This is a genomic window from Kitasatospora sp. NPDC036993 (assembly GCF_055607525.1).
The window spans coordinates 57,672-115,342 of record NZ_JBVJRP010000017.1; the positions used below are offsets into that span (position 1 = coordinate 57,672).

Here is a 57,671-nt window from a genome sequence, read left to right on the forward strand (position 1 = left end):
ACACGGAGGCGGCGCGGGTCCGCCCGCTGTTCAGCAGCCTCCGGTACGGCACGCCCGACTACGGCCGGCTGGCCGCCGGGTGCGCGCCGGAGATCACCCGCGGCGCCGAGGACCGCTCCGAGCCGGGTGCCTTCCACGACCTGTTCCAGCCCCAGCGCGAGGACAACCTGCGGGCGCGGCTGGCCGAGTACACGCCGGCCGGCACCGACGCGGGGGTCTTCTTCGTCTCCTGAGCCGCTCCCGACCTGTCCTGTCCCCTCCTGACTTCTCGTGACTCCTCCTGACTCCTCCTGACCAGACGACTGTGAGAGGGAACCCGTGCACGCAGACTTCTCGCGCCTGACGTTCCGGCCCGGCAAGCACTACTCCGCGGTGCTGACCCAGCAGGGCCGGGTCCAGCTCGACGCCGACGCCAACGAGCAGGCCGCGATCGAGCGTTACCAGCTGCGCACGCTCGCCGCCGACCTGATCGGCCGCCGCGGCGGGCCGGCCGCGGCGGCCGGATTCGCGATCGGCTACGTGCCGGGCAACCACGACGTGGACGACCTCACCATCGGCGCCGGCCGGTACTACGTGGACGGCATCCTGTGCGAGGCCTACCGGCCCGAGCCCGGCCTCGCCGCGCCCGACGACGATGACCGGGCCGACGACGGCGACCGGGCCGGCGACGGCGACGCCGGGCAGGAGCCGGCCGGCTGGACGTACTGGGACCAGCCGGACGCCTACCGGGACCAGGACCGCCCCGGCGACCGGCTGCCCGGCGCGTTCCCGTTCCTGGTCTACCTGAAGGTCTGGGAGCGCGGCGTCACCGCCGTCGAGGACCCGGAGCTCCGTGAGGTCGCGCTCGGTGCGGCGCTGCCCGACACGGCGGCCAGGGCCAAGGTCGTCTGGCAGGTACTCACCCTGCCCGCCTCGGAGTTGAGCGTGCCGGACGGCGGGGCGTCGCGGGTCCGGGAGGCCTTCGACGCGTGGGCCGAGCCGCACGAGCGGCCCGCCTCCCGGCTGGCCGCGCGCGCCCGGCGGCCGGAGCGGGCGAGCGAGGACCCGTGCCTCACCCACCCGGAGGCCTCCTACCGGGGCCCGGAGAACCAGCTGTACCGGGTGGAGGTCCACCACGGCGGCCCGGCCGGCGGCGGCGGGGCCGGGCGCGACGGCTCGGCCGGCGGCGCCACCTTCAAGTGGTCCCGGGAGAACGGCTCGGTCGTCCTCCCGATCGCCTCGGTCGAGGGCGTCTGGGTCGACCTCACCACCCTGGGCGACGACGACCGGCTCGGCCTCTCGGTCGGCGACTGGGTCGAGGTCGCGGACAGCGCGTACGTCAGCCGGGACGAGTCGGCGGACCTGCTCCAGGTGGAGGAGACCGACCTGCCGGGCCGCCGGGTGCGGCTGTCCGCCGAACCGGTGCCGGAGGTCGGGCGGCAGGCCGGGCGGCACCCCTTCCTGCGCCGCTGGGACCACCGGGCGCCCCGCGGCCGGGACGCCCTGCCGCCGGTCGGCGGCGCCCTGCGACTCCGCGAAGGCGTCTGGCTCGACCTGGAGGACGGCGTCCAGGTGTACTTCCGGCCGGGCGGCGCGTACACCCGGGGCGACTACTGGCTGATCCCGGCCAGGACGGCCACCGGATCGGTGGAGTGGCCGCGGAACGAGGCCGGCGAGGCGCTGCTCCAGGCACCGGCCGGGGTCCGGGTGCACCACGCCCCGCTCGCCTGGGTGAAGGGCCCGACCACCGTCGTCGACCTCCGGCAGACCTTCGCCCCGCTGACGGCCGCCGCCCCGCCGGAGGCCTGACCCGGGCTCGGCGGACGCCGGGAGGCCTGACCGGGCTCGGCGCGGCCGACGCCGGAGACCGGTCAGACCGGGGACGCTCCGAGGAAGCGCAGAACGGCGAGCACCCGGCGGTGGTCCGTGTCGATCACCGGCAGGTCGAGCTTGGCGAAGATGTTGTTGATGTGCTTGGCCACCGCGCTCTCGCTGACCGTCAGCGCCTCGGCGATGCCGGCGTTGGAGCGCCCCTCGGCCATGAGGCCCAGGACGTCCCGTTCACGAGGGGTCAGCCGGTCCAGCGGGTCGCTGCCCCGTCGCAGCAGCAGCTGGGCGACGACCTGCGGATCCAGCGCCGTGCCCCCGGCCGCGACCCGCCGCACCGCCGCCACGAACTCCTCCACATCGGCGACGCGCTGCTTGAGCAGGTAGCCCACGCCGCTGGTGTTGGCCGCCAGCAGGTCGGCCGCGTACCGCTCCTCCACGTACTGCGAGAGCAGCACCACCGCCGTCCGCGGCCACCGCCGACGGATCACCATCGCGGCGCGCACCCCCTCGTCGGTGAAGCCGGGCGGCATCCGGACGTCGACCAGGGCGAGCCCGGGCCGGTGCTCCTCCACCGCCGCCAGCAGCGCTTCCCCGTCACCGACTTCCGCGGCGACCTGGAAACCACCCATCTCCAGCACCTTGACCAGACCGATCCGCAACAGCACCGAGTCCTCGGCGATCACCGCTCGCACGGCAACTCCGCCGCGATGGTCGTCGGTCCCCCGACGGGGCTGCTGACGCGGAAGGTCCCGTCGACGGAGCCGACCCGCTTGGCCAGCCCGCTCAGCCCCGTACCGGCGGAGGCGTCGACACCGCCCAGTCCGTCGTCGGTGACATTCACCCGCAACACCTTCCCGACCCGCCTGACGGTCACCTCGGCACGTGTGGCGCGAGCGTGCTTGGTCACGTTGGCCAGCGCCTCGGAGATCACGAAGTACGCGACCGACTCCACCGCGGGCACCACCCGCTCCTCAAGATCGACCCGCAGGCGCACCGGCAACGGCACCCGGGCGGCCAACCCGGACAACGCCGCGTCCAGCCCTCGGTCCTCGAGGACGGCCGGGTGCAACCCGCGTACCAGATCGTTGAGTTCGGCGATCGCCTCCTTCGCCTCGAGGTGTGCCTCCGCGATCACCTCGCGGGCCTCACTCGACAGGTCGGGGCGCGTGGCCATGGCCAGGCCCAGGTTGACCGCGAGGGAGACCAGCCGCTGCTGGGTGCCGTCGTGCAGGTCACGCTCGATCCGGCGGCGCTCGGCGTCGACCGCCTCGATCAGGTCGGTGCGGCTCCCGGCCAGGTACTCGACCCGCTCCTGGAGCCGCTGGGCCCGGCTGGGCCCGAGCAGCGCCGACGCGAGTCGCGACTCCGTCCGGGCCACCGCCCCCGCCGTCCAGGGCGCGGCGCACAGGAGGGCGATGCCGGCCACCGTGTACCACGGCACCTGCGTCGCGTAACCGAACCAGTCCTGGCGGACCCCCGCCGGCAGCACCCACACCCAGCCGCAGCTGACGGCGCCCGCCAGGCCGGCGGCCGCCATCGCGAGCACCGACAGCTCCGACGCGGCCACCAACGGGCCCAGGAGAAGGTGGTATCCGAGCCGGCGCCAGATACGCGTCGAGGAGAGCCGTCGGGCGACCGCCGCCCACGACCACCGTTCCGGCGTGGGCGCCGGCCGGGGGATGTCCACGCCGAGGAGTGCCCGGTGGCGGTACCGTTGAACGGCCGTCAGCACCGGTACGCAGAGCGGGATCAGGGCGACCGACACGGTGAGCACCAGAGCCCAGTCCCCCGTCCTGGCGACGACCGTCGCGCCCCAGGACCACACGGGCACCAGGGCCAGGTGCGGCAGGACACCGGCGGCCAGGAAACCGGTGTCCCGCCACATCCGAAGCGCCGAGCGCCTCGGCACGGGTGGAATCTTCATGATCCGACACTAGGACACCTCGACGCGGGCCTGCCATGGGCCTGGCACCCGACTCCGTGGTGGCACCAGTGCCACCGTTGTGACGGCGCGTTCGCCGGCGGCGACCGCGGAGTCACGGCAGGACCTTTCTAGTTGGGGGCGGCGGTCATGGAGGCGACGGCGTCGGCCACGCTGGACCGGTAGAGGCCCATCTTGGGGTTCAGCACCCGCGCGTCGCCGCCCAGCGGGAAGTTCCGGGTGTCCGCGAGGGGCATGGTGCCGTCCGGGTCGGCCAGCACGTTGAGTTCGGTGATGCCGGGGGTGGTACCGGTGGTGGCACCGCTCGGGTCGAGGTCGATCACCGCGTAGGCCTTCTGCCCGGCCGGGACGGAGTACCGCAGGGTGCCGCTGGCGAGCACCGGCTTGAGGTTCTTGCTCCGGTCGGGCGAGGCGGCGGCGCCCAGGTCGACCGCCGGGGTGGAGCTCAGGCTGCACGCGCTCTTGCCGGTGTTGTGCACCTCGATGACCCGCTGGCCGGGTGCTCCGGTACGGACCGTCACCTGTATCGCGAGGTTCTGGCCGTCGCACGGGCCGGCGGCGGAACCGGCACTCCCGCCGTCGGAGCGGGTGCCCGACGGGCTGGCGCCGGACGGCTTGTGCGATGCCGCTCCGGTGGCCGGCGCGCCTGCCGTGGCCGGCGCGCCCGCGGTGGGGGCACCGGAGGCCGGGCCGCCCGCCGCCGAGGGCGTGGCGGCCACCGTGGCGGCCGCGGAGGCCGTCGAGCCGCCGGCCGAGTCGGTGCTGTCGGGCCCGCAGGCGGTCAGCGCGAGCCCCGCCCCGACGACGAGGGCGACGGAGGCGAGCAGCGGGCGACGGTGGCGGACGGACATGGGTGGCTCCCCGATGGTGGTGCGTGCTGACTGCGTGGACACCTCACAAGACGGTCGGCCGACGGCTTTCGGTGGCATGAACAGCGTCACAGTCGTCAGGACATGACGAGGATCGGACTGTGACATTCGGTCGGGTGCGGTGGGGTTGACAGAGTGTCAGGCAGGGGGAAGGGCGCACGGCGGACGGGATCAGTCGCGCTCGTGCCGTGGGGGGGTGCGGCGGGCGCGGCGGGCGCGGCTCAGCGGCCGAGCCGCGCCTCCAGCCGGGCCTTGGTGAGCTGGAGCCAGGCGATGTAGGAGGCGCCGAAGGCGTAGCCGTGCTCATGGGCCATCGTGTGCACCTCGCGGGCCCAGGCGGCGTCGAGCTCGGGGATCTGCGGGTCGTAGCGATCGGGCATCGGCATGGCCGAGGAGTCCGCGTGCTGCTTGAGCCGGTACTCCAGCTCCGTGGTGACGAGGTCCAGGGCGATCTCGGGGTCGAGCTGCCCGGCGAAGAAGAAGCGCAGGGTGAAGTCGGGGTCCTTGGGGCGCGACGAGGGCTCGAAGGGAGACCTCGCCCACTCCAGGAGCGCGGTGCGCCCCTCCTCCGTCAGCCGGTAGACCTTGGCGTCCGGCCGGCCCTCGCGCGGGTCGACCTCGAAGTCGACCCAGCCGCGCTCCAGGAGCTTGGCCAGCCGGCGGTAGATGTGCGGGAGCTGGACGCCGTACCCGATGAACCGGCCCGGTCCGTCCATCCAGCGGCGCAGGTCGTAGCCGGACAGGCGGCGCAGGGCCAGCCCCCCGAGGATCACATAGTCGAGCTGCATGGGCCGCACCTATGTTCTGAGGAACTTATGACCGACAGATTTACCCGCCGGTAGGCGGATGTCAAGACTCCCACCCCGAACTCGTCACGCGTCGGCGGCACAGCGGAAGCCCGCGTGCCCGCTGGAGCTGTCCGGGCTGTTGGCGGTACGGGCGGCCACCCGGTAGCGGTTGCAGTAGGACTTGTGGCACATGTGGGAGCCGCCCCTGATGACCTTGTCGGTGCCGGCGGCGGGCCCGGCCGGGCCGACCGTCGGACGGCCCACCGGGTGGTCGGTGGTCCACCAGTCGGCGCACCACTCCCAGACGTTGCCGGACACGTTGTACAGCCCGAAGCCGTTGGGTTCGAAGGAGTCGACGGGGGCGGTGCCGCGGTGGCCGTCGGCCGCGGTGTTCCTGGTGGGGAAGGTGCCGCGCCAGATGTTGCAGCGGTACTCCCCCTCCGGGTCCAGCTCGTCGCCCCACGGGTAGCGGGCCTGCGACAGGCCGCCGCGCGCCGCGTACTCCCACTCCGCCTCGGTGGGCAGCCGCTTGCCGGCCCAGGACGCGTAGGCGGCCGCGTCGTTCCAGGACACGTGGACCACCGGGTGGTCGCCCCTGTCCCGGACGCCGCTGCCCGGGCCCTCGGGCCGGTCCCACGCGGCGCCCTCCACCCCGCACCACCAGGGGGTGCGCCCGGGGCGCGGAGCACCGCGGCGCAGCTCGCCGGGCAGGAAGGCGGCGAAGACGTAGGACCAGCCGATGCGCTCCGCCTCGGTGCGGTACCCGGTGTCGGCGACGAAGGCGGCGAACCGGTCGTTGCTGACGGCGTGGACGTCGATGCGGAACGGGGCCAGCCGGACCGGGCGCACCGGGCCCTCCCCGTCGCCGGGGAAGCCCTCGGCGTCCTCGGTGCCCATCAGGAACTCGCCGCCGGGCAGCAGCACCGTCCCCTCGGTGCGGGCGGACCGGCGCGGCGACGGGAGCGGAGCCGGGAGCGGAGCCACCGCTCCTCCCCCGGACGGCATGCAGCAGCGGGCGGGTGCGGTGGAGTCGGTCATGCGGGGGTCCTTCCGTGCTCGCCGGGACCTATCGCCTCCGGCAGTTATGTTCTAACGTACATAGGGTCGCGGACCCCGGCCAGAGGCGGGAGGCCTTCCAACTACGGCAAGGCCCTGATGGTGATCGCCGGCGCCGACGGCGAGGTCAGCGATCCGGAACTCGACTGGCTGATCGACCACCAGCGGCGGATGGGCGCACCGGACGACGTCTGACCCGTCCGACCCGCCTGACGCGTCCGCGGATGCCGCACCGGCGCCCTGCGCCGCGGGCTCCGGGTCACTCCCCGGCGGCGAGCCAGCGCAGCCGTCCGTCCCTGGCGTACGTCCGGCAGGTGAGGGCGACGCCCGCCGAGGACGTCGCGGTGGCACCGGCCTCCCGGCACTTGCGGTGCGGCTCGTTGCAGCTGCCCTTCTTCTTCCCGGGTATCCGAGCGCAGTTCTCGGTGTCGTGCGCCTCCTTCCCCTCGGGCGAGAGGTTGTCGTAGTTGCTCCCGTCGTGCCGCCCGGGCGAGTCACCGCCCGCGGTGCCGGCTCCGGCGGGCCTGCCCGGTGCGGCGGCCGCCCGGGTCGGGGCCGGCTCCGCGGGCGCCGTCGGCTCAGCGGGCGCCGTCGCCTCGGCGGTCGGCGCCGGCGGAGCGGGCGGCTGGACCGGCACGGGCGCGGCGGACGCGCTCGGCGGGGTCGACGGCAGCAGGGGCGAGGACGGCGCGGCCGGAGTCGCCGCCCCGGCGGCGGAGGAGGCCGGCGCGGAGGCCGAGACCGCGTCGGACGAGCCGGGGCCGCAGGCCGTGGCCGCGGCGAGGAGCAGACCCACAGCGGCCGCCGCCGCTGCCTTCCGCAGGGTACGTACGCTGATCTCGGAACTGGGCATCGGGCCAGTCTAGGCAACCGATGATCTTGGTCTTCCCGGTGGTACGGGTCCCGCCTCCGCCGAGGCCGCGGTGCGCCGGCCCGGAGGCGAAAGGGGCTGCGGCGAGGGACAGTTGCCGGCCCGCGCCACCGGGCCCCCGTCCGTCCGGCCCGTCGGCCTCCGGCAACGGCTGCTACAGTGGCAGTGACCTGTAGTCGTGTGATCGAGGAGTGGCAGACGTGGCGGGTGACGACGACATCTCCGGGTGAGATCCGGATCTGACGGCCACTGGCCGGTGCTTCGGGAGCGCCGCCGAGGTGGTTCGTTTCGTCGACCCCTTTTCCACACGTCTGCCCAGGGCAGAGGTCTGTCTCCCTGCCCTCATTCCGTTCGAGGTCATCTCCATGTCCGACGCTGCCGTCGTCTGCTCCAACGTCTCCTTCGCCTGGCCCGACGACACCCGGGTCTTCCACGACCTGTCCTTCACCGTGCCCGCCGGCCGGACCGGGCTGGTCGCCCCCAACGGTGCCGGCAAGAGCACCCTGCTCAAGCTGATCTCCGGCGAACTCAAGCCCGCCACCGGCTCGGTGACCGTCACCGGACGGCTCGGCCACCTCCGCCAGAGCCTCCCCCTGACCTCCGGCCTCACCGTCGCCGAGGTCCTCGACGTCGCCGGGATCATCCGGGCCATCGACGCCGTGGAGTCCGGGGACGTCGACGAGCGGCACTTCGCCACCATCGGCGACGACTGGGACATCGAGGAGCGCACCCGCGCCCAGCTCGACCGTCTCGGCCTGACCGACCTCACCCTGGACCGCGGCCTGGACACGCTCAGCGGCGGCCAGATCGTCTCCCTCGGCCTCGCCGCCCAACTGCTCAGGCGCCCCGACGTGCTGCTGCTCGACGAGCCCACCAACAACCTCGACGCGGAGGCCAGGCACAAGCTCTACGACGTGCTGGCGGACTTCAACGGCTGCCTGCTGCTGGTCAGCCACGACCGCGCGCTGCTCGACCGGATGCAGCACATCGCCGAACTCGGCAACAGCGAACTGCGCTTCTACGGCGGCAACTTCACCGAGTACGAGGAGGCCGTCCAGGCCGAGCAGGAGGTCGCGGAGAAGAACGTCCGCAACGCCGAGCAGGAGCTGAAGCGGGAGAAGCGGGAGATGCAGCAGGCCCGCGAACGCGCCGAGCGCCGCCAGAGCAACGCCGCCCGCAACCTCAAGAGCGCCGGCCTGCCCCGCATCTTCGCCGGGAACATGAAGCGCGGCGCCCAGGAGTCCGCGGGCCGGTCCGGCCAGGTGCACGCGGCCCGGGTCAGCGAGGCCAGGGCCAGGCTCGACGAGGCCGGACGCGCCCTGCGCGAGGAGCAGCGCCTCTCCCTGGACCTGCCCGACACCCAGGTGCCCGCCGGACGCAACCTCTTCCTCGGCGAGGGGCTTCAGGTCAGCCACGCCGGCCGGCCGGTGTTCGCCGACGGCGGCGTCGACCTGAGCGTGCGCGGCCCCGAGCGGATCGCGCTGACCGGGCCCAACGGGGCCGGGAAGAGCACCCTGCTGCGCCTGCTCACCGGCGAACTCACCCCGGACAGCGGGGAGATCAAGCGCAACGACGGACGGATCGCCTACCTCTCGCAGCGCCTCGACCTGCTCGACCTCGACCGCACCGTGGCGGAGAACTTCGCCGCCTTCGCCCCCGAGCGGCCCGAGACGGAGCGGATGAACCTGCTCGCCCGCTTCCTGTTCCGCGGCGCCCGCGCCCACCTGCCGGTCGGCGTGCTCTCCGGCGGCGAGCGGCTGCGCGCCACCCTGGCCTGCGTGCTGTGCGCGGAGCCCGCCCCGCACCTGCTGCTGCTCGACGAGCCGACCAACAACCTCGACCTGGTCAGCGCCGGCCAGCTGGAGAGCGCCCTGAACTCCTACCAGGGCGCCTTCCTGGTGGTCAGTCACGACGAGCGCTTCCTCGCCGAGATCGGGGTGAACCGCTGGCTCCGGCTGGCGGACGGCACGCTGAAGGAGACGGGGGCGCCCGCGGTGTGAGCCGCCGGTGTGCGAAACGGCCCGCGCCGAGGCTCCGTGCCCGGCGGGCCGCCCCACCGCCCCTCGCACCGGAAGGATCCCCCGTGCTCCAGCACGCCCTCATCGCCCACGACGTCGTGCGCGACCTCGGCGGCCGACGCGTCCTCGACGGCGTCGGCCTGACCGCCGCCCCAGGCCACCGGATCGGCCTGATCGGGGAGAACGGCGCCGGCAAGTCCACCCTGCTGCGGGTGCTCGCCGGCGTGGACGAACCCGACGCGGGAAGCGTCTCGCGCCCCGCGGACCTCGGCTTCCTGCGCCAGGAGATGCCCTTCGAGGCCGGCGCGACCGTCGCCGCCGTCCTGGACGACGCGCTGCGCCAGGCCCGCGAGGACCTCGCGGAACTGGACCGGCTCGGCGCGGAGATCGCCCGCACCCCGGAGTCCGCGCCCGGCCACGCGGAACTCTTGGACGCCTACGGCAGGCGGCTGGAACGGGCCCAGGGCCGGGAGTCCTGGGACGCCGACCGCCGCGCCGCCCTGGTCCTCGACGGGCTGGGCCTCGGCGCGCTCGGGCACGACCGCGCGCTCGGCGGGTGACCCGCTCGGTGACCTGCTCCCCGAAGGAACAGTCTCCGGGGTCCGGTCCGCCGGTGTCAGTCCGGATGGTTCCGGATTCCGCGCGGTGCGGGGTGTGGCTAGCGTCCGGACCGTCGGACATCCGGCGGTCCGGACGGGCCGCCGTCACACGCCCTGGAGGCCACCGTGACCGCGAACCACCCCACCCGCAGGGGCATCCTGAAGTCCGCCGGCGGGCTCGGCGCCGCGCTGGCGCTGGGCGCCACGGGCGCGCTGGCGTCGGCGTCGCCCGCGGCGGCGGCCGGAGACGGGTTCGGCCTGAGCATCGTGGAGCGCGGCGAGGGCGACCCCCGGATGTGGTACTACCGCTTCCGCACCGCCGCGATCGGCTGGAACCCCGCCGTGAACGTGCTGCTGCCGGACGACTACCACAGCAGCGGCCGCACCTACCCGGTGCTGTACCTGTTCCACGGCGGCGGCACCGACCAGGACTTCATCACCTTCGACCGCGAGCACATCCGCGACTGGACCATCGGCAAGCCGCTCATCGTGGTGATGCCGGACGGCGGCCACGCGGGCTGGTACTCCAACCCGGTCAGCTCCAACGTGGGCCCGCGCAACTGGGAGGACTTCCACATCGGCCAGCTGATCCCGTGGATCGACGCCAACTTCCGCACCTACGCCGAGCCCGAGGGCCGCGCGGTGTCCGGCTTCTCGATGGGCGGCTTCGGCGCCCTGAAGTACGCCGCCAAGTACTGGGGCCACTTCGCCTCGGTGAGCGCCCACTCGGGCCCGGCCAGCCTGCGCCGGGACGGCAGCCTGGTCGCGAACTGGGCCAACCTCTCCGCGGCCGCGCTGGACCTGGCGGGCGGCACGATCTACGGTGCGCCGCTGTTCGACCAGGCGCGGGTGAGCGCCGACAACCCGGTGGAACGGATCGAGAGCTACCGCAACAAGCGGGTCTTCCTGGTGGCCGGGACGAGCCCCGACCCGGTCGACTGGTTCAGCCAGGTCAACGAGCCCCAGGTCCTCGCCGGGCAGCGGGAGTTCCGCTCCCTGCTCGACGGCGCCGGCATCCCGTACGAGGCCCACGAGCGGCCGGGCGGCCACGTCATCCGCGCCGACATGATGCAGCACGACATCGACGGCATCATCGACCGCCTGCGCAAGGCGTGAGGGGAGCGTCGGTGCGCTTCTCCCTCCCCCGCAGCGCCTCGCGGGCGGCCCTGGCCGCGGTCGCCCTGCTGCTGCCGGTCACCGTGCCGGCCGCCCCGGCCGCGGCCGCCGGGTTCGCGGCTTCCTGTCCCTCCGCCGGCTTCATCTCCCAGCACTACACCCAGGAGCACAACGGCATCGACATCGCCGCCCCGCACGGCACCCCGATCCACGCGGTCGGCGACGGCAAGGTGCTGATCTCCGGCCCGGCGCAGGGCTACGGCCAGTGGATCCGCGTCCTGCACGAGGACGGGACCATCACCGAGTACGGGCACATGTACGAGCGGGACGTGGCCACCGGCGACCACGTGACGGCCGGTCAGCAGATCGCCCTGATGGGCAGCGAGGGCACCGCCGACGGCCCGCACCTGCACCTGCGGGTCTGGGCCGACCCGGACGCGTCCGTGCGCACCGACCCGGAGCCCTACCTCGCCGAACGCGGCGTCACCGTGCCCTGCACGCCTGGCTCGGGCCCCCGTCCGACGCCGTTGGTGTATCCGGCGGAGTCGGGGCGGGTGGTCTCCGCGCGGTCGGCGGACGGACGCCTTGAGGTGTTCGCCGCCGGGGCGAACGGTGTCTCGCACGCCTGGCAGACGGCGGTGAACGGCGCCTGGTCCGAGTGGGAGAACCTCGGCGGCCCCGGCGGCGCGGAGTTGGCGATCGGACCGAACGCCGACGGGCGCCTGGAGATGTTCGCCATCAACGGCGACTCCTTCCAGCACCGCTACCAGCTCCAGCCCTCCGGCGCCTGGTCCGACTGGGAGACCTTCGGCACCGGCGGCCACGACATCGCCACCGGCACCAACCAGGACGGCCGCCTCGAAGTCTTCGCCTCAGGGCCCAACGGCATCTACCACAAGTACCAGACGGCACCCTCCGCCGGCTGGTCCGAGTGGGAAGCCACCGGCGGAGGACCCGCCAACAGCGAGATCGAACTCGGCAAGGCCCCCGACGGACGCCTCGAAGCCTTCGCCCTCAACGGCACCACCTTCCAGCACCAGTGGCAGACGGCCGTCAACGGCACCTGGTCCACCTGGGACACCTTCGGCGAAGGCGGCCACGACCTCACCGTCGACCACAACCAGGACGGCCGCCTCGAAGTCTTCGCCTCAGGACCGGCCGGCGTCTACCACAAGTACCAGACCAACCCCACCAGTTGGTCCGGCTGGGAAGCCACCGGCGGCCCCGCCGACTCCCAGCTCACCAGCCACCCGACCGCGGACGGCCGCGTCGAGGTGTTCGCCATCAACGGCAGCACCGCACAGCACATCTGGCAGACCGGCATCGACGCCCCCTACAGCCCGTGGGAGACGTTCGGCGGAGGTGGCAACGAGATCGGCGCCGCCGCCAACGCCGACGGCCGGATCGAAGTCTTCGGCACCAGCACCACCGGCGTCCACCACCGGTGGCAGACCGGATTCGCCACCTGGTCCGACTGGGCCTGGCTCAACACCACCCCCGGACCCGCCGTCGACTGACCCCGCCGGCACCCCTCCCGGGCCCATGGCCGTGCCCGGGGGCGCCGAGGCTCCGAACACCCGCCCGAACCCTTCCCTCCCGCTTTGTCAAGTACCCTGCGGCATACGGTTTACAGTCGTGCGCGAAGAGGTACCGTTCGTCCGTCCGGCAACAGTCGGCACGCGAAACGGGGAGCGGTGCACAGCACCGGAGCGGTGCGCGGGACGGAGGAACGGTGAGCGGGATTGTCGTCCACCTGCCGGAGGGGAACGGCGACGACACGGTGACCTTGCGGCTCGGCCCCGGAGAGCGGGCACGCTTCGGCCGCGGCTCCGCCCGCACGCCGGTGGAGCTGCGCCTCGGCGACGAGACGGTCTCCCGGCTGGCCGGCGAGATCCACGCGACCGACGACCACTGGCAGTTGAGCAACCTCAGCAACACCCACGCCTGCCTGGTGGAGAACCCGGAGGGCGCCGGCGAGTACCTGCGGGTGCCACCGCGGCGGATCGGCGCGCCGATCCCCTTCGAGTTCTCCCGGGTGGTGCTGCCCTCCCGCCGGGAAACCCCGCTGTCCTTCCAGGTGTTCGCGCCCGACCACGTCTACCTGGACCCCCACGCCCGCGGCGGCTCCGGGGAGAGCCGCACCATGACGGCGTACTCGCTGGACGAGACCGCCACCTACTTCCTGGTCCTGGTCGCGCTCTGCGAACCGTGGCTGCGCGACCACTCCCCCGCCGCCGTCCCCACCACCCCGCAGGTGGTCGCGCGGCTGCACGGCCACCCCGCCTGCGCCCGGCTCACCGCCCGCGCGGTCAGCTCGCACCTCGACTACCTCGCCGACGAGAAGCTCCGCATCGACCTGCCCGACGGCGCGGGGCGCGCGGACCGCCGCAGCGGCAAGCGCGAGGCCGTCGTGGGACTCGCCCTGAAGTTCGGCATCGTCCGCGAGGAGCACCTCGCCCTGCTGCCGCGCCCCGAGCCCGTCGGGTCCGGACGGTAGGGGGAGGGCACCCATGGTGCACGACCGGGCCGACCCGGCCTTCCCCGGGGACGGTGAGGAACTGCTGCCGGCCGGCCACCGGGTCGGCGAGTGGACCGTCACCGGGCCCATCGGCGAGGGCGGCTGGGCGACCGTCTACGCCGCCCGCGGCACCGGCGCCGACGAGACGACCGGTACCGACGACGTGGACGGCACCGTCGCCCTCAAGGTGCTGCCGACCGCCGGACTCACCCCCCGCCAGGCCCGCCAGGTCGCCGAAGCCGCCCGGCGCGAGGCCGAGTTGGCCCGCGGCGCCCCGCACCCCCGGCTGGTCCGCCTGCTCGACACCCTCGTGCTGGCCGCCCCCGACCACCCCTCGCTCGACGGCGCGATCGTCCTGGTCATGGAACGGGCCAGGTGCACCCTGCGCGACCTGCTCGCCACCGGCGTCGACGAGGCCGGGGGCCGCCGGATCGTCGTCGGCATCTGCGAGGGCCTGGCCCATCTGCACCGCTCCGGCTGGGTCCACAGCGACCTCAAACCGGAGAACGTCCTCATCGGCCGGGACGGCGAGGTCCGCCTCTCCGACTTCGGCCTCGCCATCGAACTCACCGGCACCCACGGCCACTCCGCCCCGATGGGCACCCCCGACTACCTCCCGCCGGAACGCTGGAAGGAACCGCTCGGCGAACACGGCGTCAAGGTCCGGACCACCGCCGACATCTGGGCGTTCGGCATCGTGATCCACGAGGTCTTCGCCGCCGGTGTCCGGCCGTTCCCGGGCGACACCCCCACCGCCCGCTGCGCCGCCGCCCAGCAGTATGCCGAGGGCCGCGCCGCGCTGCGCCTGGCCGCCGCCGTCCCCCCGTTCTGGCGCGCCCTCGCCGCCGACTGCCTCGCCCCCACCCACGCCGCCCGCGCCCCGCACACCGCCGAGAGCCTGCTCGCCCGGATCCGCGCCCACCGGCCCGGCCCCCACCCACGCCGGCCGCGCCGCCCACGGCCGCGCACCGCGCTGCTCGCCCTCGCCTCCTGCGCCACGGCCGCCGTCACCGCCACCGCCCTCTGGCCGGACCCCGGTCCACCCGGACGCCCCGCCCACGTCCGGGTCTTCAACGCCGAACGCGGCTGCCAGGACCGCACCGACCGCGACCCCCAGTGCAGCCTCGGCCTCGCCGTCGACCCGACGCGCCCCTACACCGCGGGGAACGTCGTGCCCACCCGCGTCTGGCACAACGACACCCTCGACGCCGACTGCCAACTCCCCACCGGTCTGCCCGTCATCAACGAGGAGGACCTCACCTCCACCCTCTGGTACCGCATCCACCTCCCCGGCCCCACCACCGCCTGGCTCCCCGCCGTCCGCACCCGCGACCGCCCCGCACTCCTGCGCTGCCCCTGACCGCCGGCGGGCCCCCACGTCCTACCGGCCGCTCCCGCCCGTCGCCGCCCCGCCGCCCGTCGCCGCCCCGCGCAGGGACACCCCGAAGTGGGTGCGGAGCCGCCGCACCTCCCACCAGGCCACCGCCGTCACCGTCGCGGGACCGCCGACCACGGCGGCCAGCTGTACGGGCAGCGGACCGGGCGGCAGCCCGCCGAACACCAGCCCGATCACGGCGAGTTCCCAGACCAGGACGCCGGTCAGCACCGGCGGGAACACCGGGTGCACCCGGTCCATGGTGAAGGCCGTACGGACCACCGTCGGCGAGGCGAACACCACGAACATCACCACCCAGACCGGCACCGCCAGGACCAGCAGGTCGAAGACCTGCCCGACCAGCAGCACCCGCACCGACCCCCGCAGCTGCCCGGCCAGCCACAGCAGCACCGGAACCGCCGTGCACGCGCCGACGTACTGCAACGCCATCAGCACCGCCGGTCGCACCTGCGCCCGCATGGCCGGGCGCGCGGCCGGCCCGGCGAGCCTGAACAGCACCCCGACCACGACCGGCGCCGTCACCAGCACCAGCACCGGAGTGATCGTCAGCCGCATCTGCACCTGGTCGTTGGCCTCGCTCCAGTCGTCCGGTGACCCGTACACGGCCAGCACCACGAACCCCGCCGCGAGCGCCAGCCACCCCCGGGCCTTCTGTACCCGCAGCACCACCTGGTCGGTGATCCCCCGCGGCCCCGGCACGACGAACACCCGCCGTGCCAGCCGCCGCGCCGACCTGGCCATCGGGTAGAGCCCCAGGAACATCAGGAACGGCCACAGGCAGAACAGCGCCGGCACCAACGCCCACCCGCCGACCGCCCGCCGGGCGGGCGCCAGCAACTCCCGCAGGGTGGGCCACTCCTCGCCCCTGAACCGCTGCCGGAGCGGAACGCCCTGCTGCCGGAACTCCCCCTGGTGGAAGGGGTTCCGCTGGTAGGAACTCTGGTCCCCGTACGTCACACCAAGTCCTCACGCGGTCGCCGCCCTGCTGCCGGTACCCGGTCAGCCCTTGCAGCGCCGCACCCTACTGCCGCCCGCCCACACCCCGCACGCCCGGGCATCCACGCACCCGGGCGCCGCGCCGTGACGTGCGGTGACGCGCGCTCAGGCGGGTGACGCACCGGCCCCCGAGGCCCGGGGGTCAGTCCTCGGCCCGCCCCCTGAGGCCGTCCAGCACCAGGTCCGCCAAACGCTCCGGCAGGTCCGGCCCGATCGGGCGGTGGCCGAGCAGGGCGCGGGTCTGGAGCGGGGAGCAGAGCAGTTCCAGCGCGAGGGCCGTGTCGGTGCCCGCGGGGAGCTCCCCGCGGTCGACGGCCCGGTCGACGATGGCGCCGGCCTGATCGAGGCGGGACTGCCAGAAGGCCTGCCAGGCCTCGGCGAGGTCGGGGTCCCCGGCGCTGAGCGAGGCCGCCTGCGCGACGGACCGGCCGGCCGGCGTGGCCAGGTACTCGGCCAGCGCGCGGGCGAAGGCGGCCAGGTCGGTGCGGACGGCTCCGGTGTCGGGGACGGGGATGCCCTCGCTGCTCCCGGTCAGCATGGCGTCCAGCACGAGCTTCTCCCGGCTGCCCCAACGCCGGTACACCGTCGTCTCGTTGACCCCCGCACGGGCCGCGACCCCGGCGATGCTGAGCCGGGTGATGCCCTCCTCGGCCAGCGCCTCCAGGGTGGCCGCCAGAACGGCCTGGCGGACGCGGGCGGCTCGGCCGCCCGGGCGGCGCCGGACCGCCTCCGCTTCTTCCTCGGTCATGTGTCGATCACCTCGGCCACCACTCTAACGCAGGTCTTCTTGCATTAAGCGGCACCCAGGCGCATAGTCGCTAATGCAAGAGTTCCGGCTTTAAAAGCAGCAGGAGGCACCACCATGTCCTTCACCTGGCCCCTGGACCCGCAGGACCTGTTCGTCGAGCGCTACCCCCAGATGACCCTCGGCCTGCCCGCCGACGAGGTGGACGCGGTCCGCGCCGCCGTCACCGGGATGTGGCCCGACCGGCCCGGCGGCTGGGTGTACGAGTGGTCCGCCCTCGCCGCCCGGCACGCCGCGGCCGGGCACCACCGGCCGGCCGCGCAGGCGTACGGCTGGGCCAAGTTCCCCGCCCTGGCCGACGGCCCCAAGCGCACCGCGCTCGCCCGCCAGGTCGAGCAGTACCTCCTCGCCGCCCCCGGCTTCCCGGTGGAGTTCGAGCGCCGCACGCTCACCGTCCCGTACCGCGGCGGCGAGACCACCCTGCCGGTCCACCTGATGGCCGCCCCCGGTCTGCCCGCCGACGCGCCGGTGGTGCTGGCCAGCGGCGGGGTGGACTCCTGGAAGACCGACCTGCACGGCATGTGGGAGCAGCTCGCGCTCACCCTGCCCGCACGGCTGCTGCTGTTCGACCTCGCCGGCACCGGCGAGACCGCCCACCTGCCGATGACACCGGACGGCGGGGCCGAGGTGATCGCCGGACTGGTCTCCTTCGCCCGCACGATCGGCAACGGGAAGGTCGGCCACTTCGGCATCTCGATGGGCGGCTACTACTCCGCCCGGAACGGACTGACCGGCGCGGTGGACGCCTCCGTGGTGCTCGGCGGCCCGGTGGAGCGCTCCTTCGCCGCGGGCCGCGGCTTCGCCTTCGGCATGGAGGGCATCGTCGGCAACGCCCTGGGCTTCGACACCCTGCCGAGCCCGGCCGAGCGCGAGGCGGCCTTCGCGGCCTTCGACCTGCGCCCGCTGCTGGACCAGGACGCCAACGGGCCGATGCTGGTGGTCAACGGCACCGAGGACGTCCACGTCCCGCTGGACGACACCCTGGTGTTCGAGGGCCGCCGGGACACCCGGGTCGAACTGATCCCGGACACCGGCCACTGCGCCATCTCGCGCTTCGGCGAGGCGATGGCCGTGATCACCCCCTGGCTGGCGGACACCCTGGCCGGCTGACCCGGCGGTCCGGTCAGGGCACGGGCCCGCCCGGCGCCGCCTACGAGTCGGGCCCGCGCCCACGGGTCAGGCCTGGTCGCCGCCTCCGGCCCGGGCGGTGACCAGGCCGGACTCGTAGGCGGCGATGACCGCCTGGGCACGGTCCCGGACGTCGAGCTTGCCGAAGATGCTGGTGATGTAGTTCTTCACCGTGGAGGCGCTGATGTCCAGCGCGCGGGAGATCCCGACGTTGTCGAGGCCGCCGGCCATCAGCCGCCACACCTCGACCTCCCTGGGCGTCAGCCCGCACACGTCGGCCGGCGGCTGCGGGGCGCTCAGCGGCGCCCGGACGTAGGTGGAGATCAGCCGGGTGAGCAGCCGCGGGGCGACCGCGGCCTCGCCCGCGTGGACGGTGCGGATCGCCGCGCCCAGGTCCTCCGGCGAGACGTCCTTGGGCAGGAACCCGTGGGCGCCGGCGCGCAGCGCGGCCACCACGTACTCGTCCATGTCGAAGGTGCTGAGGGCGAGGACCCGGCAGCCGGGCAGGGTGCGGGCCAGCTCCCGGGTCGCGTCGACCCCGTCCAGGACGGGCATCCGGATGTCCATCACCACGACGTCGGGGCGCAGCCGCTGGGCGAGGGCGACGGCCTGCTCCCCGTTCTCGGCCTCGCCGACCACCTCGAAGGACGGGTCGGGCGAGAGGATCAGCGACAGTCCGCGCCGCACCAGCGGCTGGTCGTCCGCGATCAGGACCCTGATGCCCGGCGCCGCGCTCATCGGGCGGCCGTCCCGTGCTGGACGGCCGCGTCGGCCGTCTCGTCGGAGGCCAGCGGGAGGTCCGCCAGCACGGCGAACCCGCCGTCCGGCCGGGGGCCGGCCGCCAGGGTGCCGCCGTGCAGGGCGACGCGCTCGCGCATGCCGATCAGCCCGTACCCGCCCCGGCTCCCGGCCGGCGGCGGCTCCTGGGCCGGCACGCCCCCGCCGTCGTCGCACACTTCGACGGTGACCCGGTCGGGACGGTACGTCAGGAGGACGCGGGCGCGGGCGGGCCCCGCGTACTTGCGGGTGTTGGTGAGGCCCTCCTGGACGATCCGGAACACCGTCAGGCCGACGGTCGGCGGCAGCGGGCGACGGGGCCCGAGGACGCTGAACTCCGTCGGCAGGCCGACCCTGCGGGACTCGTCCACCAGCCGGTCGAGGTCCTCCACCCCGGGCTGGGGCGCCGGCGGTGCGGCGTCCGGCTCGTCGCCGGCCCGCAGGACGTTCAGGAGCTGGCGCATCTCGCTCAGGGCCAGCCGCCCGGAGGACTCCAGGGTGACCAGGGCGTCCCTGGCCACCTCCGGGTTCGCCAGGTTGGCCCTGGCACCGCCGGCCATCAGCTGCATGGTGGTGATGTGGTGCGCCACGATGTCGTGCAACTCCCTTGCGATGCGGCGGCGTTCGCCGGCCACGGCGCGGTCGGCCAGCAGCCTGCGGTTGGCCGACACCTCCCGTTGCCAGCGCGCGACCCCGAGTCCGGCGCCGGTCACCAGCAGGGCGGAGCAGGAGGTGGCGACGAGCCCCTGCCAGGTGGGGAGCCCGAAGTGGCTCTGGCTCAGCATCATCAGCACCGTCGTCGCGGCGGCGGCCGCGGCCGTCACCGGGCCGGTGCCGGCCCGGGCGACCGAGTACAGGCCGACGATCAGGACGGCGCCGAAGTGGTCGCTCGGCGGGATGGACAGGTCGACCCCGGCCTCGATCACCAGGACCGCGGCGAGCGCCGGCAGCGGGCGGCGGCGGCGGACGAGCAGCGGCAGGGCCGACAGCGCGACGAGGAGCAGGCCCGGCGCGCTCACCCTGCGCACCCCGTCCAACTCGCTGAAGAGCAGGTAGTTGAGCAGGTCGAGCGTGCAGGCGACGGCGGCGACCAGGGCGTCGGTGTGGGTCCACGGCGCGTTGTCGCCGCCCTGCGGACCGTCCGCCGTACCCGCCCCGCCCGCCGTACCCGTCGCCCCCGCAGCGGGGCCCTGCCGCCCGCCCATGGTCGTTCCCCTCACTGCCCGGCCAGCGCCGCGCGTCCCTCACCGGCCCCGGCACGGGCGTCCACCCGCGCTGATCAGCCCCGACGGCCCCATTGTGTCATCGGCCCACCCCGCCCCGGCATGGTCCCAGCGGCCGATCACGGCGGCACCGGCCAGGACCACGGTCCCGGGTCCCGGCCCGGCCGGGGAGCTGGGGCCCCGGTACGGATCGTCCGGAGCAGGGACGTGTGCGGCCCCTCCCGGGTGATGGTCTGGAACCCGGCCGGGAACCCCCGGCGCCGAGACTGCTGTCGTGGACGTCCGCGTCCACCGTCGGAGGAAAAACGTGATCCGCGCACTGACCGGGTTCTCCACCAGGAACCCATGGAAGGTCATCGTCCTGTGGGTGGTGCTGGGGGTCGCCCTGAGCGGCCTGACACCGGCCCTGATGGCCCGCGTCACCCAGAGCCAGAGCGCGGACTTCCTGCCCGCCTCCTACGACTCGGCCGCCGCGCTGCGGATCGCCGAGGAGAACTTCGGGCTGAAGCCCGACGCCACCACGGTGACGGTGCTGGTCGCCAGGACCGACGGCGCCGCCCTCACCGCCGCCGACCAGCAGCGGATCGAGGCCGAGGCGGCGAAGCTCGCCGGGCGCCGGGTCGCCATGCCCAGGAAGAGCGACGAGCCGGCCTTCCTCGTCCCCGACCGCTCCCAGACCCCCCGGATCGCCCCGGCGATGACGGCACCCGACCGGAGCTTCGAGCTGCTCTCCGTCGAGCTGGTCGGCACCCCCTCGGACGAAGGGGTGCAGGGCGTCTTCCGGGCCTTCCGGGACTCCGCCAGGACGCAGTTCTCCGAGGCGGGGATGCGCACCGGCTACACCGGAGGACTCGCCGACGCGGTGGACACCGCCGACGCCCACGGGACCGCGGTCAAGGTCGGGGGCGCCCTCGTCATGGGGCTGATCGTCCTGCTCAACGTGCTGGTGTTCCGCAGCGTGGCGGCGGCCCTGCTGCCGCTGCTCGCGGTCGCCATGATCGGCGGCACGGCCGGCGGGGCGGTGGCCGGCGCGGCGATGCTGACCGGTCTCAAGCTCGACGCCGGCACCCCCGGACTGATCTCCGTGGTCCTGGTCGGCATCGGGATCGACTACCTGCTGTTCCTGCTCTTCCGGTTCCGCGAGCAGCTGCGGGCGCGGCCCGAGCAGCCCGCCCGCGAGGCGGCGGCCCAGGTCTCCGCCCGGGTCGGCACCGCGATCACCTCGGCCGCGCTGACCATCGTGGCCGCCTTCGCCACCCTCGGGGTGGCGAGCTTCGGCCAGTTCCGTTCGCTGGGCCCGGCCATCGCCATGGCGGTCCTGGTGATGCTGCTGGGCAGCCTCACCCTGATGCCGGCCCTGCTCGCCGCGTGCGGCCGCGGGATGTTCTGGCCCTCCCGCACCCTGAGCCACCGCCCGCGCGAGGGCTTCGCCGCCCACTTCGGCGCGCTCGTCGCCCGCCGGCCGCTGCCGATGCTGCTCGCCGCCGTCGCCCTGCTCGGAGTGCTGGCCGCCGGGATGGCCGGGATCCGGATGGACTACGGCCAGGGCGGCGCCACCGGGAAGACCCAGGCCGCGGCCACCGCCGCCGAGATCTCCCGCGCCCTGCCGGCCGGCGTCTCCGACCCGACGAGCGTCTACGTCGTCACCACGGACGGTTCCACCCTCGCCCCTCAGCGGCTGGACGGCCTCGCCCGGGCCCTCGCCGGGGTCGACGGCGTCGGCAAGGTCGGCGGAACCGCCTTCGACGGGGGCCGGCACGCCGCCAGGATCGACCTCTACCTGAACACCGACCCGCAGAGCCAGCGGGCCCGTGACCTGGCCTCGGGCCCGGTCCGCGCCGCGGTCGCCGCCCACACCCCCGCCGGGACCACGGCCCACGTCGGCGGCACGGCGGCGGTGTTCGCCGACATCTCCGTCGCCGTCGACCACGACCTGGCGGTCGTCTTCCCGGTCGCCGCCGCCCTGATCGCCCTGATCCTGCTGGTGCTCCTGCGCAGCCTGCTCGCCCCGCTGGTCCTGATGCTCTCCGTCGGGCTCGGCTTCGTCGCCACCCTCGGCGCCGCCACCCTGCTGTTCCAGCACGGTCTGGGCGAACCGGGCGTCAGCTTCACCCTCCCGCTGGTGCTCTTCCTGTTCGTGGTGGCGCTGGGCACCGACTACAACATCCTCATCACCGACCGGATCCGCGAGGAGATGCGGGTCCCGGGGCCGACCCGGGCCGCCGTCGCCCGCGCCGTCCGGCACACCGCGCCCGCCATCGCCACGGCCGGCCTGGTCCTGGCGGGCTCCTTCGCCACCCTCGCCGCCACGCCGGGCAGCGAGCAGGTCGCCTTCGCGCTGACGCTCGGCATCCTGCTCTCCGCCGTCGTGCTGTCGCTGGTCCTGGTGCCCGCCGTGGCCGCGCTGCTCGGCCGCGCCATCTGGTGGCCCCTGCGCCCGGCCCGCCACCGCACGGCCGCGCCGGCCCCGGAGCCCGTCCACGTCCCCGCGCCCTGACCTGCCTCACCCGCCTCCTGCCACGGCCGGAACCGGACGATCACCTCGCCCGGTTCCGGCCGTGGCAGGCTCGTGCCCATGGCCATGACCCCGCCCTCGAACGCCGAGGACTTCACGTTCACGCTGGACGACGCCCTCGACATCCCGGTCCGCGTGCGCTCCGACGGTGACCTGACGCGGTGGCGGGAGCCAGGACGGACCAAGGCCGCACAGCCCTGGCCGCACGCCCACGGCCTGCCGGGGGACGGCGAGTACCTGGTGACGACGACCTGGCGCCAGCTGGTCGACGCGGCCACCAGCGTGGGTCGGGACCTCACGCCGTGGCTGCGCCGGACGCCCTCGCTGGCGGTCAACGAACTCGTCGCCCGGGTCTCCCCGCTCCACGCGTACCTGTCCCTGCGGGACTTCCCGGTGCCCGCCGGCAAGGGAGCGGGACGGCGCCTGTTCGTGAGCGCCGTGTACCGGCACGGCACCGAGCGGAGCGCCCACAGCGCCTTCGGCTACCACCTGGGCATGACGATGGCCCAGTGGCTGACCGTCGGCATGGCCGGCCTGCCCTCGACCGTCCACCTGGAGGGCGGCGGCGTCCCGGAGTTCACCGACGCGTCCGAGAAGTTGCCGGACCTGTACGGCAACCATCCCGCTGAGGAGCTGCCCTGGCTGATCGAGGCCAAGGGCCGCAAGCACCTGGGAAAGCAGCGGCTGAGCGAGGGCCAGGAGCAACTCGACGGCGGCTCGGCCGCGATGGCCGTGCCCCACCGGCAGGTCCTGTGCGGGACCTCCCTGCCGCGGGCCGACCGCTGGGAGGACGACCCGCTGTTCATGATGGTCAACACCGCCGTCGTGGTCCCCCCGCCCGGCGGCGGCACCGTCCACCACCTGCCCGACCCCCCGTCCGGCGACGACGAGGAACAGGCCCCCTCCTCACCGGACGCGCTCCTTCGGGTGGCACGCCGGCAGCTCCTCGTCTACCGGGCCCTCGCCTTCGGGGCGGTGCAGGACCGGCGGATGATCCGTCTCAGCGGACCCGGGCACCGGGAGGGCCGGGCCAGGTCCGGGGCGAACCGGACGCTGCCCCTGGAGTTCGACACCGGTACCCGCTACCTGCGCGAGTCCCCGCGGCGGCACGGCGTCCCGGACGCATGGGCGGACCGGATGGAGGGCGCCCGGACCTTCCTGGTCGGCCGCATCCCCGGCGTGGGCCTGCACCTCGGCATGTCCAGCGGACTGTACGCGGCGTGCGCGGCCCTGCACCGCGCACAGGCGGAGGTGCCGGCCGACGAGCCGGTGTTCCCGCCGGACGTGCCGCTCGCAGGCCTGGACGAGGACGACCGGCGGGAGGAGCGGAGCCGGCGGGCCCGCCGGACGTTCTACGACCGCGAGCACGAACTGCTCCCGCGCACGAAGCGGGACATGGCCGACGCCTACGGGGAGGCGGAGAGAGCACCGGAAGGCCCGGTCGGCACCGGCTTCCGCCCGGAACCGCCGGATCCGGTCCGGGAGTTGCTGGAGGCCAGGACCGCGGAGACCTATCTGGCGATCGAGCCCACCGACCCGGTCCTGGCCCCCTACCGCCGCTGAGCCGCGCCGGTACCGGTCAGCTCTCCGGAGGGGCGCTGATCCGCCGCACCCCGAAGCCGATGCGCTCCAGCCAGGCCGCGGCTCCGGCCTTGCCGCCGGAGAACTCACCGCTGGTGAGGGCGCGGCCGAGCGCAGCGCGGGCCGGCCCCCGGGGGTGGGCCGGCCCGCTGGTTCGGTGTGCCGTGGCGCGGTGGCCGACGGTCAGTCGGCGGCGCCGACGCGGGGAGCGGGGCCGCCGCCCTGCCGGGTCTCGTCCCCGGTCTCGTCCCCGGCCTCGCTCCGGCCCTCGACCAGGACGGCGGGCTCCAGTGGCGAGGCGATCTCCTGCGGCTTGCTGCGGGAGGCCCAGTCGCGGATGCCGAGCAGCACCATCACGAAGAAGATCCCGTAGACGATGCCGGAGAAGTACAGCTCGGAGTGGACCGCGAGCGGCACGCCCACCAGGTCGACGGCCAGCCAGACGAACCAGAACTCCACGTAGCGGCGGGCCTGGCTGTACATGGCGAGGATCGAGCCGATGAAGATCCAGGCGTCCGCGAGGACCATCCACAACGGCGCACCGGGGTAGAAGGAGGCGTCCGCCCCCTTCAGCACCGCGCCGAACACGGCCGTCCCCAGCACCATCGCGGCGGCCAGCACGACGCGTTCCTGCCACGACGCCCAGCGGACGTTGATGGTGCCTTCCTGCTCGCGGCTGCGCTTCCAGGTCGCCCAGCCCCAGGAGGCCGACACGATGATGACGATCTGTCGGGCGGCGTTGCCGCCGAGGTGCACGTTCAGGCTGGCGATCAGGAGCAGCACCGAGCCGAGGATCTGCACCGGCCAGGCCACCAGCGAGCGCCGCAGGGCCAGCCAGACGGTGGCGAGCGCCAGGATGTTGCCGAGGAAGTCGGACCAGTAGACGGGGAGGCCGAAGAAGCTGAACTGCTCGTTCAGCCAGTGGAATGCGCTCATGACTCACACCTTTGTTCGTGCCGAGCGAGGTGGGGGAGGACGGTCGGCCCCGCCGAAGCGGGGGGAGCGGGGCCGACCGGGCATGTGGCTCAGGGCGCGCGGGCCCGGTGGGGCCGGCCCGCGCGCCGGGCAGGGAGAAGGGTGGTGCGGGTGGATCGGAGGCGCCCCGGGGGGTGAGGGGGGGCTTCCGGAGGGTGGTGCCGGTGGATCAGGAGAGGACGGCGAGGACGCGCCGTCCGCGCTCGGAGTCCAGCAGGGCCTCGGAGCGGCGGACGTCCTCCCGGGCGGCGAGCAGCAGCTCGTCGACCGAGGCGAACCTCTCGGTGCCCCGGATGCGGGCGACGAACCACAGGTCGATGTGTTCGCCGTACAGGTCGCCCGGGGCGTCGTGGCAGTACACCTCGGTGTGGATCTCGGAGGTGTCGCAGAAGGTGGGGTTGGTGCCGATGCTGATCGTCGCGCGGTGCACGGTGCCGGTCGTGCGCCGGGCCAGCCAGCCGCTGTAGATCGCGGGCGGCGGGACGGGCGTGCCGGGGTCGGGGGCGATGTTGGCGGTGGGGAAGCCGAGCCCCGTCCCCCGGCCGGCGCCGTGCACCACGGTGCCGGCCAGGGGGGTCGTCGGGACGTCAGCCATGGGGGGTGAGCTCACGGAACTGGCTGGTGTGGAAGACCAGCGGCTCCACCCCGGGGAACAGCTCGGCGGTGAGCAGCTCCATCAGGACGATCTCGTGGTCGCCGCCGTCGTACACCGCGTACACCCGGGCGGTCAGCCAGAGCGCCGCGTCGTGGATCAGCACCGCGCCGTCCGGGGTCGTCCGCCACCCGGTGCCGTCGAAGCGGTCGCCCTCGCGGGAGGCCAACCGCCGGCAGAGCGCGCCCTGGCCGCGGCTGAGCACGCTCAGTCCCAGCACCGGCGCCTCCCCCAGCCTCGGCCAGGTGGTCGAGGTGCGGGCCACGCTGACCGCGACCATCGGCGGCTCCAGCGAGATCGACACGAAGGAGCTCACCGCGAGCCCGACCGGCTCGCCGTCGCGCAGCGCGCCGAGCGCGACCACGCCGGTGGGGTAGGCCCCGAAGGCCTGGCGCAGCACCGCGGCGTTCAGCCGGTCCGCGTCCGAGGCCGCCGCGTGCGGCTGCTCCGGGTCGCCCGGTGCCGCCGGGTGCGGCCCGACGGGTGCGGCGGGCGGGTTCGGGTGGTGGGCGGGAGTGACCATGGTCGTCGCCGTCCTCTCGTGTCGTCGCGGCTGGGGTGGGTCAGTGCCGGTACCGCGCGGCCGGGTGGCTGGCCGGCAGGGCCCGGTCGGACGCGCCGGTCAGCCGCTCGCGCAGCGACTCGCCGGCCGCGTACTCGCCGCGGAAGACGCCGCGGGCGCGCAGGATCGGCAGCACCGACTCGACGAACTCCGTGGTGGAGGCCGGCTGCACGGTCGGCGAGAGCAGGAAGCCGTCCAGGTCGGCGCCCTCGGCCAGGGCGCAGATCTCGTCGGCGATCTCCTCGGCGGTGCCGACCACCGGACGGGCGCCGACGCCGTGGGTGTGCCAGTCGGCGAGGACGTCGCCGACGGTCTTGCCGGCGAAGCGGGCGACCTGGGTCTGCGACATCTCGGTGGAGAGCTCCGTCATCGGGGTGTCCGGTGCGTACGAGGAGAGGTCGAGGCCGGTGAACATGGCGTAGCTGGCGACGGTGACCTCGGGGCGCTGGGCGTCCAGGACGCGCTGCCAGCGGCGCTCGGCGTCCGCGGTGGTGGCGCCGACCACGCAGGAGAACGCCGACATCACCTTGACCTCGTCGGCGCCGCGCCCGGCCCGCACGGCCTCCTCGCGGATCGCCGCGGTGTGCCCGGCGAGCTGCCGCACCGAGCCGCTGCCGACGAACATGCACTCGCCGTGCCGGCCGCCGACCTGCCGCCCGGCCGGGGAGGCGCCAGCCTGGAACAGCACCGGGGTGCCCTGCGGGGAGCGGGCGGTGTTGCCGTAGCCCTGCGAGCGGAAGTACGGGCCGTCGTGCTCGACCTGGTGCACCTTGGCCGGGTCGGCGAACCGGCCGGCCTTGTCCTTCTCCAGGGCGTCGGCCTCCCAGGCGCCCTCCCAGTACTTGTAGACCAGGTCGAGGAAGTCCTCGGCCATCTTGTAGCGGTCGTCGTGCGCCACCATCTCCATGCCGAAGGCCTTGACCGCGGTGTCGGCGGTGCCGGTGGTGACGATGTTCCAGCCGAGCCGGCCGCCGGACAGCTGGTCCAGGGTGGCCAGTCGGCGGGCGAACGCGTACGGGGGCTCCACCAGCACCGAGCCGGTGACCACCAGGCCCAGGTCGGTGGTGCTCGCCAGCAGCGCCGAGGCGATCACGAACGGGTCGAGGCGCGGCAGGTCGAGGGTCTCCTCGGTGGCGATCGGCGGGCGCACCCCGTCGATCTCCGACCAGCCCCAGGCGTCGGCCAGGAACAGGAAGTCAAGCTTGGCGTCCTCGCAGAGCTGCGCGATCTCGCGCCAGTACCCGAGGGTGTCGAACAGGTGCCGGCGGCTGTCGGGGTGGCGCCAGGTGGCGGTGCCGCTCGCGTTGGTCTGGGCGTTCTCGAACAGTCCGAGCTTGAGGTTGCGCATGGGTTGTTCTCCGTTGAACTGGTGATGCGGGGGAACCAGGGGCACTGGAGGGTGGGGGAAAACCAGGGGGAACAGGGGGAACAGGGTGTGGAGCGGTGGAGCGGGGGAACCGGAGGTGGGGTGACCGGTCCCGTCAGGGTGCTACGGCGACGGCGGGGGCGTCGAGCACGGCGGTGTCCGTGTCGAGCTGCGCCGCGGACGGCATGGAGGACTGGGCGCCGAGGCCGGTCACGGCCAGCGAGGCCGCGCGGACGGCGCGTTCGGCGGCCGCGAGCAGGCCGGCGCCCCGGGCGAGGGAGTCGGCGAGCGCACCGCAGAAGGTGTCGCCGGCGCCGACGGTGTCGACGGCGTCCACGACGGGGGCCGGCAGGTGCACGGCCGGGCGGCCCGGCTGTTTGACCAGCGCCCCGTCCGCGCCGAGCGTCACCACGACGGCCCGGCAGGGCAGCTCGGCCCGTTCCAGCAGGTCGCGCGCCCCGTCGGGGCCGGCGGGTCGCGCCGCACCGAGCAGGGTGGCGAGTTCGCCGAGGTTGGGCACGAGGACGTCGACGGCGGACAGCACCTCGGGGGCGACCGGCCTGGCCGGGGCCGGGTTGAGGACGACCGTACCGCCCTGCCCGCCGGCCCGCAGCACGGCGGCGGCGACCACCTCGGCGGGGATCTCGTGCTGCACCAGCACCACCTCGCCCGCCGCCCTGACCAGCCGTTCCGGCAGGTCGGCGACCGACAGGGCGGCGTTGGCGCCCGGGTTGACCACGATGGTGTTCTCGCCGGCCCGGTCGACCACCACCGAGGCGATCCCGGTGGTGCTCTCCGGTGCCGGGCGCACCGCCTCGACGTCGACGCCCTCGGCGGCGAGCGCCCGCAGGATGGGGCCGGCGTCCGTACCGACCCGGGCGACCAGCCGTACCCGCGACCCGAGCCGGGCCGCCGCGACGGCCTGGTTGGCGCCCTTGCCGCCGACGCCCTCGACGAAGCCCCGCGCGAGCACGGTCTCGCCGGGGCGCGGCAGGTCCTCGACGGTCAGGACGAGGTCGCGGTTGACCGAACCGACGACAGTGATGAGCGGCATCCGCACTCCTTGGGAGATCGATCTCCCACACTGTGGCCCAGCCCCCGGAAACCGTCAAGTACCCTCGTGCTGCGCATTCCGCCCGCTCAGCCGAGACCGAATCCGACCACTAAGGACCCGCCCACGTGACAGCGCCCCGACTCCTCGACGTGGCCGCGGCCGCCGGCGTCTCCCGCGCGACCGCCTCACGCGTCCTGGCCGGCACCCCGCGCAACGTCGACCCGGAGCTCGCCCGCCGCGTCGAGGAGGCCGCCCAGGACCTCGGCTACCGCACCAACCACTCCGCCCGCGCCCTGCGCACCGGCACCACGGGCACCGTCGGCGTGGTCGTGCCCTCGCTCGCCAACCCGTACTTCGTCCAGCTCGCCGACGCCATCGCCCAGCAAGTCCGCGCCGCGGGCGGGCAGTTGGTGGTCTCCGACGCCGCCAACGACCCCGCCGTCGAGGCCGAGCAGATCGAGACCCTGCTCGGCGGCCGGGTCGACGGCCTGCTCGTCGTCCCGGTCTCCGCCGGCGCCTCGGGCCCCGCCGTCCGGGCCGCCGCCCAGCGCGCCCCGGTCGTGCTCTTCGACCGCTGGGCCACCGGCTCCGGCACCGTGGCCGTCACCCTGGACAACACCGCCGCGATGGGGCTGCTCCTGGACCACCTCGAAGGCCTCGGCCGGCACCGGATCGCCCTGGTCGCCGCCGACCAGGCCTCCTCCTCCGGTGCGGAACGCCTCGCCGCCTTCACCGGGGCCCGCGGCGCCGACGCCACCACCGTCCTGCTGCCCAGCTTCACCACCGACGCCGGCCGCACCGCGGGCCGCCGCATCGCCGAACAGCACGGCCTGATCGACGCCGTCGTCTGCGGCGCGGACGTCCTCGCGGTGGGCCTGGTCAGCACCCTCCAGCGCTCGGCCGTCCCCGTGCCCGGCCGGATCGCCGTCACCGGCTTCGACGACACCGAGATGCTCGAACTCCTCGACCCGCCCATCACCTCCATCCGCCACCCCCTCGCCGCGATGGCGGAGCGGGCGCTGACCCTCCTTCAGGCGCCGTCACGGGAACGCAGGGAGAGCGTCGAGCGCTTCGCGCCACAGCTGGTGGTCCGCTCCTCCACGGACGCGAACGCCTGAGACCCCTCGCCCCCGGCGGCACCGCCGGTGACCGGACGGAAGGCGGCCACGCCGACGCGGAACCCGGCAGCACCGGGAGGACGGACGCCCTCGGAGCCGGGCACGACCGGCAGCGCCCACCGGACTTCCGGCCGGGCCCCGGGCGCCGGACGCCTGGACCGCGCGTCACGAACAGTCGCCGAACGGACCGTCACTCCCCCACGCCGCCGGCCGTCCGACCCGACGCCCCGTTGCCGCACGGCACGCCCGGCGGCGCTCCACGCCTCCGTGCCTCCAGGCCCCAGGACGTGACGATCCGTGAAACGGATCTGGCGCCTCCCTTCACGATTCCGATACGGTCTGGACCAATCAGCGGCCGGCTGTCCTCCGCCGTGCCCCCGCTGCCCCCGCACCCCTTCCGGGAGTCGTCATCAGCGCCCAGACCGTCCCCGTTCCCCTCACGCTCCCGGCGCTCCTGGACCACCGGGCCGCGGTCCACCCCGAGCGCACCGCACTGCTGGTACCGGGCGGTGGCGCGCTCACCTACGGCGAGTGGCGCGAGCGTGCCGTCCGGACCGCGCACGGCCTGGCCTCGGCGGGCGTACGGCCGGGGGACACCGTGGCGCTGCTGTTCGCCAACCGGGAGTGGGACGCCTACGCCGTCGCGTTCCTGGCCGCGCACTACGCGGGCGCGGCCGGGCTGGTGATCCGCGAGGACCTGGCCGGGGACGACGTGGAGCGGCTGGTGGAGGTCACCGGGGCGCGCTGGGCGGTGGCCGGGAGCGGCCCGCGCACCGCACTGCCCACCTTCCGGCCGGAGGAGCTCGAAGCGCGCGGCATACCGGCCGGGGCCGAGCCCCCGCACCCGGCCGGGCCCGGTGACCTGGCCCAGATCGTCGGCACCTCCGGCACCACCGGCACCCCGAAGGGCGTCCGGGCCGCCCACGCGAGCCTGACCGCCGGCCTCCTCCTCAACCCCCGGCCCCGCCCGTACGCGCACTCGCGGCACGCGGTGCACGCCTTCCCGATCGGGACCAACGCCGCCCAGGCCGTCCTGGTGAACGCCCTGGTCGCGCAGCCCACGACGATCTGCCTCCCGCGCTTCGACGCGGAGGAGTTCGGGCGGGTGGTGGAGGAGTACGGCGCGGGCACGGTGTTCCTGGTGCCGTCGACGGCGGTGGAGCTGCTGAACTCCGGGGTCGCCGCCCGGCGCGACCTCGGCGGCGTCCTGCTGGTGAGCTCGACCGCCGCCGCCCTGCCGCCCGCCGTCGCCGCCGGGCTGTCCGCCGCCCTGCCGAAGGCGACGGTCGTCAACACCTACACCTCGGCCGAGGCCGCCCCCGCCCAGATCTCCGCGGTCGTGGACCCGGGCCGGCCCGGCTCGGTGGGCCGCCCGACCGACCCGGCCGACCTGCGGATCCTGGACGACGCCGGGGAGCCGGTCCCGCCCGGCGGGACCGGCGAGATCTGGCTGCGCCAGCCCGGCCCGCCGCGCGGGTACGCCGGGGCCGGCCCCGGCACCGTGTTCCGCGACGGCTGGGTCCGCATGGGCGACCTCGGTCGGCTGGACGGGGACGGCTTCCTGCACCTGGTCGACCGGGAGAGCGACATCGTCAAGTCCGGTGCGCTGAAGGTTTCGACGCTGCGGATCGAGGCGGTGCTGCACGAGCACCCGCAGGTCGCCGACGCGGCGGCGCTCGGGGTGCCGCACCCGGTGATGGGCCAGGTGCCGGTCGCCGCGGTGGTCCCGATGCCGGGCGGGATCGACCTGGACGGCCTGCGGCTCTTCCTGAGCGAGCGGCTCGCCAGGCCCGAACTGCCGGTGCGCGTCCTGGTCCTGGACTCGCTGCCGCGCAACCCGAGCGGCAAGGTCGTCAAGCACCTGCTGCGGACCTCGTTCGAGGAACCCGCCGAGGTGACCGGCAGAGCACCGGAGACGGAGCGCGAGCTCGCCCTCGCGGGCCTGTGGCGGGCCGTGCTGGGGCGCCAGGTCCGTGCGGTGGAGGAGGAGTTCTTCGCCCTCGGCGGGGACTCCTTCCGGGCGGTCCAGCTGGCCGCCGCGATCTCCGCCGAGTTCGGCGTCGCGGCCCGCACGGCGCTGGTCTTCGAGCGCCCCTCGCTGCGGGCCCAGGCGGCCTGGCTGGAGGGGGCCGAGGCCGCTCCGGCCGGGCCGGCCGAGCCGGACGGGGCCGAGGTCCCGCCCTTCCTGCGCTCGCTGCGCGCGCAGCCGCACGACCTTCCGCTCACCTCCCAGCAGGAGAACTTCCTGCGCTGGATGGCCGAGGCCCCGGACCGCAACGTCGGTTCGGTGGCGGTGATGTTCCGGGTGGCGGAGGCCCTGCGGACGGACGTCCTGCGCGAGGCGCTCTACGAGGCGGTGCGGCGGCACCCCGCGCTGCGGACCGGGTTCGTCCCGGTGCCCGGGGCCGAACCGGGCGTGCTGCGGGCGGTGCTGGACGACGAACCGCGCGCGGACGTGGTGCTGGTGGACGCGCCCGGCGCGAGCGACGACGAGGTGTCGGCGCGGCTGGTCGCGGTGCGCGACCGGCTGACGGACGTGGGGTCGGACCCGATGACCAGGCTGGCCGTGGTGAGCCGGGGGCCGGAGGACCACGTCGTCCTGCTGTCGGTGCACCACCTCGTCAGCGACGGCTGGTCGCTGGGCGTGCTGCTGCGCGACCTGGGCGTGCTGTACTCCGCGCTGCGCCACGGCCGACGGGCCCCGGCGGTCCGTCCGGGGCCGGAGTACCGCGAGCTGGTGGAGTGGTCGAACGCCCACTGGCCGGTCTCCCGGACGCACTTCGCCGCGGCGCTCGCGGACGCGCCCGCCGCCGTCGACCCGTTCCCCGGCCGCCGGCACACCGAGGTGGTGCTGAGCGCCGCCCACGCCTTCACGGTGGCGCCGGAGCGGGCCGCCGCGCTGCGGGCCAGGACGGCGGAGCTGGGGGCCACCCCGTTCCTCGCGGTGGCGGCGGTGTGGAGCGGTCTGCTGGCCGCCCGCAGCGGGCAGCCGGACCTCGTCCTGATGACGCCGGTGCCGGGCCGGACGAGGCCGGAGGCGGAGCGGGCGGTCGGCTGCTTCGTGCAGTCGCTGCTGGTGCGGGTGGACGCCTCGGGCTCGCCCGGCTTCGCCGAGCTGCTCGACCGGGTGCGCACCGCCGCCACCGCCGCGCTGGACCACCAGCTGTACCCGTTCGCGGAGTTCAGCCCGCGGGCGCCGTTCGCGGCCTGGCTGCGGTACGAGAGCTGGAGCGCGCCGGCCCAGCTGCCGGGGGTGGCCTGCGCGGCCTGGGAGCTGCCGCGCAACGCCACCGTGCCGTACCCGCTGCCCGGCGGCGATCTGCACGTCCCGGAGCTGGCCGTCGCCGAGCAGCCCGACGGCGGGCTGCGGTGCTGGCTGCGCTACAACGAGCACGCCTTCGACTCCGCGGCGGTGACCGCCCTCGCCGAGGACCTCGACGCGGCGCTGGCCGGGGCCGCCGGGGTGTGACCGGGCGGTCCGCCCCCGCCTCCGGAAGGAGTCCGGACGCACCGGGGCCCGGCTCCGCCCTCCGCGGAGCCGGGCCCCGGCCGTTCAGCCGACGAGCCGCCCGGACGCCTCGTCCTCGCTGAGCGCGTCGATCTCGGCGATCAGCAGCGCTTCGATCCGGCCCGCGAGCGCGGCCGGCGTGCTGCTCTCGAACACGTCCCTGATCGGGACGTCGAGGCCGAGCCCGGACCGGATCCGCGCGGCGACCCTGGTGACCAGCAGGGAGTCCCCGCCCAACGCGAGGAAGTCGTCGAACACCCCGACCCTCGGCACCCCGAGGACCTCCTGCCACAGCTCGGTGACCAGGTGCTCGGCGTCGGTGCGCGGGGCGACGTAGCCGGGACCCGCCGCCGTCCCCGGGTCCGGCAGCGCCGCCGGGTCGAGCTTGCCGTTCGGGGTCAGCGGCAGCCGGTCCAGCACGACCACGGTGTCCGGGACCATGTAGGCGGGCAACCGCACGGCGAGGTGCTCGCGCAGTTCGTCCCGGCCGGGCTCGGCGCCCGGTCCTGGGACGGCGTACGCCAGCAGCCTGCGGCCGTCGCGGACCAGTGCGGCGGCCTGGGCGACGTCCGGGTGCGCGGTCAGCGCGGACTCGATCTCGGCGGGCTCGATCCGGTAGCCGCGCAGCTTCAGCTGCCCGTCCCCGCGCCCCAGGTACTCCAGCCGGCCGTCCGGCCGCCACCGCGCCCGGTCGCCGGTGCGGTACATCGTGCCGCCGGTGAACGGGTCGGTCACGAAGGCCGCCTCGGTCAGGTCGGGCCGGCCCAGGTAGCCCCGCGCCAGGCCGATGCCCCCGATGTGCAGTTCGCCCTCGGCGCCCCGGGGCAGCAGCCCGCCGCGCTCGTCCAGCACGTACAGCCTGGCCCCGGGCAGCGGGCGGCCCAGCGGGGGCCGGTGCGCGGTGTCCTCGGCCGTCAGCTCGGCGGCGGTGACGATCACGGTGGCCTCGGTGGGCCCGTAGGTGTTGACCAGCCGGACGGCGTCCCCGTGCCGCCGGCGCCACCGGTCGACCGGGCCGGGGCGCACCTCGGAGCCCCCGATGACCACCAGGCGCAGCGCCTGCGGCCAGCGGGTCTGCCCGCCCAGGGCGACGAGCTCCTCCCAGTAGGCCGTCGGCAGGTCCAGCACGGTGACGGACCGGCCGGACGGGCCGTCGAGCAGGTCGGGCAGGGTCCGTCCGCCGCCGGGCAGCAGCACGACGCACGCCCCGGACGCCAGCGCCGGCCAGATCTCCTCGACGTGGGTGTCGAAGCCGAGCGAGGCGAACTGGACGATCCGGTCGGCGGGGCCCAGCGCGTAGCCGTCCGGGCCGGCCATCCAGTCGACCCGGGCGGACACCGCCGGGTGGTCGACGGCGACGGCCTTGGGGGTGCCGGTGGAGCCCGAGGTGTAGAGGACGTAGGCGGGGCCGGCCGGGTCGGGCGGGGCGAGGTCGCCGGTCCCTGGCCCGGGCAGGTCCGCGCCGGTGAGGGTGAGCACGGCGCCGGCCTCGCGGACCATCAGGGCGCGCCGCTCCTCGGGGTGGGCCGGGTCGAGCGGGAGGTAGGCGGCGCCGGCCTTCCAGACCGCGGTCAGGGCGACGACCAGGTCGAGGGAGGGCGCCATCGCGACGGCGACCACCCGGCCCGTCACCGGGCCGAGCCGGCGGGCGAGTTCGGTGGAGCGCCGGTCGAGTTCGGCGTAGGACAGCGTCCGTCCTTCGCATTCCAGGGCCGGCGCCCCGGGCCGCTCGGCGACCTGGTCGGCGAACCGTTCCAGCACCGTCCGCACGCCGGCCGGGGCGTCGGGTCCGGCGCCCAGGGCGAGCAGCTCGGCCCGCTCCCGCGCTCCGACGAACCAGTCTCCGTGCAGGGGGAGTTCCGGGTCCTCGACGATCCGCGCGTACAGCTCGCGGCACCGGTCGCCGAGCGCCTCGACGGTCTCCCGGTCGAACAGCTCGCGGTCGTAGCAGAAGGAGAGGGTGATCCCGCCGTCGGCGGTGCGCCAGCTGTCGAGCAGCAGGTCGGTCTTGGCCTGCTCGAAGCCGGAGTCCATGCTCGTGGTGCGCACGCCCGCGGGCAGGTCGGGCTCGCCGGCGCCGTCCGCGAGTTCGTACTGGCTCTGGTGGACGAAGACGGCCTGGTAGAGCGGTCCGGCTCCGGCGTCCGGGGGCAGGCCGAGGTGGGCGGCGAGCCGTTCGGCCGGGGCGTCGGGGCGGCTCAGGGCGGCGAGCGCGGCGGACCTGGTCCGCTTCAGCGCGGTGCGGAAGTCGGGGTCGCCGGTCAGGTCGGACCTGATCACCGCGGTGCGGTTGAAGTAGCCGACCAGGGCCTCGTGCGCGGCCTCGGTGCGGCCCGCCAGCGGGGTGCCGACGACGAAGTCCCGGCAGCCGGTCCAGCGCGCGAGCACGCTCTGGTAGCCGGTGAGCAGCACCATGAACGGGGTGCACCGCTCCTGGCGGGCGAACCGGTCGAGGGCGGTGGTCAGGGCGGGGTCGAGGGAGACGGTGACGAACCCGGCGGGCCTGGCGGGGTTGCGCGGTCGCGGCCGGTCGAAGGGCAGTCGCAGCGCTCCGGTGCCGGCCAGCCGGTCGGCCCAGAACCGGAACGCCTCCTCGCCCGCCGCGCCGCCCGTCGCGGCCTGCTCGGCGCGGGCGAAGTCGCCGTACTGGAGGGCGAGTTCGGGAAGGTTCGCGGGGGCTTCGCCGATCGCCTCGCGGTAGAGGGCGAGCAGTTCGCGCCACATCGTGCGGAAGGACCAGCCGTCGGCGACGACGTGGTGGACGACGACGCTGACGGCGTGCTCGCGCTCGCCCGCGCTGATCAGGGTGGCGCGCAGCGGCGGCGCGGCGGCGAGGTCGAACGGCGCGTTGACGTACGGGCGGCAGGCGTCCGTGAAGTCGGACTCGGTGGCGCCCTCGGGCAGTCGCAGGGTGACCAGGTCGATCCCGGCCGGGGGCTGGACCAGCTGGACGGGCTCCGCGTCGTCGGGGCCGGCGTACACGAAGCGGGTGCGGAGGATCTCGTGCCGCTCGGTCAGCCGGTTCAGGGCGGTGCGCAGGGCCCGCGGGTCGATCGGCCCGGTCCAGCGCCGGTTGAGATACATGTTGAAGCCGGCGTCGTCCGGGTGGAGCTGCTGGAGGAACCAGAGCCGGCGCTGTTCTGCGGTCAGCGGGTGGGTGGTGCTCACCGGACGGTCACCTCGGTCTCGGAGCGGTGCGGGTGGGTGGGTGCCGCGGCGTCCGCGGTGGCTGCGGCGGCTGCCGGTCCTGCCAGTCCTGCGATTTCTGCGGTGCCCGCCGGGCCGGCGGTCCGGTCCTGGATGGTCTGGAGGCCGATCAGGTCGTCGGGTTCGGCGTCCGGGACGTCCCGGTCGAAGTGGCGCAGCACCGGGACGGTCAGGCAGACCAGCGCGAGGACGGCCATGGCGAGGCCGAACAGCAGGTAGAGCAGTCCGATGCCGCGGCCGTCGCCGGTGCCGGTGAGCCGGCCCACGGTGGTGGCGAGGGCGCCGTCGTGGTCCATCAGCGGCTGGAGCAGCCCGGGGCCGAACGGGGCGATCAGGGCGAAGCCGACCGGCAGGGTCGACCAGGCGACCATGGTGTTCACCGCGATCACCCGGCCGTGGAAGCGCAGCGGCACCTTGGTCTGCACGATGGTCGCGTAGGAGCCGTTGAGCAGGGCGAGTGCGAAGGTCATGCCGAACGCGCCGAGGGCGACCGTCCAGACCGACGGGCGCAGCCCGGTGAGCAGGCAGGCGGCGGCGACGGCGAGGGTGGCGAGCAGCACCCCGCGCAGCCTGCCGTGCCGCGGTCCGCCCCAGACGAGCAGGGTGATCCCGCCGAGGACGGCGCCGAGGCCGGCCGCGGTCGACACCCAGCCGGCCGCGGAGAGCGGGGCGAAGGAGAGCACGAGCGGGGTGGTGAGCAGGAACAGCGGGGAGAGGAAGACGTTCAGGACGGCGAAGTACAGCAGCATCGCCCGGAAGTGCCGGCTGCCGAGGGCCCTGCGGAAGCCCTCGCGGATCTCGGCGGAGATGCTCTCCCTGCGGGTGGAGCCCATGACGTCGGGGAACCGTACGGCCAGGGTGACGCCGAGGGCGAACACGTAGCTGGTCACGTCGAGGACGAGGATGCCGCCGAGTCCGATCGCGGCGAGCAGGCCGACGGCGAACAGCGGGACGAGGAACTGGGCGAGGCCGAAGGCCATCTGGACGACGCCGTTGGCCCGACCGAGGTAGCGCTTGGGGACGAGCTGCGGCACGGCGGCGTTCCAGGCGAGCCGTTGGAAGGTGAGGGCGGTGGAGAGCACGGCGATGAGCGCGTAGGCGTGCCAGACCTGGAGGCTGTCGGTGAGGTACAGCAGGAGCAGCAGGGCCTGGGTGGCGCCGGCGGCGATGTCGCCGCGGATCATGGTCCGGCGCCGGTCGCCGCGGTCGACGACCGCGCCGGCGAGCGGGGCGGCGAGGATGCCGGGCACCAGGCCGCAGGCGGCCAGCAGGCCGAACTGGGCCAGGGAGCCGGTGCGCAGGTAGATCCAGACCGGCAGGGCGAACTCGGTGAGCGCCGATCCGATCATCGACACCTGCTGCCCGGAGGCGACGGTGAGGAATCGGCGCATGGTCGGCCGGACGGGCCCGTCCGGCCCGGCCGGGCCCGGTCCCCCGGCGCCGGCGACGAGGCCGTCCCCGGCGGACCCGGCCCTGGACAGCCCGGCCAGCCACCAGGTGGCGCCGTCCGTCCTGCGGTGGCGGTCCTCCTCCCCCGCGGCGATCGACCGGTGGACACCGGTGACGATGGCGGCGAGTTCGGCGGCCCGGTACTTGAGGTAGAAGTGGCCGGCCTCGTCGAGCACCACCACGGCGGTGGTGCCGGTGAGCCGGTGCCACTCGCGGAAGCGCTCCTGGTAGAACTCGGTGGCCGGGTCGCGTTCGCCGCAGACCGCGATGACGGGGGCCTTGATCCGTCCGTCCTCCGTGCCGAACATCCGGGTGAAGTAGCGCTCGACGTCCTTGGTGCCGGTGCGGCGGTTGTGGACGATCAGCCGCAGCTGCTCCGGTTCCAGTTCGTCGGTGTCCATCCCGGCGGCCGCCAGGCCGTTGATCATGTCCTGGTCGCTGCGCATCCGGTCGAGGAGTTCGGCCCAGCGCTCCCCGATCGCCGCGCCGCGCCCCCTGGGGCGGGCGAAGGGGAAGATGCCGCCGAGGTGGACGGCGTCGATCTCCCGGCCGGCGGCCTCGACCCGGCGGGCGATCTCCACGGCGAGGCGGACGCCGACGCCGCAGTGCCCGTACAGCACGATCCGGCCCTCGACGTTCTCGATGATCTCGCGGGCGCACCGGTCGGCGACCTCCTCGACGCCCATCGGCTCCTCGCCGAGTTCGTGTCCGGGGACGGCGATGGAGTGCAGGGCCCAGTCGTCGGGCAGGGCGTCGGCGAGCGGCTTGTAGATCAGCGCGCTGCCGCCGCCGTAGGGCGCGCAGACCACGCTGCCGGTGGTGCGGCGGCGTTCGGGGGTGAGGCGGTGCAGCAGCCCGGCCGGGCCCCGGTCGGCGTCCGGGTCGGCGACGAGCCCGGCGAGCTGCCGGACGGTCGGGAAGCGGAAGAGGTCCATCACGCCGACCGGGGTCGGCAGGTCGGGGAAGGCGCGGCGCAGCCGGGCGACGACCTGGGTGGCGAGCAGCGAGTGCCCGCCGATCTCGAAGAAGTCGTCCAGGGCGCCGACCCCGGCGACGTCGAGCACCTCGGCCCAGATCGTGGCGATCAGGGCCTCGGTGCCGTCCTCCGGTTCGACGTGGCCGCCGGCCGGGGCGGCGTCCTCGGGCTCGGGCAGGGCCTTGCGGTCGACTTTGCCGTGGGCGAGCAGCGGGAGGCGGTCGAGGACGACGAACCGGGCGGGGACCATGTAGTCGGGCAGGACGGCGCCGAGTTCGGTCCGCAGTTCGGCCGGGGCCTGGACGGCCGTGTCGCCCGCGCGGCCGAGGTAGGCGACGAGGTTCTGCCGGATGCCCTCGCCGCGGACGGTCACGAAGGCCTGGGCGACGCCGGGCAGCGCGGTGAGCGCGGCCTCGATCTCGCCGGGCTCGACCCGGTAGCCGCGGACCTTGATCTGGTCGTCGGCGCGCCCCAGGTACTCCAGCGCGCCTTCGGGCCGCCACCGGGCCAGGTCGCCGGTGCGGTACATCCGGCCGTCGGCGAACGGGTCGTCGACGAAGCGTTCCGCCGTCAGGTCGGGGCGGCCCAGGTAGCCGCGGGCCAGCCGCTCGCCGCCGAGGTACAGCTCCCCCGTCACGCCGGGCGGCACCGGCCGCAGGTCGCCGTCCAGCACGTAGCAGCGCGCGCCGGCGAGCGGGGTGCCGATCGGGGTGTTGCCCGGGCCGTGCTCCCCGGGGAGGACCTCGTGGACGGTGACGCCGACCGTCGCCTCGGTCGGGCCGTAGTGGTTGAACACCGCGCACCGGCCGCGGGCGGCCAGGTCGGCGGCCCAGGCCCAGGACGAGGCCTCGCCGCCGAGCACCAGCGCCCGGCGCGGCAGCAGGCGCTCGACCGGGGCGTCGGCGGACAGCGCGGCCAGGTGGGAGGGCGTCATCTTGAGGTAGTCGAGCCGCGCGGTCTCGATCTGCTCGGCGAGTTCGGCACCGGCGATGCGGCGCGGCAGCAGGTGCACCCGGCCGCCGGTGGCGAGCGCCGTGTAGAGCATGGTGATGCTGAAGTCGAAGGACAGCGACTGGAGCAGCCCGTAGCGGGCGCCGGGTTCGATCCGCAGCCGTTCCCGCACGCCGGTCAGGTAGTTGACGATCTCGCGGTGCTGTACCGCGACGCCCTTGGGCTGCCCGGTGGAGCCCGAGGTGTAGATGACGTACGCGAGGTCGTCCGGGCCGGAGGCCTCCGGGAGCGGTTCGTCGTCCGGGGCGAGGTCGACGCGGTCCACGAGCAGGTCCGCGCCCGTGTGGCCGGGGAAGCGGGTCCGCAGCTCCGAGTCCGTCACCAGCACCCGGACGTCCGCGTCGGCCACCAGGTGGGAGAGCCGGGCGGGCGGCTGTTCCGGGTCCAGCGGCAGGTAGCAGCCGCCGGCCTTCAGGACGGCGACCAGTGCGACGGCGAGGTCCGGCGACTGCTCCAGGCAGACCGCCACCCGGTCGTCCGGGCCGACGCCGAGCGCGCGCAGCCGTCGGGCCAGGGCGGTGGCCCTGGTGTCGAGTTCGCGGTGGGTGACGGTCTCGTCCTCGAAGACCAGCGCCGGGCTGTCGCCCGCCCGCCGGGCCGCGGCCGAGAGGAGGGCGGTCAGCGTCCGCGGTCCGTCCTCGGGCAGGGCCGGGCCGGCGGCCCAGCCGTCGACGGCGTCGCGGCGCTCGGCGGCGGTCAGCACCGGCAGTTCGTCGAGGGGCCGGCCGGGGTCGGCCGTCGCGGCCGTCATCAGGACCTCGAAGCGCTCGGCGAGCCCTCGTACGGTGCCGGCGTCGAAGAGGTCGGTGCGGTAGGTGATCAGGCCGAACAGCCCGCCGTCCTTCTTCTCCCGCAGGTAGAAGGCGAGGTCGGCGTGGCTGGTGGTGGCCGCGTGCCCGAATCCCTCGGCGGGGGCGGCGGGTGTGGCGGCGGCCGCGCGGTCGCCGTAGTTCTGGTAGGCGAAGGTCACCTGGAACACCGCCGAGCGGCTGACGTCCCGCTCGATGTCCAGGTCGGCGACCATCTGCTCGAACGGCACCTCCTGGTGGGTGTAGGCGTCGAGGGTGGTCTCCCGCACCCGGCCGACCAGCCCGCCGAAGGTGGTGCCGTCCGCCAGCCGGGCCCGGATCGGCAGCATGTTGACGAACGCGCCGACCACGGGCTCCAGTTCGCGGTGGAGGCGGCCGGCCACGGCCGAGCCGATCGCGAAGTCCCGCCGGCCGGTGTGCCGGGCGAGCAGGGTCTGGAGTCCGGCCATCAGCACCATGTAGGCGGAGGCCCCGTGGGCACGGGCGCACTCGGCGACGGCGCCGGCGAGTTCCGGGCTCCAGTGCAGTTCGACGGCGGCGCCGTCGAAGGTGAGCAGCGGCGGGCGGGGGCGGTCGGCGGGCAGTTCCAGGGCGGGGACGTCGGCGAGTTCGGTGCGCCAGTAGTCCCGGGAGGCGGCCAGCGCGCCGCTGTCCAGCCGGTCCCGCTGCCAGCGCGCGTAGTCGCCGAACTGGACGGGCAGCGGCGGGAGTTCGTGGTCGGCCTGGTGGGCGTACCGGTCGTAGAGCAGGTCCAGTTCCCGGTTGAGGATGTCGATGGACCAGCCGTCGCCGACGATGTGGTGCATGACCAGGGCGAGGACGTGGTCCTGGTCGGAGAGCCGGACCAGCAGGGCCCGCAGCAGGGGCCCGGCGGCGAGGTCGAAGGGGATCGCGGTCAGCGCCCCGATCTCCTCGGCGGCTCTTCGGCCGGGGTCGGGGTCGCCGGAGGCGTCGACGAACGTGGCGGCGAACGGGCCGGGTCCGCCGACCAGGACCTCGGCCCTGCCGTCCTCGGTGACCGGGAAGGTCATCCGCAGCGCCTCGTGACGCTCCACCAGGGCGGTCAGCGCGGCGTCCAGGGCCGGGCGGTCCAGCGGTCCGCGCAGCCGCCGGGCGGGCGCGAGGGTGTACGCCGTCCCGCCGGGTGCGAACTGGTCCATGAACCAGAGCCGTTCCTGCCCGCTGGACAGCGGCGGCGCGGTGCCCTCCGGGCGGGGCTCGACCGCCCGCACCGGGGCGGCGGCCCGCCGCAGGCGCTGGGCGAGCAGGGATCGTTTGGTGTCGGACCAGTCGGCGGGCAGGTCCTGGGTGTCGGTCATCGGCAGTCCATTCGGGCATGCGAGGGGGCGGGCACGGAGCGGCGCTGGGCGGCGGTCAGCGCCGCTCCCGCACGACGGCGGCCAGGGCGGCCGGGGTGGAGGCGTCGAAGAACAGGTCGAAGGCGAGGTCGACGCCGAGCGCGTCCCGGATCCGGGCGGTGATCTGGATGATCGTCAGCGAGTGGCCGCCGAGGTCGAAGAGGTCGTCCTCGGCGCCGATGTCGTCGGTGCCGAGGACCTCCCGCCAGATCGCCAGCACGGTCGCGGTGACCTCGTCACCGGCCTCGGCCGGCTCCGCCGCCTCCGGGCGCGGCGGGGCGGGCAGCGCGCGCCGGTCGAGCTTGCCGCTGGACGTGAGCGGCAGGCGGTCGAGGGCCACGAACTGCCGGGGCACCATGATCGCGGGCAGGGTGCGCAGCAGGTGGTCCCGCAGCTCCGCGTCGGTGGGCTCGGCGCTGCCGGGCGCGGGCACCCGGTAGCCGACCAGTCCCGGCTCCCCCTCGTCCGGCTGGTGCACCGCGACGGCCGCGGCGGCGACGGCCGGGTGGTCGAGCAGCGCGGCCTCGATCTCGCCGAGCTCGATCCGGTGGCCGCGGATCTTCACCTGGTCGTCGATCCGGCCGTGGTACTCCAGCTCGCCGTCCTGGGTCCACGCGACGAGGTCGCCGGTGCGGTACATCCGGCCGCCGGCGAACGGGTCCTCGACGAAACGTTCCGCCGTGAGTTCGGGCCGCCCCCGGTAGCCCTGGGCGACGCCCTGGCCGCCCAGGTGGAGCTCGCCGGGGATCCCGGCGGGCACCGGACGGCCGTCCGGGTCCAGGACGTACGCCCTGGTGTTGGGGACGGGCCGGCCGATCACCACGGCGTCGGCTCCGGCGGGGACCTCGGCGCAGGTGGCGTAGATGGTCGCCTCGGTCGGGCCGTAGCCGTTGATCAGCCGGTCGAGGGCGCCGCGCAGTTCGCGGGCCAGCGGCAGCGGCAGCGCCTCGCCGCCCACGATCCCGGTCAGCCCGGCCGGCAGTGGCCCGGCGCTGAGCAGCACCCGCCAGCCCGACGGGGTCGCCTGGAGGTGGGTGACGCCCTCCCGCCGGATCAGCTCGGCGGTGCCCGGCGCGTCCAGCGCGGCGCCCTCCGGGGCGAGCACCAGCCGGCCGCCGGTGACGAGCGGCAGCAGCAGCTCCAGGACGGAGATGTCGAAGGAGAGCGAGGTCAGGCCGAGCCAGACGTGCCGCCGGCCCGAGCCGAGCCGATCCGCGAAGGAGGTCAGCAGGTTGACCAGCGCCGGGTGCCCGATCTCCACGCCCTTGGGCCGCCCGGTCGACCCGGAGGTGTACAGCACGTAGGCCAGCGGCCCGGGCCGGTCCTGGGCCGCCGACGGCCGGGGGCCGGGGCGGTCGCCGTCGAGGCGGAGCACGGCCGGCGCCGCCGCGAGCACCTCGGGGGCGGGCTCCCGGTCGGCGACCAGCAGTCCGGCGCCCGAGTCGGCGAGCAGGAAGGCGAGCCGCTCGGCGGGGTGGCCCGGGTCGAGCGGCAGGTAGCCGGCCCCTGCGGCGTGCACGGCGAGCAGCACCGCCGGCAGCTCGGCGGTGCGCTCCAGGTGCAGGGCGACGAGGTCTCCGGGGCGCACCCCGGCCCCGCGCAGGACGGCGGCCAGCTCGTCGGTCCGCTCCACCAGCTCCCGGTAGCTCAGCCGCTCGGCGCCCGCGCTGACGGCGGGGGCGTCCGGTGCGGCGGCGGCCCGCTCCCGGACGAGGTCCAGCGCCGTGCGGTCGTGCGGGAAGGGGCGCGCGGTGTCGTTCCACTCCTCGGTCACCCTGCGCCGCTCGGCCTCGTCCAGGAGGGCCAGGGTGCCCAGCGGCGCCCCGGGCTCGGCCGTGGCGGCGGCCAGCAGGGCCCGGTAGTGCGCGGCGATCCGCTCGGCGGTCTCCGGCGGAAGCACCGCCGGGGCGTACTGGAGCGAGCAGGCGAGCCCGTCGGCGGTGTCGACCACCTGGAGGTGGAGCGTGTTGCGGGCCGCCCCGTTGAACACCGCGCGCTCCACCCGGACGGTGCTTCCGGAGAACACCGGCTCCGCGGCCAGGCCGCGCCGGTAGCCGAACGACACCGGGGTCAGCCCGGCGCGCGGGGTGAGCCCGCCGACCGCCTCGCCGAAGGGCACCGAGCGGAAGGGGTAGCCGCCGCGGGCCTCGGCGCGCACGGCCCTCGCGTAGTCGGCGAACGGCGTCGCGGTGGTCGCCCCGGCCGGCGCGTGCACCGGCAGCTCGTTGACGAACAGCCCGATCTCGCCGGCCTGTCCGGCCGTGCGGACGGACAGCGGCACGGCGACCGGCACGGCCTCGCCGCCGTAGCGCAGCAGCAGTCCGTGCAGCGTGGCGAGCAGGAACTCGAAGACGGTGACGCCGCACTCCCGCGCGGCGCCGGCCAGGGCCGCCCGGCCGGCCGCGTCCACCCGCCACGCGACCGAGGCTCCGGACTCCGGGGCCGTGACGGCGCGCGGCAGTCCCGGCAGGACGGGCTCCGTCGCCGCGGCCCAGCGCGGGCCGTACCAGTGCGCGGCGCGGCGCACGAGGTCCGGGTCGGCCGGGCTCGGGGGTGCGGGCGGCAGCGGGCCGGCCGCCGGGGCCGCCCCGTCCAGGGCGCGCGCGTAGGCCGCGGCCAGCTCCGTCAGCAGGACGTCCTTGGACTCGCCGTCGAACACCGCGTGGTGCGCGACGACCAGCAGTTCGGCCGCCTCGCCGCGGCCCCGGTAGAGGGTGAACCGCGCCGGGGGGCCGGTCCGCAGGTCGAACGGCCTGGCCGCGTCCTCGGCCAGGCGCTTGCGCAGGCCGTCCGCGCAGTCCGTGGTGGCGTCGACCACGTCGAGGACCGGGCCCGGGCCCGGCTCCGCCACGAGGTCGCCGTCCCGCTCCACGAACACCAGCGACAGGGCCGGCTGACGGGCGGTCAGCGCGGTGACGGCCCGGCCGAGGGCCTCGGCGTCGACCCGGTCGAAGGAGACCAGGACCGGCATGTGGAACACACCGTGCGTACGGCCGAGACGTTCGGTGAACCAGATGCCCCGCTGGAACGTAGACACGTGAGGGGAGGAGGGATGCGGCATGTGCGGCTCGATTCGGCAGTCGGTGTATGGTGCGTCGCCGCGACCGGGGGCCGACACGGCCGGCGCCCCGGATGCACTGGCGGCGCGGCCGCCGGTGAGGTCCGGCCCGGCCCTGGCCGGCCGGCGGGCCGCTCCGGCCCTGGCCCGCCCGGGCTCACAGATCCCCCCTGCGCGCTGCCGGTTCGGAGCCGATCTTCCCCCCCGCGGAAAGATCTCCTGGCCTAGACCTGCCGAGAGGTTGGCAGAGAAGGCGGGCGGCGGTCAAGGGTCGTCTCATCCCTTCTGTCGATGCGTCATGAACGCGTCCAACCTGCGGGAAAGCCCTCGGCGAAGATCGTTCTGACCGCCCGTCACCGCCCCGGCGGCGGCGGGGCGCGGCCGCTTCACCCGGGGCGCCCGCAAGGGGCGCCAAACACCGCGCCAAACACCGGCCAAGGCGCACCGGCGGGCGGAATCCGGAATACCGCTTACGTGCATCGGCTCCTCACATCCCGGCCCCAAGGCGACCTTGTTTCGCGGTCAGCCTGTCGCCTAAGGTGAGCGAAGCACTTCGTTCCGTGTGCTTCCTTCTCTCACATTCCCGGCCTGGAAACCCTTCCTGGCCTGGTCTTTTTACATGCTTGACACGCTCACGTCATTTGGCGTTCTCGCGATGCCCGCTCGACCGCTTTCTCCCGCTCCCGAAGCAGAGAAGAGCCCCGTCATGCCGCCGCCCCATCCGTACCCCTGGCCCCACCGGCCCGGGACCTCCTGTCCCGGCCCGAGCATTCCGGCCGGCCGCCCGAGACCGTCCTACCGAGACCCGCACCCCGGCTGAACTCGCCGGGTCGCGAACACCACCTGCCACGATCCGATCAGCAGAATCACCACTCCGGACGTGAAGAAATGACCGACCGCCTGGACTTCAGCCTCACGCAGTTGCGCTATTTCGTCGAATCGGCCGAACTGGGAAACATCTCGGAAGCGGCGGAGAAACTCCGCGCGTCGCAATCGACCGTCTCCTCGGCCATCATGCGGCTGGAACGCCAGCTCGGCGTCCAGCTGCTGCTGCGCCACCACGCCCGAGGGGTGTCCCTCACCCCGAACGGGCGGCACCTCCTGCTCGGCGCCCGGGCGCTGCTGGGACAGGCCAGGAGCCTCCAGGAACAGGGGGACGCGCTGGCCGGCGGCATCGAGGGCGGCATCTGCGTCGGGTTCCTCACCCCTCTCGCCCCGTTCCTGCTGCCGCCGACCCACCGGGTCACGGCCCAGCGGCACGCGGCGCTGCGGCTGAACACCTGTGAGGAACCGGCCGACCGGCTGCTCGCGCTGCTCCGCGAGGGCCGCTGCGAACTGGCCGTCACCTACGACGTGCTGAGCGGCGACGCCCGGTTCTTCCCGCTCGCCGAGCTGCCCATGCGGGCGCTGCTCGCGGAGGACGACCCGGGCGGCCGCGCCGGCCCGGTCCGCCTGGCCGAGCTCGCCGACCGGCCGTTCGTGGCCCTCGACGACCCGGCACTGCTGCTCCACTTCGAGAAGTTCTTCGCCGATGCCGGCGTTCCGATGCCGCCGGTGATCACCGCGGCCGGCCCGGAGACCGCGCGCGGCCTGGTGGCCGCCGGGTGCGGATTCACCCTGACCTACCAGCACACCCACCGGCCCGCCACCCTGGACGGCGGCCGGCTCCGCGCGGTGGAACTCGCCGGGGAGGCGCCGACCGCCTCGCTCGGCGTGGCCGCCGCGCCGGGCCTCGCCCTCGGCCGGCGCGGCCGGGCGGTCCTGAACGTCCTCAGATCGGTGGTCCCTTCCGGCCGGCTGTGAGGCCGCCGCGCGCGACGCCGTGCTCCACCAACCCCCGCTCCCCCTCGACGACGTCGGAGGAATGCCGTGTTCGCCATGCTCTTCGCCGGTCAGGGCAGCCAGTTCAAGGGAATGGGCGCCGAGGTCCTCGGACGCTACCCGGGGCTGGTCGGGTTCGCCTCCGACCTGCTCGGGTACGACCTGGCCGCCCTGTGCACGACGGACCCTGACGGCCTGCTCTCCAGGACCGAGTACACCCAGCCGGCGATCTTCGTCGTCAACGCCCTGCACGCCTTCGAGCACACCCGCAGGGAGGACCGCCCCGCGGACGTCTACCTGGGGCACAGCCTCGGCGAGTACAACGCCCTGCTGGCCGCCGGGGTCTTCGACTTCGAGACCGGGCTCAGGCTGGTCGCCAGGCGCGGCGAGCTGATGGCCGCGGCCTCCGAGGGGGGCATGGCCGCCGTGCTGGACACCCCCGAGGAGAAGCTGCTGGCGATCCTCGCCGAGCACGGGGTCGAGGGCGTCGACATCGCCGGCCTGAACACCCCCGCCCAGCTCGTCATCGCGGCCACTCCCCCGGTGCTGGACGCCGCCGTCGGCTGTCTGGAGGAGAACGGCGTCCGGGTGGCGCGGCTCAAGGTGAGCGCGCCGTTCCACTCCCGCTACATGGAGCCGGCCCGGGTGCGTTTCGCGGAATTCCTCCGCCGGTTCGAATTCGCCGAACCCACGACGCCGGTCGTCTCCAATGTCACCGCCGGGATCCACCGGCCGCGGGAGACCGCCGCCCTGCTCGCCGAACAGCTCGTCGCGCCGGTGCGCTGGACCGACTGTGTCCGAAGTCTGCTCGACCGGGACGAGGGGCTGGAGTTCACCGAGATCGGGGGCCGGTCCCTCACCCGAATGGTCCATACCATCAAGACTGGAGCCTGAACGATGGAAACGACGACGGACACGATCCGGACGTACCTGGAAGAGCGCTTCCTCTTCGAGTTCGACGACGAGATCACCCCCGGCACCGACCTCTTCAAGGCGGGTGTCATCGACTCCTTCGGTTACGTGAGAATGATGCGGTTCCTGGAAACCGAGTTCTCCCTCACCCTCGACGGCGAGGAGATCCTGATGGACGTCCTCGTCTCGCTCACCGCCATCGACGAATTCATCCAGAAGAAGCTCGCCGGGAAATAGGAGGACCCTCATGTGCGGAATAGCCGGGTTCCTCTCGGGCCCGTTGCCAGGAGCCACCGGGGTGATCACCTCGATGCTCTCGACCATCCGCCACCGCGGACCGGACCAGGCCGGCTACTACCTGGACGACGGGCTCGCCATGGGCACCGTACGGCTGGCGATCGTCGATCCCGCCGACGGCGACCAGCCGATGGCCGACCCGACCGAGCGCCACTGGATCTGCTTCAACGGCGAGATCTACAACCACGTCGAGCTGCGCGCGGAGCTGGAGGCCCTCGGCCGCCCGTTCCGCACCGACCACTCCGACACCGAGGTCGCGCTCCAGGCCTGGCTCCAGTGGGGCCCGGACTGCTTCGCCCGCTTCAACGGCCCGTTCGCGCTCGCGATCAGGGACAGCGCGACCGGCGGGCTGGTGCTGGCCCGCGACCGCTACGGCAAGCGCCCGCTGTACTACGCCGAGCACGACGGCGCCCTGCTGTTCGCCTCCGAGGCGAAGGCCTTCGGCGCCTTCCCCGGCTTCCGGTTCGAGCTGTCCCCGCAGGACCTGGCGGCCGTCTACGCGGTGTGGACGCCGCTGCCCGACCGCACGCCCTTCGCCGGCGTCCGCCAGCTGCCGATGGGCTCCTACCTGGAGGTGAACGGGCGCGGGCGCACCCTGCGCGCGTACGAGGAACTCACCTTCGACGTCCCGGGCTTCGACGGCACGGAGCAGGAGGCGGTCGCGTTCGTCCGGGAGAACCTGCGCAGCGCGGTGGAACTGCGCCTGCGCTCCGACGTCGAGGTCGGCGTCTACCTGAGCGGCGGCCTGGACTCCTCCGTGGTGACCAGCCTGGCGACCAGACTGTCCCGGCACCAGGTCCGCACCTTCTCGGTCGCCTTCAAGGACAAGGACTTCGACGAGTCCGACAGCCAGCTCCTGGTCGCCGGACACCTGGGCACCCTGCACTCCGCCCTCCCGGTCACCGGCGCGGACATCGCCGACAACCTGCCGGCCGCGGTGTACCACGCCGAGGTGCCCACCTTCCGGACGTCCTTCGTCCCGATGTTCCTGCTCTCCCGCCACGTCCGCGACGCCGGCATCAAGACCGTGCTCAGCGGCGAGGGCGCCGACGAGGCCTTCCTCGGCTACTCGCTGTTCCGCGAGACCATGCTGCGCGAGCGCTGGCACGAGCTCTCCGACACCGAGCGCCGCGCCGCCCTCGCCACCCTGCACCCCGAACTGTCGCACTTCGGCCCGGCCCACCAGAGCCATCTGCTCGGCCTGTACCAGCAGTTCGCCACCGAGCGGCTCCCCGGCCTGTTCTCCCACGAACTGCGCTACCAGAACGGCAGGTTCGCGGCCCGGCTGCTCGCCGCCAAGGACGACCCGTTCGCCGGCCTGCTCGACCTGGTCGACCGGACCCCTGGCTACCGGTCCATGTCCGCGGTGCAGAAGGCCCAGTGGCTGGAGTACAAGACCCTGCTGCCCGGCTTCCTGCTCTCGACCCAGGGCGAGCGCGTCGCGCTGGCGCACAGCGTGGAGAACCGCTGCCCGTTCCTCGACCCCGCGGTGGTGCGGGCCGCCGCCTCGGTCAACCTCCGCTTCGACGACGGCTGGAACGAGAAGGCCCTGCTGAAGAAGGCGTTCCGCGCCGAACTCCCGCAGTGGACCACCGTCCGCCCCAAGCAGCCCTACCGCGCCCCGGGGGCCGGGGCCTTCAAGGAGCACCGCCCCGACTACCTCGAACTGGTGCTCTCCGACGGCGAGCTGGGCAAGCTCGACTTCCTGGACCAGCGCTTCGCCCGCCGGCTGACGGACCGGATCATGTCCTCGCCCGTCGAGGAGGTGAGCACCAAGGAGGACCAGGCCTTCGTCTACCTGCTCACCACCGCCGTGCTCCACCGGCAGTTCGTGCTCGACGGCGCGGGCCGGGCCGGCGGCGCCCCGGCCGGAGCGCTCGACCTGAAGGTGACCGTGGACCGGCGTCACGCCGTCCGGACCGAGAAGGAGACCCGGTGACCACCGACGGCACGGCCATCATCGGGCTCGCCCTGCGCTTCCCCGGGGCCGACACCCTCCCCACGCTCTTCGGCCACCTCGCCGCCGGACGCTCGCTGATCACCGAGGTCCCCGCCGAACGGTGGTCCAAGGAGCGCTACTTCGGCGACCCGCGCACCGGCGGTGAGCGCACCAACAGCATCTGGGCCGGTTTCGTCGAGGACGCGGACCGCTTCGACGCCGCCTTCTTCAACATCTCCCCGCGCGAGGCCGAGACGATGGACCCGCAGCAGCGGTTCGCCCTCGAACTCGCCTGGAAGGCCATCGAGGACGCGGGCTACCGCGCGGGAGAACTCGCGGGCAGCAACACCGGCGTCTTCATGGGCCTGTGCCACGCCGACTACGCCGAACTCATCGAGCGCGACGACGTGGCCACCGACGCCTACCTCCCGACCGGGACGGCCTACTCGATCGTCGCCAACCGGCTCTCCTACTACTTCGACTTCCACGGCCCGAGCATCGCCAACGACACCGCCTGCTCCAGCTCCCTGGTCTCCGTCTACGAGGCGGTGACCGCGCTGAACAACGGCGACTGCGACCTGGCACTCGCCGGCGGCGTGAACCTGTGCTGGTCCCCCAAGCTCTTCGTCGCGTTCAGCAAGGCCGGCATGCTCTCGCCCACCGGCCGGGCGCACGCCTTCGACGAGAACGCCGACGGCTTCGTCCGCGGCGAGGGCGGGGCCGTCCTGCTGCTCAAGCCGCTCGCCCGGGCGCTCGCCGACGGCGACCCTGTCCACGGGGTGATCAAGGGGGTCGGCACCAACCACGGCGGCCGGACCAACTCGCTGACCGTGACCAGCCCGGCCGCCCAGGCCGCGCTGATCGAGTCCGTCCACACCAGGGCGGGCGTCGCCCCGGACACCGTCGGCTACATCGAGGCCCACGGCCCCGGCACCCCGGTCGGCGACCCGATCGAGGTCGTCGGCCTCAAGCGCGCCTTCCGCAGCCTGTACGAGGCGGCCGGCACCGAGCCCAGCCCCGGCACCACCGGCATCGGCTCGATCAAGACCAACATCGGGCACCTGGAGTCCGCCGCCGGAGTGGCCGGCGTGGTGAAGGTCGTCGCCGCCATGGCGGCCGGCGTGCTGCCCGCGACCGTCAACTTCCAGGCCCTCAACCCGCTGATCAACCTGGACGGCAGCCCCTTCTACGTCGTGGACGGGACGACGCCCTGGCCCGCCCCCGAGGGCGCCCCCCGCCGGGCCGGCGTCAGCTCCTTCGGCTTCGGCGGGACCAACGCCCACCTGCTGCTGGAGGAGCCGGAGCACCGAGCCGCGCCCTCCGAAGGCCCCGGACCGTACGTCCTCCCGCTGTCCGCGCGCAGCCCCGAGCGGCTGCGCGCCCTCGCGGCGCAGCTGCGCGAGCACCTGCTCGCGGCGGAGTCCGCGCTGCGGCCGCGGCAGTCCCTGGCCGACGTCGCCCACACCCTGCGGGTGGGCCGCGAGCCGCTGGCCGTCCGGGCGGCACTGGTCGTCGCCGACCGGGAGCAGCTGGCCGCCGCCCTGGAGTCGCTCGCCTCCGGCGCGCTCGCCGCGGGCGGGTCCCTCAACCCGGCCGGCGCCGGCCCCGAGGTCATGACGGCGGTCGAGGACTGGCTGGGCGGCGGGGACGCCGGCTGGCCGCACCACCCCGGGGCCCACCGGGTGCGGCTGCCCACCTACCCGTTCGCCCGGGACCGGCACTGGTACCGGATGCCGGAGCCCGTCGCCCCCGCCGTCGGGCAGCTGCACCCGCTCGTCCACCGCAACACCTCCGACCTGGCGCAGCAGCGCTACACCTCGACCTTCACCGGCGCCGAGCCCTTCCTCGACGACCACCGCGTCGGCGGCCGGCGGGTGCTGCCCGCCGCCGCCTACGTCGAGATGGCCAGGGCCGCCGTGGAGCGCTCCGCCACCGGGGAGGGCACCGTCCGGCTGAACGACCTGGCCTGGCTGCGGCCGGTCACCGTGGACGGGGAACCGGTCGACGTCCAGGTCGAACTGACGCCCGGGGAGCAGGGGATCGCGGTCGGGTTCCGGGTCGACGGGACGGTCCACGGCACCGGCCGCGCCGACCTCGTGCCGCCCGCCCCGCCGGCCCCGCTCGACCTGGCCGCGCTGCGCGCCTCCTGCCCCGACGCGGCCGACCCGGAGACCGTCCAGCGACGGCTGCGCGCCCAGGGCCTGGAGTACGGCCCGGCGATGCGCGCGCTGCGGGAGCTGCGCACCGGCGGCGCAGGCCAGGCACTCGCCCGCATCCGGGCCACCGAGCCCGAGGGCAGCGGCCACCTGCTGCCGCCGAGCCTGCTCGACGCGGCCTTCCAGGTCTCCGTCTCCCTGATGGGCGACCAGGACGGCCCGACCCTCCCGCTGGCCCTCGACGAGGTGCTGGTCCACCGGCCGTGCCCGGCCGAGAGCTGGGCCTCGGTCCGGCGGACCGGCGGCTCGGGAACCGTGGCCACCTTCGACATCGACCTGTGCGACCGGGAGGGCACCGTGCACGCCACGCTCCGCGGGCTGGCCCAGCGCGCCACCGGCGCCGGCCCCCGCGTCGTCACCGCCACCACCCGGTGGACGGACCGGCCGCTGCTCCCCGGCGCCACCGCCCGCACCCCGCACACCCCCGCGCTGCCCGGCATCTCCGCGTCGGCCCCGGCCGACGGCGTCGACGCCGTGACGGACGCGGTGTTCGCGGCCGTCCGGGACGTGCTGGCCTCCCGGCCCACCACGGAGCACCGCTTCGTGGTGCTGGTCGACGGACGCGTCCCGGCGCACTTCCACCGGCCGCTCGCGGGCCTGTTCCGCACCGTCGCCGCGGAGAACCCGCTGGTCTCGGGACGGGTGGTGCGGGTCGACGGGCTGGACGCGGCCGGCCACACGACGGTCGAGCGGATCGTCCGCGAGGAGTGCGCCGACGACGGCGCCGACAGCGAGGTCCGCCGGGCGGCCGACGGCGTCCGGCAGGTGCTGGAGCCGGTGGAGACGCCGCTCGGGTCCGGCCCCGCCGTGCCCGCGCTGCGCACCGGCGGGGTGTACTGGGTGACCGGCGGCCTGGGCGGCCTCGGCCCCCACGTCGCCCGCTACTACGGCCGGGCCCAGGCCACGGTCGTGCTCAGCGGCCGGTCCGCGTCGGGCTCGCTCGACGCGCTGCGCGCCGACGGCGTCGACGCCCACTACCTGCCGGTGGACGTCACCGACGCCGAGGAGGTCCGGGCCGCGGTCGAGACGATCCTGCGGGACCACGGCTCGCTCGACGGGGTCGTCCACGCGGCCGGCGTGCTGCGCGACCAGTACCTGGTGCGCAAGGACCTGGCCGACGTCCGCACGGTGACCGCGCCCAAGATCCGCGGCGCCCTCAACCTCGACGCCGCCACCCGCCACCTCGGCCTCGACCACTTCGTGCTGTTCTCCTCGGTCGCCTCGGTGTACGGCAACCCGGGCCAGTCCGACTACGCCGCGGCCAACGCGTTCCTGGACGCCTTCGCCGGGCACCGGCAGGCCCTGGTCGACGCCGGGGAGCGCGGCGGCCGTACCGTCGCGATCGGCTGGCCGCTGTGGGCGGACGGCGGCATGACGATGGACGCCGCCGGCCGGGAGGCGATGCGCCGCGAGCGCGGCTGGGAGCCGCTGCCCACCGAGGACGGGCTGCTCGCCCTCGGCCGGGCGCTCGCCGCCGACGCCCCGGCCCACGTCGTGGTCGGCTACGGCGCCGGCGCGACGCTCGCGGCCAGGACGGCCGCCGCCCCTCCCGCGGTGGCACCGGCCGCACCCGCGGTTCCCGCCGCCTCCGGCGCCGACGGCGGGGACCTGACCGAGCGGACCGAGGAACTGCTGCGGCGGGTCGTCGCCGAGGTCCTCCGGCACCCCCCGGAGCACCTCGACCCGGCCACCAACCTCATCGAGTACGGCATCGACTCGCTGAGCATCATGGGCGTGACCACCGAGCTGGAGAAGCTGTTCGGGCCGCTCTCCAAGACGATCTTCTTCGAGTACCTGAACATCGCCGACGTCGCCGCCCACTTCGTGGAGTCCCGGCGCGAGCAGCTGGAGGCCGTCCTCGGCTCGGCCGTACCGGAGCCCCCGGTGGTGTCCGAGCCGTCGGTGGTGCCGGAGCCCTCGGCGGTGCCGGAAGCCTCGGCGGTGCCGGAGCCCTCGGCGGTGCAGGAGAGCGGGCAGGCCACCGTCACCGCGCCCGAGGCGCCGTCGCGGCCCCGGCGGGACCGGGACGACCGGCACGACATCGCGATCATCGGGGTGTCCGGCCGCTACCCGGGCGCCGACACCCTCGACGAACTGTGGGAGCTGCTGGAGAACGGCCGGCACAGCTTCGAGGAGATCCCCGCCGAGCGCTGGGACCACGGCATCGTCCACGACAGCGACCGGTCCGTCCGGGGAAAGAGCGTCATCCGCACCGGGACCTTCCTGCGCGACATCGACGCCTTCGACCCCCGCTACTTCCGGATCTCCAAGCGCGAGGCCGAGCAGATGTCCCCGGAGGTACGCCTGTTCCTCCAGGCCGGCGTGCAGGCCCTGGAGGACTCGGGCTACTCCCGGGAGACCATCCGGCGGCGCTACCAGGGCGACGTCGGCGTGCTCGTCGGGACGATGAGCAACCACTACAACCTGTACGGCTTCCAGAACAGCCTCACCCGCGGAGCGCCGCAGAGCGGCAGCTACACCGGGACGATCCCCAACATGCTGTCCTACTTCTACGGCCTGACCGGGCCGTCGATCTTCCTGGACACCATGTGCTCGGCCTCCTCGACCTGCGTCCACCAGGCCGTGCAGATGCTGCGGGCCGGCGAGTGCCCGATGGTGGTCGCTGGCGGCGTCAACCTGCTGCTGCACCCGTACAACCTGGTCACCTCCTCGGAGGAGCACTTCACCACCGGCACCTCCGACGTGATCCGCAGCTTCGGCGTCGGCGTGGACGGCACCATCCTCGGCGAGGGCGTCGGCGCGGTGGTGCTCAAGCCGCTGGTCGACGCGGAGCGGGACGGCGACCACGTGTACGCCGTGATCAAGGGCACCGCCCTGTCCAACGCCGGTGCCCGCAACGGCTTCACCGTGCCCAGCCCGGCCATGCAGGCCAGGGCGGTCGAGAAGGCCGTCGAGGACGCCGGGATCGACCCGCGGACGATCACCTACGTGGAGGGCCACGGCTCGGGCACCGCGCTGGGCGACCCGATCGAGGTGCGCGCCCTCACCACGGCGTTCCGCGGGTTCACCGAGGACCGGCAGTACTGCGCGCTCGGGTCGGTCAAGGCCAACATGGGCCATCTGCTGGCCGCCGCCGGGATGGTGGGCCTGGCAAAGGTGCTGCTGCAACTGCGGCACGGCAAGCTGGTGCCCTCGCTGCACAGCACGGAGCTCAACCCGGACATCGACTTCGCGGACACGCCGTTCCGGGTGCAGCAGACCCTCGCCGACTGGCAGCCCGTCGTCACCACGGTCGACGGCCGGCAGGTCACCCACCCTCGCCGGGCCGGGATCACCTCGATCGGGGCCGGCGGCATGAACTCGCACATCATCCTGGAGGAGTACCCGCCGCACCCGGTGCGCCGGGAGCCGTTCGGCGAGCAGCTGTTCGTGTTCTCCGCGATGAACGAGGCCGCCCTCGGCCGCTACCTGGCCGTCTTCCGCGACCACCTGGCCGGGGCCCGCGAGGCCGACCTGCCCGACATCGCCTTCACCCTGCGGGTGGGGAAGAACGAACTGCCGCACCGCTGGGCCTTCGTGGCGGCCGACCTGGCCTCCGCGCTGGCCGCCGTCGACGGCTACCTGGCGGGCCGGCGGGAGCTGCCGGACCACGAGGTGGCCGGGCCCTGGCTCGCGGGCCGCGGCGTCGACTGGGACCGGCTGCCCACGGCCCGCCGGGTCCCGCTGCCCCCGTACCCCTTCGAGCAGGTGCGCTGCTGGGTCGAGCAGGAGCCCGACGCGCCGTCCGTGCTCGCCCCGCTGGCCTACCGGGAGCGGCTGCACCCGTTCCTGGGCCGCAACGAGTCCGACGTCCGCGGGCTGCGCTACACCGCGGAGATCCGCCTCGACGACCTCCTGGACTACACCTACCGGCAGGACAAGGTGCCCGTCGTCGTGTCCACCTTCGCGGTGGACCTCGCGCTCGCCACCGCGAAGGTCACCGGGTTCGCCGACGAGCCCGCGGTCCACGACCTGCGGGTGCTGCGTCCGGTCGACTGGTCCGCCACCGACCGCCTGGTCACCGAGTTCGCCGACGGCCACGGGCTGGTGCGGGCCGGGGACGGGCCGCCGGCCGTGGAGTTCACCGTCCGGCCGGCCACTGCGCCGCCGGCCGGACGGATCGACCTCACCGGCCTGCGGCCGCTGCTGGACCGGGCCGGCTTCCTGGCCGGACTGGCCGAGGGCGGGGTCGTTCCCCGGCCCGCCTCCTGCGGCGTCGACGGGGTGTCCACCGCCCGGGACGGCCGGACCGTGCTGCACCTGTCCGGCCCCGAGTTCCAGCAGGACCACGTCCGGCGCAACGTCGGCATCGAACCGTCCGTGCTCGCCGCGATCGCCCTGGGCGTGCAGTGGACGGCGCGCCGGGCCGGCGATCCGGAGTGGCCGCGGGTCGCGCCCAACCGGATCGGGGAGGTCACCGTCCGGGCCGGGGGTCCGGTCGCCCACGTCGTCCTCGGCGGGGACCGGATCGTCCTGGCCGACGGCTCCGGCGAGATCCTCGGCGTGCTGGACGGCGTGCGGTACGGCACCGGGGGCACCGCCTCGGCCGGCCACCGGGCCGCGCGGCCCGCCGTGGTTCGGCCGGCCGCCGTTCAGCCGGCCGTGGCCACGGCTGCCGTGACCACGACCACCGCAGCCACCGCAGCCCCGACCACCACCGCCGCAGCCACGACCGCCGCGACCGGGCCGGCGGCGTCCGGCGTCGTGGAGGTGCTGCGCGAGATCGCGGCGGGGCTGCTGAAGTTCGAGCCGGCCGAACTCGACCCGAGGACCGGCCTGGACGCGTTCGGCTTCGACTCCATCTCGCTGGTCTCCTTCGCCGAGCAGATCGAGGAGCGCTTCGGCGCCAGGGTCAGCCCGGCCGTGTTCTTCGACCTCAGCACCCTGGAGGCGCTGGGCGCCCACCTGGTCGACGAGCACGGGGTCCCGGCCGCGCCGCTCGACCCGGCCCGTCCCGCGGCCGTCGCAGCGGTCGTCCCCGCGGCCGCCACGGCGCCCGTCCCCTCGACCGCCACGGCTCCCGCACCGGCACCGTCACCCCGTGCCGGGACGGACCCGCTACCGCCGATCGCCGTGATCGGCGCCGCCGGACGCTTCCCCGGCGCCCGCGACCTCACCGAGTACTGGGCCAACCTGGTGGCCGGGCGGGACTCCGTCACCGGCTTCCCGCTGGACCGCTACGACGAGGAGCAGCGCCGGACCATCGCCGGCCTGGACTTCCCCCAGCGGATGGGCGTGCTGGACGACGTCGACGCCTTCGACGCGGCGTTCTTCCGCATCCTGCCGCGCGAGGCCGAGCTGATGGACCCGCAGCACCGCCTGGTACTGGAGACGGTGTGGCAGGCGCTGGAGGACAGCGCCCACCGGCCGAGCGAA

At 74.7% G+C, this 57,671-nt stretch carries 35 protein-coding genes and 1 pseudogene (2 of these 36 cut by a window edge); 18 read left to right on the forward strand and 18 right to left on the reverse strand.

Annotated elements, in window-relative coordinates; genetic code table 11:
• Positions 1–233 carry the final stretch of a hypothetical protein gene (locus tag ACZ7C5_RS29980; RefSeq protein ID WP_470323832.1) on the forward strand. The gene continues 1,999 nt to the left of window position 1, outside the view, so the window shows 233 of its 2,232 coding nt (coding positions 2,000–2,232); the start codon falls outside the window, past its left edge; the stop codon is at positions 231–233.
• 85 nt (positions 234–318) lie between these two features.
• The gene (locus ACZ7C5_RS29985; protein WP_470323833.1) at positions 319–1,788 is read left to right on the forward strand and encodes a DUF6519 domain-containing protein; all 1,470 of its coding nucleotides are present in this window, start codon (positions 319–321) and stop codon (positions 1,786–1,788) included.
• Between the two features lie 62 nt (positions 1,789–1,850).
• On the opposite strand, the gene ACZ7C5_RS29990 is transcribed toward ACZ7C5_RS29985, so the two are convergent.
• From ACZ7C5_RS29990 to ACZ7C5_RS30015, 6 genes are all read right to left on the reverse strand, one after another.
• Positions 1,851–2,501, reverse strand: coding sequence for a response regulator (locus ACZ7C5_RS29990; protein ID WP_470323834.1), 651 nt, complete (start codon positions 2,499–2,501; stop codon positions 1,851–1,853).
• Positions 2,489–3,733 (reverse strand): sensor histidine kinase, encoded by a 1,245-nt coding sequence (locus ACZ7C5_RS29995; RefSeq protein ID WP_470323835.1) that lies wholly within the window; start codon positions 3,731–3,733, stop codon positions 2,489–2,491. Before ACZ7C5_RS29995 ends, ACZ7C5_RS29990 begins: the two co-directional genes overlap by 13 nt.
• 128 nt (positions 3,734–3,861) lie before the next feature.
• On the reverse strand, positions 3,862–4,602 hold the full coding sequence (locus ACZ7C5_RS30000; protein WP_401088264.1) for a hypothetical protein: 741 nt from the start codon (positions 4,600–4,602) through the stop codon (positions 3,862–3,864).
• A gap of 239 nt (positions 4,603–4,841) precedes the next feature.
• Positions 4,842–5,408 carry a PadR family transcriptional regulator gene (locus tag ACZ7C5_RS30005; protein ID WP_470323836.1) on the reverse strand — a complete coding sequence of 189 codons (567 nt, stop codon included), beginning with the start codon at positions 5,406–5,408 and terminating at the stop codon, positions 4,842–4,844.
• Positions 5,409–5,492: 84 nt separating this feature from the next.
• Positions 5,493–6,446: a formylglycine-generating enzyme family protein gene (locus tag ACZ7C5_RS30010; RefSeq protein WP_470323837.1), complete on the reverse strand. Its 954-nt coding sequence runs from the start codon at positions 6,444–6,446 to the stop codon at positions 5,493–5,495.
• A 277-nt stretch (positions 6,447–6,723) separates the two neighbouring features.
• On the reverse strand, positions 6,724–7,317 hold the full coding sequence (locus ACZ7C5_RS30015; protein ID WP_470323838.1) for a hypothetical protein: 594 nt from the start codon (positions 7,315–7,317) through the stop codon (positions 6,724–6,726).
• 383 nt (positions 7,318–7,700) lie between these two features.
• Between ACZ7C5_RS30015 and abc-f the strand changes: the two genes are divergently transcribed.
• The 6 genes and pseudogenes from abc-f (at position 7,701) to ACZ7C5_RS30045 (ending at position 14,946) form a co-directional block, all read left to right on the forward strand.
• Complete coding sequence (gene abc-f, locus ACZ7C5_RS30020) at positions 7,701–9,335, forward strand: ribosomal protection-like ABC-F family protein (protein WP_470323839.1); 1,635 nt, start codon at positions 7,701–7,703, stop codon at positions 9,333–9,335.
• 83 nt (positions 9,336–9,418) lie between these two features.
• A pseudogene (locus ACZ7C5_RS30025) lies at positions 9,419–9,907 on the forward strand (ATP-binding cassette domain-containing protein); the annotation flags it as partial.
• A 171-nt stretch (positions 9,908–10,078) separates the two neighbouring features.
• Positions 10,079–11,068: an alpha/beta hydrolase gene (locus ACZ7C5_RS30030; RefSeq protein WP_401088274.1), complete on the forward strand. Its 990-nt coding sequence runs from the start codon at positions 10,079–10,081 to the stop codon at positions 11,066–11,068.
• Positions 11,069–11,079: 11 nt separating this feature from the next.
• Complete coding sequence (locus ACZ7C5_RS30035; protein ID WP_401088276.1) at positions 11,080–12,585, forward strand: DUF8189 domain-containing protein; 1,506 nt, start codon at positions 11,080–11,082, stop codon at positions 12,583–12,585.
• 215 nt (positions 12,586–12,800) lie between these two features.
• Positions 12,801–13,565, forward strand: a complete 765-nt coding sequence (locus ACZ7C5_RS30040) for a serine/threonine protein kinase (RefSeq protein WP_401088277.1) — start codon at positions 12,801–12,803, stop codon at positions 13,563–13,565.
• A 13-nt stretch (positions 13,566–13,578) separates the two neighbouring features.
• Positions 13,579–14,946, forward strand: coding sequence for a serine/threonine-protein kinase (locus tag ACZ7C5_RS30045; protein ID WP_470323840.1), 1,368 nt, complete (start codon positions 13,579–13,581; stop codon positions 14,944–14,946).
• A gap of 21 nt (positions 14,947–14,967) precedes the next feature.
• On the opposite strand, the gene ACZ7C5_RS30050 is transcribed toward ACZ7C5_RS30045, so the two are convergent.
• Both ACZ7C5_RS30050 and ACZ7C5_RS30055 read right to left on the reverse strand, forming a co-directional pair.
• Positions 14,968–15,939: a hypothetical protein gene (locus tag ACZ7C5_RS30050; protein ID WP_401088281.1), complete on the reverse strand. Its 972-nt coding sequence runs from the start codon at positions 15,937–15,939 to the stop codon at positions 14,968–14,970.
• Between the two features lie 181 nt (positions 15,940–16,120).
• Entirely contained in the window at positions 16,121–16,726 is a 606-nt protein-coding gene (locus tag ACZ7C5_RS30055; RefSeq protein WP_401088283.1) for a TetR/AcrR family transcriptional regulator, read from the reverse strand.
• A 114-nt stretch (positions 16,727–16,840) separates the two neighbouring features.
• Between ACZ7C5_RS30055 and ACZ7C5_RS30060 the strand changes: the two genes are divergently transcribed.
• Positions 16,841–17,893, forward strand: a complete 1,053-nt coding sequence (locus ACZ7C5_RS30060) for an alpha/beta fold hydrolase (RefSeq protein ID WP_470323841.1) — start codon at positions 16,841–16,843, stop codon at positions 17,891–17,893.
• Between the two features lie 66 nt (positions 17,894–17,959).
• Here ACZ7C5_RS30060 and ACZ7C5_RS30065 read toward each other — a convergent pair whose 3' ends face one another.
• Together ACZ7C5_RS30065 and ACZ7C5_RS30070 are read right to left on the reverse strand one after the other, a co-directional pair.
• Positions 17,960–18,649, reverse strand: coding sequence for a response regulator transcription factor (locus ACZ7C5_RS30065; protein ID WP_470323842.1), 690 nt, complete (start codon positions 18,647–18,649; stop codon positions 17,960–17,962).
• On the reverse strand, positions 18,646–19,893 hold the full coding sequence (locus tag ACZ7C5_RS30070; protein ID WP_401088289.1) for a sensor histidine kinase: 1,248 nt from the start codon (positions 19,891–19,893) through the stop codon (positions 18,646–18,648). The genes ACZ7C5_RS30065 and ACZ7C5_RS30070 overlap by 4 nt, the downstream gene beginning before the upstream one ends.
• A 325-nt stretch (positions 19,894–20,218) precedes the next feature.
• Here ACZ7C5_RS30070 and ACZ7C5_RS30075 point away from each other — a divergent pair, with 325 nt between their 5' ends.
• Complete coding sequence (locus tag ACZ7C5_RS30075) at positions 20,219–22,408, forward strand: MMPL family transporter (RefSeq protein WP_401088291.1); 2,190 nt, start codon at positions 20,219–20,221, stop codon at positions 22,406–22,408.
• A gap of 78 nt (positions 22,409–22,486) precedes the next feature.
• Positions 22,487–23,989, forward strand: coding sequence for a hypothetical protein (locus ACZ7C5_RS30080; protein WP_401088293.1), 1,503 nt, complete (start codon positions 22,487–22,489; stop codon positions 23,987–23,989).
• A 201-nt stretch (positions 23,990–24,190) separates the two neighbouring features.
• Here ACZ7C5_RS30080 and ACZ7C5_RS30085 read toward each other — a convergent pair whose 3' ends face one another.
• The 5 genes from ACZ7C5_RS30085 to ACZ7C5_RS30105 all read right to left on the reverse strand — a co-directional run bounded on the left by ACZ7C5_RS30085 (position 24,191) and on the right by ACZ7C5_RS30105 (position 28,616).
• Entirely contained in the window at positions 24,191–24,943 is a 753-nt protein-coding gene (locus ACZ7C5_RS30085) for a nicotinamide mononucleotide transporter family protein (protein WP_470323843.1), read from the reverse strand.
• 208 nt (positions 24,944–25,151) lie between these two features.
• Positions 25,152–25,577 carry a riboflavin kinase gene (locus ACZ7C5_RS30090; protein ID WP_470323844.1) on the reverse strand — a complete coding sequence of 142 codons (426 nt, stop codon included), beginning with the start codon at positions 25,575–25,577 and terminating at the stop codon, positions 25,152–25,154.
• Complete coding sequence (locus tag ACZ7C5_RS30095) at positions 25,570–26,157, reverse strand: flavin reductase family protein (RefSeq protein WP_401088298.1); 588 nt, start codon at positions 26,155–26,157, stop codon at positions 25,570–25,572. Before ACZ7C5_RS30095 ends, ACZ7C5_RS30090 begins: the two co-directional genes overlap by 8 nt.
• Positions 26,158–26,197: 40 nt before the next feature.
• The gene (locus ACZ7C5_RS30100) at positions 26,198–27,544 is read right to left on the reverse strand and encodes an NtaA/DmoA family FMN-dependent monooxygenase (RefSeq protein ID WP_401088300.1); all 1,347 of its coding nucleotides are present in this window, start codon (positions 27,542–27,544) and stop codon (positions 26,198–26,200) included.
• Positions 27,545–27,677: 133 nt separating this feature from the next.
• Positions 27,678–28,616, reverse strand: a complete 939-nt coding sequence (locus ACZ7C5_RS30105; protein WP_401088302.1) for a ribokinase — start codon at positions 28,614–28,616, stop codon at positions 27,678–27,680.
• A gap of 125 nt (positions 28,617–28,741) precedes the next feature.
• Here ACZ7C5_RS30105 and ACZ7C5_RS30110 point away from each other — a divergent pair, with 125 nt between their 5' ends.
• Both ACZ7C5_RS30110 and ACZ7C5_RS30115 read left to right on the forward strand, forming a co-directional pair.
• Entirely contained in the window at positions 28,742–29,734 is a 993-nt protein-coding gene (locus ACZ7C5_RS30110; RefSeq protein ID WP_401088303.1) for a LacI family DNA-binding transcriptional regulator, read from the forward strand.
• 454 nt (positions 29,735–30,188) lie between these two features.
• Entirely contained in the window at positions 30,189–33,203 is a 3,015-nt protein-coding gene (locus ACZ7C5_RS30115; protein ID WP_401088524.1) for an AMP-binding protein, read from the forward strand.
• Between the two features lie 84 nt (positions 33,204–33,287).
• Here the strand turns inward: ACZ7C5_RS30115 and ACZ7C5_RS30120 are convergent, their stop codons facing one another.
• Genes ACZ7C5_RS30120 through ACZ7C5_RS30130 form a run of 3 tightly spaced genes read right to left on the reverse strand, consistent with a single transcriptional unit; the run spans position 33,288 to position 45,089 of the window.
• Complete coding sequence (locus ACZ7C5_RS30120; RefSeq protein ID WP_470323845.1) at positions 33,288–36,410, reverse strand: non-ribosomal peptide synthetase; 3,123 nt, start codon at positions 36,408–36,410, stop codon at positions 33,288–33,290.
• The gene (locus ACZ7C5_RS30125) at positions 36,407–42,013 is read right to left on the reverse strand and encodes an amino acid adenylation domain-containing protein (protein ID WP_470323846.1); all 5,607 of its coding nucleotides are present in this window, start codon (positions 42,011–42,013) and stop codon (positions 36,407–36,409) included. The genes ACZ7C5_RS30120 and ACZ7C5_RS30125 overlap by 4 nt, the downstream gene beginning before the upstream one ends.
• 55 nt (positions 42,014–42,068) lie before the next feature.
• Positions 42,069–45,089 carry a non-ribosomal peptide synthetase gene (locus ACZ7C5_RS30130; RefSeq protein ID WP_470323847.1) on the reverse strand — a complete coding sequence of 1,007 codons (3,021 nt, stop codon included), beginning with the start codon at positions 45,087–45,089 and terminating at the stop codon, positions 42,069–42,071.
• 909 nt (positions 45,090–45,998) lie between these two features.
• Here ACZ7C5_RS30130 and ACZ7C5_RS30135 point away from each other — a divergent pair.
• The 5 genes from ACZ7C5_RS30135 to ACZ7C5_RS30155 all read left to right on the forward strand — a co-directional run.
• Complete coding sequence (locus ACZ7C5_RS30135; protein WP_401088311.1) at positions 45,999–46,913, forward strand: LysR family transcriptional regulator; 915 nt, start codon at positions 45,999–46,001, stop codon at positions 46,911–46,913.
• Positions 46,914–46,988: 75 nt separating this feature from the next.
• Positions 46,989–47,825 carry an ACP S-malonyltransferase gene (locus ACZ7C5_RS30140; protein WP_401088526.1) on the forward strand — a complete coding sequence of 279 codons (837 nt, stop codon included), beginning with the start codon at positions 46,989–46,991 and terminating at the stop codon, positions 47,823–47,825.
• 3 nt (positions 47,826–47,828) lie between these two features.
• On the forward strand, positions 47,829–48,080 hold the full coding sequence (locus ACZ7C5_RS30145) for an acyl carrier protein (RefSeq protein ID WP_401088312.1): 252 nt from the start codon (positions 47,829–47,831) through the stop codon (positions 48,078–48,080).
• 61 nt (positions 48,081–48,141) lie between these two features.
• Positions 48,142–50,079: an asparagine synthase (glutamine-hydrolyzing) gene (asnB, locus tag ACZ7C5_RS30150; RefSeq protein ID WP_470323848.1), complete on the forward strand. Its 1,938-nt coding sequence runs from the start codon at positions 48,142–48,144 to the stop codon at positions 50,077–50,079.
• Positions 50,076–57,671, forward strand: partial view of an SDR family NAD(P)-dependent oxidoreductase gene (locus tag ACZ7C5_RS30155; protein WP_470323849.1) — the 5' portion only. Its footprint extends 11,853 nt past the window's final position; 7,596 of the gene's 19,449 nt are visible here — the first part of the coding sequence; the start codon lies at positions 50,076–50,078; the stop codon falls past the right edge of the window. The genes asnB and ACZ7C5_RS30155 overlap by 4 nt, the downstream gene beginning before the upstream one ends.

What these genes read in the sequence shown, in the direction of transcription:
- ACZ7C5_RS30045 (WP_470323840.1), top strand. Translation starts at nt 13,579, where the DNA reads ATGGTGCACGACCGGGCCGACCCGGCCTTCCCCGGGGACGGTGAGGAA.
- ACZ7C5_RS30095 (WP_401088298.1), bottom strand. Translation starts at nt 26,157, where the DNA reads ATGGTCACTCCCGCCCACCACCCGAACCCGCCCGCCGCACCCGTCGGG.
- abc-f (WP_470323839.1), top strand. Translation starts at nt 7,701, where the DNA reads ATGTCCGACGCTGCCGTCGTCTGCTCCAACGTCTCCTTCGCCTGGCCC.
- ACZ7C5_RS30060 (WP_470323841.1), top strand. Translation starts at nt 16,841, where the DNA reads ATGTCCTTCACCTGGCCCCTGGACCCGCAGGACCTGTTCGTCGAGCGC.
- ACZ7C5_RS30125 (WP_470323846.1), bottom strand. Translation starts at nt 42,013, where the DNA reads ATGACCGACACCCAGGACCTGCCCGCCGACTGGTCCGACACCAAACGA.
- ACZ7C5_RS30135 (WP_401088311.1), top strand. Translation starts at nt 45,999, where the DNA reads ATGACCGACCGCCTGGACTTCAGCCTCACGCAGTTGCGCTATTTCGTC.
- ACZ7C5_RS30140 (WP_401088526.1), top strand. Translation starts at nt 46,989, where the DNA reads ATGCTCTTCGCCGGTCAGGGCAGCCAGTTCAAGGGAATGGGCGCCGAG.
- ACZ7C5_RS30085 (WP_470323843.1), bottom strand. Translation starts at nt 24,943, where the DNA reads ATGAGCGCATTCCACTGGCTGAACGAGCAGTTCAGCTTCTTCGGCCTC.
- ACZ7C5_RS30010 (WP_470323837.1), bottom strand. Translation starts at nt 6,446, where the DNA reads ATGACCGACTCCACCGCACCCGCCCGCTGCTGCATGCCGTCCGGGGGA.
- ACZ7C5_RS30055 (WP_401088283.1), bottom strand. Translation starts at nt 16,726, where the DNA reads ATGACCGAGGAAGAAGCGGAGGCGGTCCGGCGCCGCCCGGGCGGCCGA.
- ACZ7C5_RS30015 (WP_470323838.1), bottom strand. Translation starts at nt 7,317, where the DNA reads ATGCCCAGTTCCGAGATCAGCGTACGTACCCTGCGGAAGGCAGCGGCG.
- ACZ7C5_RS30145 (WP_401088312.1), top strand. Translation starts at nt 47,829, where the DNA reads ATGGAAACGACGACGGACACGATCCGGACGTACCTGGAAGAGCGCTTC.
- ACZ7C5_RS30005 (WP_470323836.1), bottom strand. Translation starts at nt 5,408, where the DNA reads ATGCAGCTCGACTATGTGATCCTCGGGGGGCTGGCCCTGCGCCGCCTG.
- ACZ7C5_RS30080 (WP_401088293.1), top strand. Translation starts at nt 22,487, where the DNA reads ATGGCCATGACCCCGCCCTCGAACGCCGAGGACTTCACGTTCACGCTG.
- ACZ7C5_RS30090 (WP_470323844.1), bottom strand. Translation starts at nt 25,577, where the DNA reads ATGGCTGACGTCCCGACGACCCCCCTGGCCGGCACCGTGGTGCACGGC.
- ACZ7C5_RS30000 (WP_401088264.1), bottom strand. Translation starts at nt 4,602, where the DNA reads ATGTCCGTCCGCCACCGTCGCCCGCTGCTCGCCTCCGTCGCCCTCGTC.
- ACZ7C5_RS30065 (WP_470323842.1), bottom strand. Translation starts at nt 18,649, where the DNA reads ATGAGCGCGGCGCCGGGCATCAGGGTCCTGATCGCGGACGACCAGCCG.
- ACZ7C5_RS30100 (WP_401088300.1), bottom strand. Translation starts at nt 27,544, where the DNA reads ATGCGCAACCTCAAGCTCGGACTGTTCGAGAACGCCCAGACCAACGCG.
- ACZ7C5_RS30070 (WP_401088289.1), bottom strand. Translation starts at nt 19,893, where the DNA reads ATGGGCGGGCGGCAGGGCCCCGCTGCGGGGGCGACGGGTACGGCGGGC.
- ACZ7C5_RS30105 (WP_401088302.1), bottom strand. Translation starts at nt 28,616, where the DNA reads ATGCCGCTCATCACTGTCGTCGGTTCGGTCAACCGCGACCTCGTCCTG.
- ACZ7C5_RS29995 (WP_470323835.1), bottom strand. Translation starts at nt 3,733, where the DNA reads ATGAAGATTCCACCCGTGCCGAGGCGCTCGGCGCTTCGGATGTGGCGG.